The sequence below is a fragment of the Synergistaceae bacterium genome (assembly GCA_031267575.1).
Lineage (GTDB): Bacteria > Synergistota > Synergistia > Synergistales > Aminobacteriaceae > JAIRYN01.
In genome coordinates, this window is the sequence record JAIRYN010000030.1 from 1 (window position 1) to 57,671 (window position 57,671).

The 57,671-nt window shown below is 51.6% G+C and carries 54 protein-coding genes and 1 riboswitch (1 of these 55 running past the window's edge); of the genes, 49 read left to right on the forward strand and 5 right to left on the reverse strand.

Annotated elements, in window-relative coordinates; all coding sequences use genetic code 11:
• Positions 1 to 1,354, reverse strand: a 1,354-nt coding sequence (groL, locus tag LBJ36_03940) for a chaperonin GroEL (protein MDR1378181.1), incomplete at its 3' end; no start/stop codon positions are given.
• Positions 1,355 to 1,387: 33 nt separating this feature from the next.
• A complete protein-coding gene (gene groES / locus LBJ36_03945) occupies positions 1,388 to 1,678 on the reverse strand; it encodes a co-chaperone GroES (protein MDR1378182.1) in 291 nt (96 codons plus the stop codon).
• A 503-nt stretch (positions 1,679 to 2,181) separates the two neighbouring features.
• Here groES and LBJ36_03950 point away from each other — a divergent pair.
• From LBJ36_03950 to rpmB, 37 genes are all read left to right on the forward strand, one after another.
• Positions 2,182 to 3,276 (forward strand): AAA family ATPase, encoded by a 1,095-nt coding sequence (locus LBJ36_03950; GenBank protein MDR1378183.1) that lies wholly within the window; start codon positions 2,182 to 2,184, stop codon positions 3,274 to 3,276.
• A gap of 3 nt (positions 3,277 to 3,279) precedes the next feature.
• A complete protein-coding gene (locus LBJ36_03955; protein ID MDR1378184.1) occupies positions 3,280 to 3,675 on the forward strand; it encodes a hypothetical protein in 396 nt (131 codons plus the stop codon).
• 130 nt (positions 3,676 to 3,805) lie between these two features.
• The gene (locus tag LBJ36_03960; protein MDR1378185.1) at positions 3,806 to 4,486 is read left to right on the forward strand and encodes a histidine phosphatase family protein; all 681 of its coding nucleotides are present in this window, start codon (positions 3,806 to 3,808) and stop codon (positions 4,484 to 4,486) included.
• 159 nt (positions 4,487 to 4,645) lie between these two features.
• On the forward strand, positions 4,646 to 5,191 hold the full coding sequence (locus LBJ36_03965; GenBank protein MDR1378186.1) for a sigma-70 family RNA polymerase sigma factor: 546 nt from the start codon (positions 4,646 to 4,648) through the stop codon (positions 5,189 to 5,191).
• A 30-nt stretch (positions 5,192 to 5,221) separates the two neighbouring features.
• Positions 5,222 to 5,896, forward strand: coding sequence for a hypothetical protein (locus LBJ36_03970; GenBank protein MDR1378187.1), 675 nt, complete (start codon positions 5,222 to 5,224; stop codon positions 5,894 to 5,896).
• Between the two features lie 158 nt (positions 5,897 to 6,054).
• Entirely contained in the window at positions 6,055 to 7,797 is a 1,743-nt protein-coding gene (locus tag LBJ36_03975; GenBank protein MDR1378188.1) for a BamA/TamA family outer membrane protein, read from the forward strand.
• Positions 7,798 to 7,837: 40 nt separating this feature from the next.
• Entirely contained in the window at positions 7,838 to 9,157 is a 1,320-nt protein-coding gene (locus LBJ36_03980; GenBank protein ID MDR1378189.1) for a hypothetical protein, read from the forward strand.
• A 152-nt stretch (positions 9,158 to 9,309) separates the two neighbouring features.
• Complete coding sequence (gene lpxD / locus LBJ36_03985; GenBank protein ID MDR1378190.1) at positions 9,310 to 10,395, forward strand: UDP-3-O-(3-hydroxymyristoyl)glucosamine N-acyltransferase; 1,086 nt, start codon at positions 9,310 to 9,312, stop codon at positions 10,393 to 10,395.
• On the forward strand, positions 10,392 to 11,255 hold the full coding sequence (locus LBJ36_03990) for a UDP-3-O-acyl-N-acetylglucosamine deacetylase (GenBank protein ID MDR1378191.1): 864 nt from the start codon (positions 10,392 to 10,394) through the stop codon (positions 11,253 to 11,255). Before lpxD ends, LBJ36_03990 begins: the two co-directional genes overlap by 4 nt.
• Positions 11,256 to 11,278: 23 nt before the next feature.
• A complete protein-coding gene (fabZ, locus tag LBJ36_03995) occupies positions 11,279 to 11,749 on the forward strand; it encodes a 3-hydroxyacyl-ACP dehydratase FabZ (GenBank protein MDR1378192.1) in 471 nt (156 codons plus the stop codon).
• On the forward strand, positions 11,746 to 12,573 hold the full coding sequence (lpxA, locus tag LBJ36_04000) for an acyl-ACP--UDP-N-acetylglucosamine O-acyltransferase (protein ID MDR1378193.1): 828 nt from the start codon (positions 11,746 to 11,748) through the stop codon (positions 12,571 to 12,573). Before fabZ ends, lpxA begins: the two co-directional genes overlap by 4 nt.
• A gap of 91 nt (positions 12,574 to 12,664) precedes the next feature.
• Positions 12,665 to 13,435, forward strand: a complete 771-nt coding sequence (gene rsmG, locus LBJ36_04005) for a 16S rRNA (guanine(527)-N(7))-methyltransferase RsmG (GenBank protein ID MDR1378194.1) — start codon at positions 12,665 to 12,667, stop codon at positions 13,433 to 13,435.
• 39 nt (positions 13,436 to 13,474) lie between these two features.
• Positions 13,475 to 13,642: a hypothetical protein gene (locus LBJ36_04010; GenBank protein ID MDR1378195.1), complete on the forward strand. Its 168-nt coding sequence runs from the start codon at positions 13,475 to 13,477 to the stop codon at positions 13,640 to 13,642.
• Between the two features lie 399 nt (positions 13,643 to 14,041).
• Positions 14,042 to 16,075: a flagellar hook-basal body complex protein gene (locus tag LBJ36_04015; protein MDR1378196.1), complete on the forward strand. Its 2,034-nt coding sequence runs from the start codon at positions 14,042 to 14,044 to the stop codon at positions 16,073 to 16,075.
• 47 nt (positions 16,076 to 16,122) lie between these two features.
• A complete protein-coding gene (locus LBJ36_04020) occupies positions 16,123 to 16,347 on the forward strand; it encodes a flagellar FlbD family protein (protein MDR1378197.1) in 225 nt (74 codons plus the stop codon).
• A gap of 229 nt (positions 16,348 to 16,576) precedes the next feature.
• On the forward strand, positions 16,577 to 17,359 hold the full coding sequence (locus tag LBJ36_04025; GenBank protein ID MDR1378198.1) for a MotA/TolQ/ExbB proton channel family protein: 783 nt from the start codon (positions 16,577 to 16,579) through the stop codon (positions 17,357 to 17,359).
• Between the two features lie 3 nt (positions 17,360 to 17,362).
• A complete protein-coding gene (locus tag LBJ36_04030; GenBank protein MDR1378199.1) occupies positions 17,363 to 18,085 on the forward strand; it encodes a flagellar motor protein MotB in 723 nt (240 codons plus the stop codon).
• A 21-nt stretch (positions 18,086 to 18,106) separates the two neighbouring features.
• Positions 18,107 to 18,559: a flagellar basal body-associated FliL family protein gene (locus LBJ36_04035; GenBank protein MDR1378200.1), complete on the forward strand. Its 453-nt coding sequence runs from the start codon at positions 18,107 to 18,109 to the stop codon at positions 18,557 to 18,559.
• Positions 18,560 to 18,665: 106 nt separating this feature from the next.
• Complete coding sequence (fliM, locus tag LBJ36_04040) at positions 18,666 to 19,691, forward strand: flagellar motor switch protein FliM (protein MDR1378201.1); 1,026 nt, start codon at positions 18,666 to 18,668, stop codon at positions 19,689 to 19,691.
• Complete coding sequence (gene fliY, locus LBJ36_04045; protein ID MDR1378202.1) at positions 19,681 to 20,805, forward strand: flagellar motor switch phosphatase FliY; 1,125 nt, start codon at positions 19,681 to 19,683, stop codon at positions 20,803 to 20,805. Before fliM ends, fliY begins: the two co-directional genes overlap by 11 nt.
• Positions 20,806 to 21,066: 261 nt before the next feature.
• The gene (locus LBJ36_04050; GenBank protein ID MDR1378203.1) at positions 21,067 to 21,429 is read left to right on the forward strand and encodes a response regulator; all 363 of its coding nucleotides are present in this window, start codon (positions 21,067 to 21,069) and stop codon (positions 21,427 to 21,429) included.
• Between the two features lie 264 nt (positions 21,430 to 21,693).
• On the forward strand, positions 21,694 to 22,617 hold the full coding sequence (gene fliP / locus LBJ36_04055) for a flagellar type III secretion system pore protein FliP (protein ID MDR1378204.1): 924 nt from the start codon (positions 21,694 to 21,696) through the stop codon (positions 22,615 to 22,617).
• A 58-nt stretch (positions 22,618 to 22,675) separates the two neighbouring features.
• A complete protein-coding gene (locus LBJ36_04060; protein MDR1378205.1) occupies positions 22,676 to 22,951 on the forward strand; it encodes a flagellar biosynthetic protein FliQ in 276 nt (91 codons plus the stop codon).
• Positions 22,952 to 23,017: 66 nt separating this feature from the next.
• On the forward strand, positions 23,018 to 23,815 hold the full coding sequence (locus tag LBJ36_04065; protein ID MDR1378206.1) for a flagellar biosynthetic protein FliR: 798 nt from the start codon (positions 23,018 to 23,020) through the stop codon (positions 23,813 to 23,815).
• On the forward strand, positions 23,806 to 24,915 hold the full coding sequence (gene flhB / locus LBJ36_04070; protein MDR1378207.1) for a flagellar biosynthesis protein FlhB: 1,110 nt from the start codon (positions 23,806 to 23,808) through the stop codon (positions 24,913 to 24,915). Before LBJ36_04065 ends, flhB begins: the two co-directional genes overlap by 10 nt.
• Positions 24,916 to 24,997: 82 nt before the next feature.
• Positions 24,998 to 25,798, forward strand: coding sequence for a hypothetical protein (locus tag LBJ36_04075; protein MDR1378208.1), 801 nt, complete (start codon positions 24,998 to 25,000; stop codon positions 25,796 to 25,798).
• 199 nt (positions 25,799 to 25,997) lie between these two features.
• Entirely contained in the window at positions 25,998 to 26,954 is a 957-nt protein-coding gene (gene pfkA, locus LBJ36_04080; protein ID MDR1378209.1) for a 6-phosphofructokinase, read from the forward strand.
• A gap of 67 nt (positions 26,955 to 27,021) precedes the next feature.
• A complete protein-coding gene (locus LBJ36_04085; protein ID MDR1378210.1) occupies positions 27,022 to 27,855 on the forward strand; it encodes a DUF4392 domain-containing protein in 834 nt (277 codons plus the stop codon).
• A gap of 32 nt (positions 27,856 to 27,887) precedes the next feature.
• Positions 27,888 to 28,292: a hypothetical protein gene (locus tag LBJ36_04090; protein MDR1378211.1), complete on the forward strand. Its 405-nt coding sequence runs from the start codon at positions 27,888 to 27,890 to the stop codon at positions 28,290 to 28,292.
• A 734-nt stretch (positions 28,293 to 29,026) separates the two neighbouring features.
• Complete coding sequence (rho, locus tag LBJ36_04095) at positions 29,027 to 30,319, forward strand: transcription termination factor Rho (GenBank protein ID MDR1378212.1); 1,293 nt, start codon at positions 29,027 to 29,029, stop codon at positions 30,317 to 30,319.
• A 473-nt stretch (positions 30,320 to 30,792) separates the two neighbouring features.
• Positions 30,793 to 31,422 (forward strand): DedA family protein, encoded by a 630-nt coding sequence (locus LBJ36_04100; GenBank protein MDR1378213.1) that lies wholly within the window; start codon positions 30,793 to 30,795, stop codon positions 31,420 to 31,422.
• Positions 31,423 to 31,728: 306 nt separating this feature from the next.
• Positions 31,729 to 32,853, forward strand: coding sequence for a recombinase RecA (recA, locus tag LBJ36_04105; GenBank protein MDR1378214.1), 1,125 nt, complete (start codon positions 31,729 to 31,731; stop codon positions 32,851 to 32,853).
• Positions 32,854 to 33,301: 448 nt separating this feature from the next.
• Positions 33,302 to 34,543, forward strand: coding sequence for a transposase (locus LBJ36_04110; GenBank protein MDR1378215.1), 1,242 nt, complete (start codon positions 33,302 to 33,304; stop codon positions 34,541 to 34,543).
• A 120-nt stretch (positions 34,544 to 34,663) separates the two neighbouring features.
• Positions 34,664 to 35,320: an alpha/beta hydrolase gene (locus tag LBJ36_04115; GenBank protein ID MDR1378216.1), complete on the forward strand. Its 657-nt coding sequence runs from the start codon at positions 34,664 to 34,666 to the stop codon at positions 35,318 to 35,320.
• A 41-nt stretch (positions 35,321 to 35,361) separates the two neighbouring features.
• On the forward strand, positions 35,362 to 36,216 hold the full coding sequence (locus LBJ36_04120; protein ID MDR1378217.1) for a hypothetical protein: 855 nt from the start codon (positions 35,362 to 35,364) through the stop codon (positions 36,214 to 36,216).
• A 246-nt stretch (positions 36,217 to 36,462) separates the two neighbouring features.
• Positions 36,463 to 37,968 (forward strand): succinate CoA transferase, encoded by a 1,506-nt coding sequence (locus tag LBJ36_04125; GenBank protein MDR1378218.1) that lies wholly within the window; start codon positions 36,463 to 36,465, stop codon positions 37,966 to 37,968.
• Between the two features lie 459 nt (positions 37,969 to 38,427).
• Positions 38,428 to 38,628, forward strand: a complete 201-nt coding sequence (gene rpmB, locus LBJ36_04130; protein ID MDR1378219.1) for a 50S ribosomal protein L28 — start codon at positions 38,428 to 38,430, stop codon at positions 38,626 to 38,628.
• Positions 38,629 to 39,071: 443 nt separating this feature from the next.
• On the opposite strand, the gene LBJ36_04135 is transcribed toward rpmB, so the two are convergent.
• Both LBJ36_04135 and LBJ36_04140 read right to left on the reverse strand, forming a co-directional pair.
• Positions 39,072 to 41,093 carry a TonB-dependent receptor gene (locus LBJ36_04135; protein ID MDR1378220.1) on the reverse strand — a complete coding sequence of 674 codons (2,022 nt, stop codon included), beginning with the start codon at positions 41,091 to 41,093 and terminating at the stop codon, positions 39,072 to 39,074.
• A gap of 287 nt (positions 41,094 to 41,380) precedes the next feature.
• Positions 41,381 to 42,730 (reverse strand): hypothetical protein, encoded by a 1,350-nt coding sequence (locus LBJ36_04140; protein MDR1378221.1) that lies wholly within the window; start codon positions 42,728 to 42,730, stop codon positions 41,381 to 41,383.
• 362 nt (positions 42,731 to 43,092) lie between these two features.
• A riboswitch (cobalamin riboswitch) is annotated at positions 43,093 to 43,290 on the forward strand.
• 113 nt (positions 43,291 to 43,403) lie between these two features.
• Between LBJ36_04140 and LBJ36_04145 the strand changes: the two genes are divergently transcribed.
• From LBJ36_04145 to LBJ36_04170, 6 genes are all read left to right on the forward strand, one after another.
• The gene (locus LBJ36_04145; GenBank protein MDR1378222.1) at positions 43,404 to 44,303 is read left to right on the forward strand and encodes an ABC transporter substrate-binding protein; all 900 of its coding nucleotides are present in this window, start codon (positions 43,404 to 43,406) and stop codon (positions 44,301 to 44,303) included.
• A gap of 18 nt (positions 44,304 to 44,321) precedes the next feature.
• Positions 44,322 to 45,206 (forward strand): ABC transporter ATP-binding protein, encoded by an 885-nt coding sequence (locus LBJ36_04150; GenBank protein ID MDR1378223.1) that lies wholly within the window; start codon positions 44,322 to 44,324, stop codon positions 45,204 to 45,206.
• A gap of 39 nt (positions 45,207 to 45,245) precedes the next feature.
• Positions 45,246 to 46,223 (forward strand): iron ABC transporter permease, encoded by a 978-nt coding sequence (locus tag LBJ36_04155; GenBank protein MDR1378224.1) that lies wholly within the window; start codon positions 45,246 to 45,248, stop codon positions 46,221 to 46,223.
• A 151-nt stretch (positions 46,224 to 46,374) separates the two neighbouring features.
• Positions 46,375 to 47,073, forward strand: coding sequence for a MotA/TolQ/ExbB proton channel family protein (locus LBJ36_04160; protein MDR1378225.1), 699 nt, complete (start codon positions 46,375 to 46,377; stop codon positions 47,071 to 47,073).
• Positions 47,070 to 47,474 carry a biopolymer transporter ExbD gene (locus LBJ36_04165; protein MDR1378226.1) on the forward strand — a complete coding sequence of 135 codons (405 nt, stop codon included), beginning with the start codon at positions 47,070 to 47,072 and terminating at the stop codon, positions 47,472 to 47,474. The genes LBJ36_04160 and LBJ36_04165 overlap by 4 nt, the downstream gene beginning before the upstream one ends.
• On the forward strand, positions 47,471 to 48,283 hold the full coding sequence (locus tag LBJ36_04170) for a TonB family protein (protein MDR1378227.1): 813 nt from the start codon (positions 47,471 to 47,473) through the stop codon (positions 48,281 to 48,283). The genes LBJ36_04165 and LBJ36_04170 overlap by 4 nt, the downstream gene beginning before the upstream one ends.
• A 161-nt stretch (positions 48,284 to 48,444) precedes the next feature.
• Here the strand turns inward: LBJ36_04170 and LBJ36_04175 are convergent, their stop codons facing one another.
• Positions 48,445 to 49,836 carry an MATE family efflux transporter gene (locus LBJ36_04175; GenBank protein ID MDR1378228.1) on the reverse strand — a complete coding sequence of 464 codons (1,392 nt, stop codon included), beginning with the start codon at positions 49,834 to 49,836 and terminating at the stop codon, positions 48,445 to 48,447.
• A gap of 506 nt (positions 49,837 to 50,342) precedes the next feature.
• On the opposite strand from LBJ36_04175, the gene LBJ36_04180 reads away from it, so the two are divergent.
• From LBJ36_04180 to LBJ36_04205, 6 genes are all read left to right on the forward strand, one after another.
• The gene (locus LBJ36_04180) at positions 50,343 to 50,876 is read left to right on the forward strand and encodes a hypothetical protein (GenBank protein MDR1378229.1); all 534 of its coding nucleotides are present in this window, start codon (positions 50,343 to 50,345) and stop codon (positions 50,874 to 50,876) included.
• 277 nt (positions 50,877 to 51,153) lie between these two features.
• Complete coding sequence (locus LBJ36_04185; protein MDR1378230.1) at positions 51,154 to 51,411, forward strand: YhdT family protein; 258 nt, start codon at positions 51,154 to 51,156, stop codon at positions 51,409 to 51,411.
• 5 nt (positions 51,412 to 51,416) lie between these two features.
• Positions 51,417 to 52,931, forward strand: a complete 1,515-nt coding sequence (gene panF, locus LBJ36_04190; protein ID MDR1378231.1) for a sodium/pantothenate symporter — start codon at positions 51,417 to 51,419, stop codon at positions 52,929 to 52,931.
• A 210-nt stretch (positions 52,932 to 53,141) separates the two neighbouring features.
• On the forward strand, positions 53,142 to 54,281 hold the full coding sequence (locus LBJ36_04195) for an ankyrin repeat domain-containing protein (GenBank protein MDR1378232.1): 1,140 nt from the start codon (positions 53,142 to 53,144) through the stop codon (positions 54,279 to 54,281).
• A gap of 225 nt (positions 54,282 to 54,506) precedes the next feature.
• Positions 54,507 to 57,086 (forward strand): DNA gyrase subunit A, encoded by a 2,580-nt coding sequence (gene gyrA, locus LBJ36_04200; protein ID MDR1378233.1) that lies wholly within the window; start codon positions 54,507 to 54,509, stop codon positions 57,084 to 57,086.
• Positions 57,083 to 57,671 carry the 5' portion of a phosphatidylserine decarboxylase family protein gene (locus LBJ36_04205; GenBank protein MDR1378234.1) on the forward strand. 38 nt of this gene lie beyond the right edge of the window, so 589 of the gene's 627 nt are visible here — the first part of the coding sequence; the start codon lies at positions 57,083 to 57,085; the stop codon falls past the right edge of the window. The genes gyrA and LBJ36_04205 overlap by 4 nt, the downstream gene beginning before the upstream one ends.

The following is a 57,671-nucleotide window of genomic DNA, read 5'->3' on the forward strand; positions in this document are numbered from 1 at the left end:
GGAAGAGAGGTGCCTTCAATGCCTTCAAAACGATCTGCGCCCCCGTCTTGACGTCGCCCTCCAGCTTGGCGACAAATCCCTCCAGAGCGCCGGAGCAGTTGATCGGAGCGACGCCGCCGCCGGCTACGATACCTTCCTCGACGGCCGCCCGGGTCGCGTTCAGCGCGTCCTCAATGCGGTGCTTCAGCTCTTTCTGCTCGGTCTCCGTTGCAGAACCCACCTGGATCACAGCCACGCCGCCCACCAGTTTCGCCAAACGCTCCTGGAGCTTCTCTTTGTCGTAGTCGGAGGTGGAGTCTTCGATTTCTTTCTTGATCTGAGAAGCGCGTTTACGGATCTCATCAGGATTGCCCGCGCCCTGAGTGATGGTCGTGTCCTCTTTGGTGATGCGGACCTTCTTGGCCTTGCCCAGCATGGAAAGCTCGGTATTCTCGAACTTCAGGCCCACTTCCTCGCTGATGACCTGACCGCCGGTAACGATGGCGATGTCGGCCAGCATAGCCTTACGACGGTCGCCGAACCCAGGCGCTTTGACGGCCACTACCTGCATGACGCCGCGCAGTTTGTTGACCACCAATGTGGCCAGGGCCTCGCCCTCCACGTCTTCGGCGATGATCACCAGGGGCTTGCCAGTCTGGACAACCTTTTCTAAAACGGGCAGCAGGTCTTTAATATTGCTGATCTTGCCGTCGTGGATGAGGATGTAGGCATCGTCGAAACTGGTCTCCATGCGCTCGCCATCGGTGACCATGTAGGGGCTGATGTAACCCTTGTCGAACTGCAATCCCTCGACCATCTCCAGGGTGGTACCTACGGTCTGGCTGTCCTCCACGGTGATGACGCCCTCTTCGCCCACCTTCGCCATGGCCTCGGAGATCAACGCCCCCACGCCGGCGTCGTTGGCGGAGATAGCGGCGACCTGAGCAATTTTTTCTTTTTCTTTGACGGGAATGGATTTCTTTTTCAGCTCTTCCACGACGAAGTCGATGGCCTTTTCAATGCCAGACCGCATCTGCATTCCGTTGGCGCCTGCGGCCACGTTCTTCATACCCTCACGAATAATGGCCCGAGAGAAAATGGTAGCGGTGGTGGTGCCGTCTCCGGCGATGTCGTTAGTCTTGGAGGCGACTTCTTTCAACAACTGGGCTCCCGCGTTCTCAAAGGGATCTTCCAGCTCGATTTCCTTGGCGATGGTAACGCCGTCATTGGTGATGGTGGGGGAACCGAATTTCTTTTCAAGCACAACGTTGCGACCCTTGGGTCCTAACGTCACACCCACCGTGTCCGCGACTTTATCGATCCCGCGAAGCATAGCGCGGCGGGCGTCCTCACTGAAAGCAAGAATTTTAGCCATAGTATATAATCCTCCTCTAAGCTGACTCTTAGATTACTTCTCGATGATAGCGAGCACGTCCCGCTCGCTGAAGATGACGTACTCCTCGCTGTCGATCTTGACCTCAGTACCCGCGTACTTGCTGAAGATAATTCGGTCGCCGACCTTTACCTCAATAGGCAACTTCTGACCATTGTCCAGCACCTTACCTGAACCGATGGCCATAACCTCGCCCTCGGTAGGCTTTTCTTTAGCCGTATCGGGTAGAACGATGCCGCCCTTTGTCTTTTCCTCACGGCTGAGAACTTTGACTACAATTCTGTCTCCAAGCGGTTTGAGATTCATAAACAATCCCTCCTGATATTTTAATGTTAGCAGTCTTTGTTAAAGAGTGCTAATCATTTTCACAAGTGGAATAATAGCTTTTTACTCCTTCGAGTTCAATAGGTGGAAATACGTAAGTTCTGTTCATGGATTCTGCCCGGATCAAATGATAGAATAGATGCTGGAAAGCTTTTTTATCTGTAAAGTCTTTCGTTAAGCTACTTTAAAGTTATGGAGGCGAGTTTCGGCGACTGTGGCGGAATCTCGCAATTGGAGATGGAGGGATTGAGATGAGATTTTTCCTGATGGGTCTTGTTTCTTGGACATCTTTCGCCTGCCTCTTTTTATTGTGCCTCCGACGTCAAAGCATCGTTGACGGGAAAGGCATGTGGCGTAAAAGACCTTGGCATGAACGAAGCTATCGAGTTCCAATTTCGTCCGGTTTTCAATCCGACGGTTTTCAATCCGATCTTCAATGCTTCAATCCGAAATGCTTTAATCCGACCGATCTTCAAAAGGAAGTCGTGGACCTTCGGAAAGCTAAAAACGACATCGAACGCGAAATGGAAGCGCTTCGCTCCAAAATCGAGATTTTGGAGGCGTCCCATTCCGGTTTTGTAGTTGTTCAAGCTCAACGGGATGGAGCCCGTTCGGCGAGTGTTGAAGGCTCGAATCCCCAAGCCGAGGTTTCAAAAGGAGAGAAGAAAGAGAAGAATATGAAAGTCGTGTCTATCATCAACTATAAGGGCGGCGTGGGAAAGACCACGATTACCTCCAACATCGCGACATATGCCGCCTCCAAGGGAAAACGGGTACTCATGATTGATCTAGACCCCCAGACGAACCTGACGCTTTCGTTCATGACAAACGAAAAGTGGATCGAGAGTTATGCCGAGGAAAAGACCCTCAGAAATTTCTTCTGTCCTATCCTCAACGGTACGGGACCGACGACGCCTTTGAGTTCTTTGGTCATTCCTCTGAAGATCGAGGACGTCGACCTGAGTCTCATCAGTTCCCATCTGGAACTTATTAGCGTCGATACAGACCTGGCGATGTGTCTGGGAGGAGGAAACGAGCAAATTCTCAAGTATAATTTCCTGACCGTGCATAACTACCTCCGAAACGCCATCAGAACGCTGGAAGGAGATTACGACATGGTTTTGATCGACTGTCCTCCAAGCTTCAATACCGTCGTCAAGAACGCGCTTACCGCAAGCGACTTTTACCTTGTTCCCGCCAAGATGGATTACCTTTCAACCTTGGGCATAGAGCAGCTCCATCGGAACTCCAATCTTTACGTTGAAAAGCACAATCAATTCGTGGAGGAGGTGGGAAAGCCTTTCACGAACATTTTCCCCAAGACCCTCGGTGTCGTTCCCACCATGCTGTCGTTGTACGGCAGATCCCCCATCGCTTCAAATCAACTCTACCTAGGCCAAGTGGCGCAGAGGGGATACCACCTTTTCCCAGGTTTGAGGGAAAACACCAATATCTACGCGCCGGCCCCCAACGATGGTATTCCCGTATACCTCACTCACAGCGCCAGCAGCGCTTTGCCCGGCATTATCGCGGAAATAGCGGATCTCTCCGAGGAATTTATCGCGAAGGCGGGTCTATAAGGCGTGGAATCAAAAAAAATTATTGACGCGATAAAAAAAATATTGACCGACTTGAGCAAGCTCGACGAGCAGCAACTGGAGCAAATCATCGATGGCAGCATGAAGTTCAAATGCGAATTTCCCAAGGCAAGAGGTACTGACAAGACCAATGGATCTTCCGCGACTTCCGTTTTCGCGCCCGCGTTTAAGGAGTACAAAACGGCGCTTTTCTCCTGTACGAGCAGAACCGATGCCACAAAGTACCTGAGTGGACTCAAAATGAAGGTTTCCGACCTCAAACAGTTCGCGAAATACTTAAACCTGAAGGTCCCCGCAAGCGGAAAGGATGCCATTCTGAAGGCCGTCGTCGACCAAACGGTGGGCTTTCGATTGGATTCTCAGGCCGTTTTCCGCACATGATGACGTGTCTTCATCCTTAGTTTTAGATCCTTAGTTTTGAATCCTTAGTTTTGGATCCTTAGTTTTGGATGTTATAATTTCATGATTTCCGCGTATACGTCGACAATAAGAAAGGTTGTGTCGGAGAAAATTGTCAGAGAAGAATTTCGGCGACGCTTTTCATGATAGGAATATCGTTAGGAATATCGTGTTGATGCGCCACGGGCGAACGGACTGGAACGACGCTCACAGATTTCAGGGGCGTACCGACATACCTCTCAACGACAAGGGCCTAGCTCAAGCGGAAAAAACAGCGGACCGCCTGGCCAAGTGGCCGGTGGACGCAGTGTACACCAGCCCTATGATTCGGGCCTGTCAAACGGCTCAGCCTATCGCTAACCGCCACGGGCGGAAGCCTATTGTCCTCAATGACTTGGTGGAGGTGGACTTCGGCCCTTGGGAAAATCAGAGTTTTGAAAACATCCGATGTCAATATCCCGATCTCATGAGAAAATGGATGAAAGATCCTTTTTTCCGCGCGCCAGAGGGGGCCGAAACCTGGGAGTCCATCCGGATCCGGGCCGAACGAGCGATAGAGGTCGTTTTACGTGAGGAAGGAAAACGCGTTGTCGTCGTATCCCACGGTGGCATTATGAGGGCGTTGTTTTCGGTGTTATTGGGCCTGGACCCCCACGTCGTGTGGAACATCAAAGCGTCCAACTGCGCTTTGAACGGCATTGAGGTGCGAAAAGATCAGACTCTTCTGGCTTTTTCCAACGACGAACTTCACCTAAAGGAAGAGCTGACGGATATCACCCTACCTGTATGGTAAAATTACTATGGTTGTAAATATTCTCAGAGTGGGGGCATCCACTCTTAAAGGAGAAGACGTAAGACCGGTTTTAGTCAGCTGTCTTTGTCGATCTTAGAATCCCATGACTTTAGTCGTGGGAGTATGTCAAGGAATCGAAAAGGAAGATAGGAGGGCGGCATGGAGCGGGAAAGGGAAAAAGCGCTTTGGTCGCTCTGCCGGGAGGGTAGCCCGGAGGCCAGAGAAGAGCTCATCATCGCTTATCGCCCTCTGGTTTTCTGGTTGGCGGGTAAATTCAAAGTCTACCCTGCTCTGCGGCAGGATGTGGTTCAGGAAGGAATGCTGGCCTTGATCTCCGCGGTGGACCGTTTCGCTCCAGAGCGAGACCTGCGTTTTACTACTTATGCCTATCACCGGATCCGAGGGCAGATGATCAATCTGCTGGACCGATCGGAGCGCCGTGCCCCTATTCCTGTGGACGACGATCAATTGTTTGTCGAGCAGCCTGAGCTACCGGATGAAGAATGGGTGGACGTAGCCGAGAGCATCGACCACCTAGAGGGAAAAGAAGCCCTAGTGGTTTCCGCTCTCTTTTTCGAGGGCAAGCATCCTTCGGAAGTGGCTGACGAACAGAAAATCGACGTTTCCCATGTGTACCGTTTAAGGCGAAACGCCGTGACAAAGATCCGGGCGTGGCTCGGACTTGCCGCTTCCCAAACGCCATAAAAAACGTCTTCCCTGGGATAACATAACAAAATGAGGAAAACGCTTGTCGCGATGTGGGAGGCGAACTTTGTGGAAAAACGCATAGCCGGTATCGCTCGGTGGCTTGATCGGTGTTTGAAGGCGTATAAAACTGGCGCTTTGGAGAGCGCGTTGATGGATGCGGAATGCGCGCGCGCTGACGTCGAACTGCTCAGGAATGAAGTTTGGGAAAAACTAGAAAAGCAATACACCGTAAGGACACGAAAAAGGGATGCCTGGCTACCGGCCAAAGTGGCTTTTTGGGCCATGACCGTGGTGTTAGCTGCGGCGACTCCTGTGGCTTTGCTTGAAAACGTGCCCCGAGGAGAAAAGGCTCTTTGGACAGGACAGGATTCCCCCTCCCTAGAGTGGGTAACTCCAGATGAAAAAACGCTGTTGAGTAACCTACGTAAACATCTGAGCGACGCCAACTCCTTTGCCTCCGCTCAGCGATCAGAGGAGAAGGAGGAGAAAATAGACTTTAAACCAGTGACGGCAACGGCGGTTGCTATGGGAAAATTCGCAGAGAAACCTGCGGTCATCCTGAAGACGCCAAGCCCGGAACCGACGAAGGACTCTGAAGGTCCGGAGACCCCCAGAATACCCTACGACCGCATTTTGTCGTTGGTGCGGACGGGAGAAAAGGCGATGAAACAACAGGAGTCGATTATTGTAATAGAAAGATAGCTATAGGAACAATGAAAATAGGAACAATGAAAAATGGGGCGACTTTTGCAAAAGATTTTTCGCAAAAGTAAAGGTCTTTACAAAACAAGGTCCTTATAAAAACAAGGTCCTTATAAAAATGTGGTCCTTATAAAAATATGGAAGGGAGCGATGAGCGCGTGACGAGACGTTGGGGAGGATGGCGTTTTGCTGTCCTGTGTTTTGTCTTGTTGACGAGCCACGGCGTCGCGTGGGCGGCCGATTCGCAGGTGGTTTCCGTCGGGGTGAGAGGAAACGAACAAGTGACGTTGGAGTACATTTTAGGCGTGGTGGAGACGAAAGCGGGCGACCCCCTGGACAGGGATAGATTGCAGAGAGATATCGAGGCCATCTACAATCAAGGTTTTTTTTCTTTTGTGGATGTGGACCTGAGCGCAAGCTTGGAAGGAGTGACGGTGGTCTACTCCGTTATGGAAAATCCCGTGGTGGAGGAGATTATTTTTACCGGAAACACCGTCTACAAAAGTGAGGACCTGATGAAGGAGGTTTTCACCCAGAAGGGCGCTGTTTTCAATCGGGTGTTTTTCCGAAACGACCTTGATCGTATTCAAGAAAAATACCACAAAGACGGCTACGTGATGGCGCGCGTGGCGGACGTCAACATTCAGGGCGGCTTCATCGAGGTCCAGATTGTGGAACCTCGGGTGGGCGATATTATCATTCAGGGCAATAGAAAAACGAAAACCTACGTCATTCGTCGGCAGATCAAGATGCAAAAAGGAGATCTCTTCAACGTGATCCAGTTCAGGCATCAGTTAGGGAACCTCCAGGGACTGGGGTACTTCGAGGATGTCAACGTGGGTTTCGACTCTCCCGATAACCAGATTGATGTCTTAGACATGATCCTCACGGTCAGGGAAAAGAAGACTGCTGCTATCGGATTCAACATAGGTTATGGGACGGAGACTGGAGTCAGTGGAGGTATTTCCTTCACCGAAAACAACTTGAACGGACTGGGGCACCAGCTCAACATCGGTTTCGAAGAGGGAGACGAGGCCAGTTATTGGGCCACCTACGCGAGTCCTTATATGGATAAGCGCACCTATGGCTGGCGAGTGGGCATCACCTACCGTGATTTCATCGATCAGTATTACTTTCACAACGAGGAAAAACAATTCGAATACGACGAGACCAACTTTGGGATTTCCGCGGGATTAGGCAAGAAGTTCGGTCGTGAGGAAGAGTGGTCCTGGTTTTTCTCTCTCAACTGGCGGGATGTAACCTACGATAACATCCATAGAGGCATCACGAATTACTACGACGATTTGACTATGTGGGACGGCGTGAATTTCTCCGGCGAGTTGCTGTTCACGCTGGATAAACGCGACCCCTACCTGCCCTATTCCAAGGGCATCGTCTGGGAAACGACTTTGGAACAGGCGGCGGAGGTGCTCGGAGGCGACTATAATTATCTGAAGTACTGGACTCAGGCCCGTTACTACATGCCTCTCAATCGATACGTGGATGGTATTATCGACACGGAGGGCATGTGGGGAGAGGAGAATCCGATCCTTTTGGCGGCCCGTGTGCGGATCGGCTCGTCCACGGTAGACGATCTTCCCGCCTTTGCTCGTTACACCTTGGGGGGCATGAACACCCTTCGTGGTTATCACAGCCGAACCTTCGAGGGTAGCAACGTTATCTTAGGGAACTTCGAGCTCCGGGTGCCCGTGCAAAAAAACTTCGAGCTTGTGGGTTTCTACGACGTGGGGAACGCGGCGGATAGCATGGATTGGAGCGAATACTACGACAACTACGGCCTTGGCCTGCGGGTGAAAACCCCCTTGGGACAGATTCGCCTGGACTACGCTGTGGGTGGCGATGAAAACAGAACCTATTTCGGCTTCGGCCAGATGTTCTGAGACCCGCCCTTTATCGACAAGGAATTTTACTTGTAGGGCTGTGGCGGCTGGTTGTCTGGCTACAGCCCTTTTTTTTAGCGCCCCCTTTCTCACGACGTCCCTGGCCGCGATGAAAGTCGAAATGAAAGCCGAAATGGAGTCCAAACTAGAACTCGATGGTGTACCCAGTTGGCTCGAAGCCCACGTTGCCCGTGGCCTCTTGGCTGTATGGGAGGAGATCTCGGCAGGGGACGCGAGGTTTCGTTTGGAGACTTTGGCGTTGGTGGCCAGCCGCCTTTTTCCCGGCTATGACATAACTGTGGATACCGAGAGCAAGGTAAGCCAAGGTTGCCCATTGAAACTATTGAAACTATTGAAGCCCCACGTCTCTTTTAAAGCTCGGAATCCGGTGGAGTGGAGCGCCAGTTTGGCTTTACCGGAGCTGCGAGATCCGGTTATTTCGTGGTTCGAGAGGGATACGTCAGGCATGGTGGACGAAGTGGCGCCTCTTTTGAAGGGGACGCCGGTAGAGGTTCTCACTTGGGCGGATTCCGCGCTGAAGGACCGGATTGGAGAGATTGTGAAACGCCGATTACCGGGTTGGGACTTTTCCCTCTTGGCACATTTAGACAGCGACCTCAACGATCCAGCCCGGAGCGCAGGAACCCTTCAAATTTCTTTTCGCCCCCGTCAGCCCCTGGTGCTGGCCGTAACGCCCTCCATCTTTTCCACCACCCTGCCTGTCATGTTTCAGTCGGACCTGACGGTGAAGCTCATCCCCGGCCTTTCGTCAATCATTGGTTTGCCGGTAGAGTGGATCACCGTTCACCGGGAGGACGCGGAACTCTTGGCCCGGAGCTTGTTGAAGGATCGCAACACCGTCTCGAACACCCGCTCTCGAGTAGATGTAGTGTTTATGCCTGATCAAGTCTCCAAGGTAGATGCCATAGTGAACAGCGAACGATTTATTTTCCAGGTCTGGATAGCAGCCTACGCGGGAGTCAAGGAACGTTACCCCGAACTGGGACTATTGGCGGGTTGGAATACGCGACAATGGTCGGGGATTGACTTGGAACTTTACAACGAGGCGGTGGTAGACATCGGAGAGTTCGGCCTTACGAACCGTCTGGGGCTACGCTTCCCTCTGGGGCGTCAATTTCGCCTAGGAATCGAGATGGAATGGCCGGAGCAGAATATCTGGTACCGGGCCTGGTGGGATTCCGGAGGCATCCGGCGCCTTTATGCCTGGTGGCGTTATAGTGACGAGGGAGGACACAACGCGGCCCTGGGGTATCGTATCGACGAACACCTCTCGATGGAACTCCACTATGACGGCCGCTACGACGAAAAAGTGGGGATAAGAGGCGTCTTACTGCTGTAGGGCGTGCTCACGAAGCAGAGCATGGACTTCGCTAGCTTGAACGTTTACGATAAAGCGATGAGAAAGCCAACGGCTTCAGCCGTTGGATGAGAATCGCAACGCCGCTAACAAAAGATGTTGACAAAATTTGGAAGGAGAAAAAAGCAGCCGAAATGAAGCGGAATTTTGAGACGACCCTTTCAAAACTGGGCGAGGCGTTGGGCCTAGAGGTGGTTGGAGATGGGAGCCGCGTCATTCGAGGCGTTGCGTCTCCCGAAGAAGGAGATCCTCATACTCTGTGCGTAGTCTGGGACGCAAAAAGCCTGGGCATCATTCGAAGTCACGGTGGCGAGGACGTTCCCCTGCTGGCAAAACCGGAGTTTTTGGTAGGTTTAAAGGGATGGTTGGGTCTCTCCTCCCAGAATCCGCGGAAAAATTTGCCCGCCTTGTTGAAGTTTTTTATTCCTTCCGAGCCGGCGCCAAGGGGCATTCACCCCTTCGCCGAGGTCTCCCCCAAGGCCACAGTGTCCGAAGACGCTTGGGTGGGTCCCTTTTGCGTGGTGGAGCCCGGCGCCTCCGTGGCGGCGGAGGTCCAGCTCCAAGCCAACGTCTACGTGGGACGGGAGAGCCGCGTGGGATCTGGAACCGTGTTGGAGCCCCACGTGACGTTGATGGCCGGAACTCAGGTGGGGAAAAACTGCCTGATTCACGCGGGTTGCGTCCTGGGGTGTGACGGGTTCGGCTTCATCCCCTCCCCGGAGGGCATCCTCAAGATTCCCCAGGTGGGCAACGTGACCGTGGGTGATGAGGTGGAAATAGGGGCCTGCGCTACCATAGATCGGGGTACTATTGGGGATACTGTTATAGGTGACGGAACCAAGATCGACAACCACGTTCAGATCGGACACAACGTCAGGATCGGAAAAAACTGTGTTATCTGTGCCATGAGCGGCATCGGAGGCAGTTCCGTTGTGGAAGACGGGGTCACGATCTCTGCTCAGGCTGGAGTTTCCGACCATGTCCGTGTCGGGAAAGGGGCGATCTTGGCAGGCAGAGCGGGCGCTACCAGCGGCATTCAGCCGGGTATGGTTGTTTCGGGTTTCCCCGCACGTCCCCACAGCGAAGCGAAACGAGCCCAGGTTTTGACGATGCGTTTGCCTGAACTTTACGAGCGTCTTCGGCGGCTGGAACGCGCGGTTTGGGGAAATCATCGGGACGACATAGGAGAGCAAAATAAAAGGGAGAAAAGCGAAAAATGAAGTATCGCCGACTAACGCAACCTCTTTTTCGCCAAGGTAGAGGGCTGCACTCGGGACGAGAGTACGCTCTCACCATTGAGCCTTTCGATGGAGCCTTGTCTCTGGAAATAGAAGGTCAACGGTCTTCTTTATCTCAGTTGGCTCTTTCGGGAACTGGGCGGGGGTCCGATTTGATCTTTCCAGACGGAAAACGAGTGCGTACTTGTGAACATGTTTTGTCGGCTTTAGCTGGCCTGGGGGTATGGCGAGCAAAGCTGATCGTGACGGGACCGGGACCCGATTTGGAGATGCCGGGACTTGACGGCTGTGCCCTAGACCTGGCAAGGGAAATTCTGGAAAAGTCCGTTTCTGTCCAGCCTGCCCAAGAACCCCTCCCCTTTCGCCTGTCCTGCCCCATCCAGGTCGGCGGTCCTATCCGGGACGCACCCTCTAGTTTCGTGATCGCGCTGCCGTCGCCGTCCTTTCACGTCACTTACGTAATCGACTACGACGCCGCTCCGATCGGGACCCAGATTTTTGATTACTTTGATCCCTCGGAGGACTCCGAGACTTGGAACTATTACCTGAGGGAGATAGCTCCGGCCCGCACCTTCGCGTTGAGGAAGGACATAGACGCGTTGCGCGCCGCGGGCTTGGCCTTAGGCGGGTCTCTGAACAACGCAATTCTGGTGGACGAAGGAGGCGTAGAGACGGTGGGGGGGCTGCGTTTTCGGGACGAATTCGCGCGTCACAAAGTCTTGGATCTTCTGGGAGACCTGGCCAATTTGGGCCGGCCAGTGGCGGCTCACGTGGTAGCTGTTCGTTCCGGGCACGCGCAACATCTGCAAATGGTAGAAAGGCTTCGCGCTGTGGCGCGATAAATTCGAATTTTTGGGGGTCGCTTATGGATATTATGACAATTATGAGAATGTTGCGCCACCGCTATCCTTTCTTGATGGTGGATCGCATTCTGGAGTACAGTGAAAATCACGTTGTGGGTTACAAAAACGTTACGATCAACGAACCCTTCTTTCAGGGGCATTTTCCCGGAGAACCGGTGATGCCAGGTGTCCTGATCCTCGAAGCAATGGGGCAGGTGGCGTCGATACTGGTCGCCGTGCGCATGGGAGATTCTCAGAGGGGAACGATCGCTTTTCTTACCGGCGTTGACAGGGCGAAGTTCCGTAAGCCGGTGCGTCCCGGTGACAAGCTCGTCACACGGGCGGAACTAACGAAAGTGCGCGGTATCGTGGGCAAGGCCAAGGTCACGGGCTACGTGGACGATGTGGTGGTGGCGGAAGCGGAGTTGAGCTTCATGCTCGGCTCTACCCTCAAGAAGAACGGCGCGCCGGGGGAGGAGGAAAAAGGGGAATGAGCGTCACGATTCATCCGACCGCTATCGTTTCCCCTTCAGCGGAACTGGGCGATGGGGTTCGCGTTGGACCTTACTGTGTCGTGGAAGGGAAGGTCGTCATCGGGGCAAACACGATTTTGGGAGCTTTTGTCAGCGTACACGACCAAGTTTCTATCGGGACAAACTGCCGTATTCACGAATACGTCGCTCTAGGGGGCGACCCTCAAGACCACGGATACAAGGGAGAGGAATCCTGGGTTCGTATCGGGAACGACAACATCATCCGCGAGAACGTCACCATCAACCGAGCTACGGGCGAGGGTTGCGAAACGCTGGTGGGAGATGGGTGTTTTATTATGGACGGCGTGCACCTGGCCCACAACGTGCGGTTGGGGAGTCATGTGACCATCGCCAATAAAGTGGGAATCTCCGGCCACGTCACTGTAGGCGATTACACCGTGTTCGGAGGAATGGCCGGAGTGCACCAATTCGTCCGCATCGGGAGTTACTGCATGATCGGTGGGCTGTACCGGGTCACGAAAGACGTCCCCCATTTCACACTGGCTTCGGGGGAGCCCTTGCGCCTGATGGGACTGAACTCCGTAGGGCTGAAACGGGCCCGCTTTTCGCCCGAAACCCTGGAGGAAATCCGGACTTTCTACCGAGAGCTTTACAGCAAGAGGCGAACCTTCACCCAGTCTCTGCAAGACGCTCTGGAGAAAAAAGCCTCTTATGGCCCTGAAATTCAGCGTATTCTGGAGTTTTACGAGGGTTCTAGGCGAGGGATCACCTTCTGGGGCGGCCGTAACCGTAAAAACCGGTATGGCCCGCTATCGTGTTCTTGAGAGGGTTTGGGGCATGGTCGACTAGGAATTATAACGTTTTTATATCGGTTATATAAATCGGTTATATAATTTGTGTTCGAGGAGGCACGCGATGGAGAATAGAGAGATGGAGAATGGAGAAATGAAGAATGCAGAAATGAAGAATGCAGATCGGAAGAAAGAGCACCATGGATACGAAGAGATCATAAAATTAGAAAGTCTGTGGGGAGAGAAACTCCGGCGCTACGCGGAGCTTCTGGCTTCTTACGCGGCGGCGCGTCTGACGGGTTCTCGGGACGTGGAAGAGCTTTACAACCTCCACGTCAGAGACTCCCTCTATTCTGTGCCCTTATTGCCCAAAGCGGGCAAGGTCATCGACGTGGGCAGCGGCGGGGGGTTGCCCGGCATGGTGTGGGCCCTGTGCCGCCCCGACCTGTCCGTGACACTTCTGGACAGCGCTCGAAAGAAGTGTCGCGCCCTGTCGGAGATGGCGAAAGAGTTGAAGCTCGAAAATGTCTCCGTAATCTGGGGACGCTGCGAAGAACACGCCCTCGTCGCCCGCGAAACGTATGCCCTTGTTGAGGCCCGAGCGTTGGCTCATACGGGAGTTCTGGCCGAGTATTTATCTCCGCTGGCGGCGCCGGGCGGGCGTCTCTTGGCCTTCAAAGGCCCAAAGGGCCTAGAGGAACTGGAAGAACTAACCGAGGCGGGCAACAAATGGGACGAATTGGCTCTATCCTCGCCCGACCTGATACCCTATGGCCCTCAGGACAGGAGTTATTTCTTCGTCATTTGGAAGAAAAAAGCCCCCTGTCCCTTGACCTATCCCCGCAAACCGGGACTAGCGCTGTCGAAAAGTTGGTGGAGCGTTAAAGTCAGTTAAACGAAAACCGATCCTTATTAATGAAAACCGATCCTTTCAATGAAAACCGATCCTTTCAGCGTACTAAGACCCATTCACGCGGAACTCTGGAGAGTAGAAGGTTACAACCGTTCGGATACCCCGGACGATAGCCCAATCAATAGCCATCACACGGCCTTGATTTTCGGCTACGATGTCAAATATCAGTGGCTATCGGAACGCGCATGAACTATCTATTGAACTCCAGAATCTGAACTCCAAAGTCAATTGTAATTTATCGTAATTTCTGCCTTCATTGACCTATCTCTTTAATTGTCGAATTTATTGTCGAAACACGCAGCTCTGTTACCTACACCGCTTGATACATAGAACTTTAGAATAGTTTATCAGGTATAAATATTAATGTATTATAGCTTATTCAGATACTACGTCTAACCCGTCGCCTGGATATTTGGATATTTGGATATTTTGGATATTGATATTTATGTTCAAGTTTTAGTTCGAGGGGCGACCATCCGACAAAAAGATAGTGATGACGATAGCAGCGATGGTAAAGCCGGCCCCAAGGAATGAGGTCGCGGTTCCGCGGAGCGGTAATGAAGTTTATCGCAGGAGGGTACTTATAAGATGTTAAGATCGCTTATGACGGCAGTGACGGGTGTGCGTTCCCATCAGACGATGTTGGACGTGACGGGTAACAATATAGCGAACGTCAACACCACGGGCTTTAAAAAAGATCTAACGATTTTTCAGGATCTTCTATATCAAACGTCTCAGGGCGCCACGGGGCCGGGAGACGTCAGGGGGGGTATCAACCCCGCTCAGGTCGGCTTAGGCGTAAAGGTTGGAGCGATCGAGACTATCCATGCGCAGGGCTTCACTCAGTACACGGGCAACAAGTCGGATATGATGATCGCTGGGGAGGGGTATTTCGTTCTTCGTGACGGAACCAGCCGTATCTACAGTCGAGCGGGTAACTTTACTCTAGATGCCAATAAAAAACTGGTGCACTCCGGGACGGGTTACGTGGTGCAGGGTTACGAGATGGAGCGGAATCCGGTGAAAGCCACGGAATATATCAAGGCGGGCGACATCAGCGACATCGTTATCCCCCTAGGCAAACAAATGGAAGCCCGCGCGACCACCGTCGTGGGAATCCAGAACAACTTGGACGCCACGAAGGACGCCTATCTTCCGATAGGTTACGCGGATATTCCCTTCAACAGCAACAATGGAAACGCCAAGGTCAAGATCAGCGACATTGAGTATGACACGAGCTTTATAACAAACTTGAATTCACCTGACGGTACAGGTTACCTGACCCTCACCCTCGACTCTAGAAACGGAACGCTGACGGAGCCGATCATATTCAATATGACAGGAATCGAAGGTGGGAAACCAATTTTAACGCTCAACCCTGACTCTACTGAAATACCATTGAACGGAACGAACCCAGCTGCAACGGCGAACGTAGCCTACAACAACGGCACTTTAAAACTGACGAACCCAGACACGGGAGCGACGCTTTGGGAGATCAATCTACTGGAGAATATGTCCTACAATTCCTTCAGCGTGAGAGATACGAGTGGAGCCGCGCCCGTCGATTACACTTTCATCGCGGAGTTTGATGAATCCAACCTCAGGAGTTCTCCGACGACTCTGACCCTTTGGTATCGAGATCCAACTTCTGACGCCACCACCATGGGAAAGCTCACGGCGACGGTTTCTTTCAAAGCGGACGGTACTTTCGACGCAGTGACGCCTCTGGCTGGAACTTTTCCCGGTGTCTTGGGTGTCTTGAACGCGACTAACTTCAAAATAGCTGTTTCGGCAACCAACGCTTCCATGCTGGAAGTCCAACTCGCCAAAGATCTGACAGCGGAGAATCCCACGGTCTTCGACACGCTGTCGCAGATCGCGCAGGGCGGAGTCGAGCAGACCAAGCTGACGGTCTACGACTGCCAGGGGAACCCCTACACAATGGAAGTTACGTTCAAGAAACTGACGGCGGACCGTTGGAGATGGGAGGCCTTCTTCCCGGACAACCCCGAACTGTTTGACGTGCCTCCGTCGGGCGAGTTGCAGTTCGGTCCCTGCGGCAAACTCGTGGATCCATTGGACGGGGTGGACGTTTACGTCCCCTTCAGCCTCCTTGGAACGCAGAACGAGACCATTCACTTAGACTTCAGCAACAAGTATTTTAAGGGTGACAATTACGTGTGGGATACCGACGCGTTGGAGGGTCTGACGCAGTACGCTTCGAACACTACGGTCAAAGCCTACTACCAGGACGGTTATCAGATGGGTGTCCTGAACGACTACAGCGTCGGACAGGACGGCACGATCACGGGACGCTACTCTAACGACCAAACCCAGCCTCTATACCGCGTGGCTCTGGCGCAGTTCGCCAACCCGATGGGTCTCGACAAAGTTGGGAATACGATGTTCCGCGCGTCCATCAACTCCGGTATGGCGCTGATCTTCGCGGCAATGGAAAATGGATTGGGAACCATCAACGGAAGCAATCTCGAAATGTCTAACGTGGACCTGACGGAGGAATTTACGCGGCTCATCATCTCGCAGCGCGGTTTCCAGGCCAACACCCGGGTGGTGACCACCAGCGACCAGATTCTCGAAGAAGTGGTCAATCTGAAACGTTAATTGAAACGTTAATTGAAGAGAAATTAAAGAAGAGACAAGGTCACTTTATGATTAAAGTCCATCGTTTAAATGGAGAGCTTTTTTTGCTGAACTCTGATATGATTGAGACCGTGGAAATGACTCCAGACACGGTTCTGCGGCTGGTTAATGGACATCGTTATATCATCAAGGAAACCCTCGACGATGTCAAAAGCGCTATCGTGGAGTTCAGGCGGCGGGCGGGGTATTCTTGCGTTCCGTTTGGTATTCCGTTGGAAGCGGGAGACAACTAATCTGTGGCGTTGTTTTTTGGTTTGGTTTGATTTGGTTTTTGACTTGATCTTTGGTTTGAATCTTTGGTTTGATCTTTAGTTGGGTTTTTGGTCTATTGAAAATTTCGTAAGCATTCAAACCCTTACGTCTGATTCTTATTTAGGGGACAGGGGGGCTTCGCCCCCCTGAGTTTGAGTGTTTACGTAGTGCCGATATCCGAATTTAAATGAGGCCCGAGGTGAGGGGAATTTGGATTTAACCACTGTCGTTGGAGTTCTTATGACTTGGATTCTCGTTCTCGGAGCGATGTCCTCGGGGGGGAACCTCATGGCCTACGTAGATTATCCGTCCATTTTGATAACGGTGGGCGGAACACTTGGGGCCATCATCATGGCGCACCCCGGCGATATCTTGAAAACAGTCGGCGGCGCGGTCAAAAGCGCGTTTATCTCCCGTGACCCAAACCTCCTGGCTATGGTGCAGACCCTCGTCAGCTTCGCGGAAAAAGCACGGAGGGAGGGGCTTCTCGCCCTCGAAAGCGACGTGGCGGACCTGGACGACGAGTTTTTGAGAAAATCTATCCAGTTGGTCGTGGACGGAACGGACCCTGAGCTGGTCAAGGCCATCCTGGATACGGAAATTGGTATTTTAGAGGATCGCCACTCCGCGAACAAAGCCGTTTTCGACGCGACGGCGGAGCTGGCGCCAGCTTACGGCATGATCGGAACTTTGATCGGCCTTATCGCTATGTTGGGAAACCTCCAGGACGTGAGCGCCCTAGGGCCGGGTATGGCGGTGGCCCTCATCACCACCATGTACGGGTCCATGATGGCCAACATGTTCAGCATCCCCATCTCCAAAAAACTGGCATCTCGCTCCGCCAAGGAGATCGTGTCCATGGAATTGATGGTGGAGGGGATTTTGGCGATACAGGCGGGGGAAAACCCGCGTATCGTCGAGGAAAAACTCAAAGTTTTCCTGCCTCCGAAAGTGAGGCAGCGATTGGAAGCCACTCAAAAAGGGGAGGAATAAACAATGGCACGTCAAAAGAAAGCTCCCGCAAGCGCTCCAGGCGCTCCACTCTATATGGCGACTTATGGAGACATGGTGACTCTTGTTCTTTGTTTCTTCGTTCTGCTGTTCGCCATGTCCTCGGTGGATTCCCAGAAGTTCAAACAAGCGCTTCTCTCCCTCCAGGGTTCTTTCGGCGTCCTAAAAGGCGGCATGACAATGGAGGAATCCATAAATCCCTATGGCGGAGAAGAGGGTGTAAGCCCAGGGACCTCGCCCAGTTACGAAATGGATACCCAACACGTGGCCTATACCATCGACAGCTACCTGCGAAGCGAAGGTTTGGAGAAGTCCATCCAAATGACGTTCACCCAGCGGGGAATTGTCGTTTCGATTTCGGACCAGTTTCTTTTTGAAAGTGGAAGCGCCGAGTTGAAGCTCGAAGGTCAACGGGCGCTTTATAAAATCGCGGCTCTGGTTAGGGAGGAGGTTCCAGCTATTGCCGTAGAGGGACATACGGACGCTGTTCCTTTGAATGGGGGCCGATACAGAGATAACTGGGGGCTTTCCTCGATCAGGGCCGCAGTGGTGGCCTCCTATTTGCAGAGCTCCGCCGGGGTGTCTCCTCAGAAGCTTCAGGCCGTTGGTTATGGTCCTTATCGCCCTATAGTCCCCAATGATTCGATCGAGCATCGTGCTTTGAACCGGCGGGTGGACCTGGTTTTTTTGTCGCAATATCCCAAGTGAGAGGGGTTTGACCAGGATAGTATGAAAAGGATTTTTGTTTTCATTATTGTGGGGTTAATCATGTTCGGCGTCGGCTTTGGTGGAGGGCTTGTCATGGGGCGTTCAATGGCGTCCGGCGGTGCCGCGTCCGGTAATAATAATACAAGGGTGGCGGAACCGGGACCCATCGTTTCCCTGGGAGAGTTCACCAGTAACCTGGCCGGAGCGGGCAGACACATCATCAGTTTTACCGCCTCCGTGGAGGTCCTGAACGTGAAGGCGACGGAGCTGTTCAGTTCTCCGGGTTGGCTTTTGCGGGTCAAAAACGAAATTCTGTTGATCGTGAAAGATAAGATCTACGAAGACCTCACTAGCGCCGAGGGGGCACTTCAGTTCTCGGAGGAGATCAAACGGGCCCTCAATTCCCAGCTTCCTGAAATCCAAGGGGAAGGTCCGGTGGTGCGAGTTTTGTTTGAAACGTTTGTCTTACAGTAGAACACCCGATCAGTGGTTTGGGTAGAGACACGTGGCCGAGCGTTTTTCAAGGTATACAGTAGGGACGCGCGACCGCGCGTCTGTTAAAGCAGGCAGGTGAGGATTTATGACTCCCGATGTGTTGTCTCAAAGCGAAATAGATTCCCTATTAAACGCGTTGACCAGCGGCTCCGTGGACCTCGATTCCATGACGCGGGATTCGAGCGAGTACAAAATCAAGGTTTACGACTTCAAGCGCCCCGACAAGTTCAGCAAAGATCATTTGAGGGCCATCCAGATGATTCACGAGGCTTTTGCCCGCCAGTTGTCCACCGTGATGTCGACTCTCATTCGCTCCATCGTTTCGGCGGAGGTGGCCTCCGTGGACCAGCTGGCTTACGAGGAGTTTTTGAACTCCCTGGTACAGCCGACGGTGATAGGAACCCTGGAGATGTACCCCTTCAACGGAAACGCGCTAATCGAGGTCAACCCGAACTTGGTTTTCTCCATTATCGACAGGCTCTTGGGCGGCAAGGGAGAGTTCACGGGTAAGGCTAGGGAACTTACGGATATAGAAAAAACCGTTACCGAACGCGTGCTCATGCGGATGTTGGAACTTCTGGAAGAGAGCTGGAGCACGGTGGTGGACGTCCGGTTTCGTTTCGAGACTATGGAAAGCAACCCCTTTTTCGTGCAGATTTGTCCTCCTCGGGACATGGTTCTTCTGGTCATCATGAAAATGAAGGTTGGGGATGTAGAGGGCATGATCAGTCTTTGTATTCCCTATTTCCTTATGGAGCCCATGATCGACAAACTTTCTTCGCAACAGTGGTTTGTCTCCACCAGCCGCAAAAACGACGAGGACGCGAGGGAAAACCTGATGAGGACCCTTGATCGGGTGAAACTTCCTCTAGGGCTGGAGTTGGGGCACACCATCCTGAGTTTGGTCGACGTCTACAATCTTCAAGAGGGAGACGTGATCAAGCTGGACGAATCGGTCCATGACGATGTGGACGTGCGGGTGGGGAACTACGTCAGATTTAAGGCGAAGCCGGGCACTGTAGCCGGTCGGCTGGCGGTCGAGGTAACAAGCGTCGTCCAGACGGAGGAATTTGCCGAGGTCGAGGCCGAAGGAGGAAAAAATGATGGATGAACTACTCAGCCAGGATGAAATAAACGCGCTTCTTAGCGGGGGAGATTTTTCCGCGTCCTCGTCGGATCTATCCACGGAGGATTCTCAAATTCTGGAGGAAGTGGCGTCCATTTTCTCCAACGCCGAAAGCAGTGTGTTCGGCATGTTGGCAGGTCAGGACGTCAATTCACGCATCGTCGAGACGGTAGTGTGCACTCAGGCGGAGTTCAAAAATAAATTGACGGAAAACCCCTTTGTGTTTCGCACAACCCTCGGAGGGTTTCAGGACATTCCACTGATTTTCGTCGTCGACTACCGGGGCGCTCTGACCTTAGCCGACCTCATGATGGGAGGCGAGGGCAAAGAGCTTCCCGAAGAGGCGAGTGAACTTTATTTGAACGCAGCTCAGGAAGGCTTGAGTCAGGTGGTGGGTTCTGCCTTCACCAGTTTGAGCGGCCTTCTCGGAGGCCGCCGTTTGATGCCTGAGAACACCACTTCCGCCCTGGAACAAGAGGATTGGAAGCCTTTCATCGACTTGGGCGAAGACGGTAAAATATGGAATAGCTTGGTGAGCGTGACGATTGGTGGACTGGAGCCATTCGAGGTAAGGGTGGTTTTACCGATGGACTCCGCGCAATCCATAGCCTCCAACATCCGCCAAATCATGGGAGAGCAGTCTTCCAAGCCAGCGGCCCCACCGCCGGGAGGAAAAACGCCTCCTCCGCCCTCTTCTTCTTCTTCTTCTTCTTCTTCTCCTCCTTCTTCTCCTTCCTCCGCCTCTTTTCCTCCTCCCCATGGGGCGCAACAGCCTGCGCCTATAGTGGACGTGCATCCCGCGGAGTTCACTCCCCTGATCTCCAAAGGATCGGGAACGGGAAGCGGGAATATCGACCTAATCGCGGACATACCGGTTCGTGTTACTGTGGAGCTGGGGAAAACGCGGAAAAACATCTCCGAGATTTTGGCTATTTCTACGGGGTCTGTGATCGAACTGGATAAAATGGCCGGGGAACCCGTGGACGTTCTTGTCAACGGAAAATTGATAGCTAAGGGCGAAGTTGTCGTGATAGACGAAAATTTTGGCGTGAGGATTACGGAAGTTTTGAATCGGTCATCCAAAGCTCATTCGGTATAAAGCGCGACCACGCAAGGGTTGTTTTCACATCGCTTGGAGTTTGCACCGACTAAGGGAGAAATAGGGAGAAATGCGGGGGTTAGACTGTTGTACGTCGTTTTCCCTTTGGGCGCGCAAGATCGTGGTATAATCCTTTAAAAGAAAAGTGACAAATGGATGGTGAACCGATAGACAACGATCAAAGTCTGAGGGTTCGACCTCATATTTGGGTGAGGGCGACGGATTTTGACGGGAGAATCTTAATTTAATGAGGGGTGCAGCATGGGCAAAAAGGTTCTTATAGTTGATGACGCTGCCTTTATGCGTATGATGTTGAAGGATATTCTTCAAAAAAACGATTTCGAGGTCGTGGGAGAAGCGGAGAATGGCAAGTTGGGAGTTGCGGCTTACCAGAAGTTTAAACCCGACATCGTAACTATGGACATTACTATGCCTGAGATGAACGGTATCGACGCGGTCAAGGCGATCAAAGCGCTGGATTCCGCGGCGAAGATTGTGATGGTTTCCGCTATGGGACAGCAGCCGATGGTGATCGAGGCCATTCAGGCGGGCGCCAATGATTTTATTGTGAAACCCTTCCAGCCGGAGCGTGTCATTGAGGCCATCTCCAAAGTTCTGGATTAAGGAGTTGTAAGGTCACGGGAGAATTTGGTCTTGCGCCTTATTTGAGTCGTATGTTTTTGGCTTTAGCCATGATGGGCGTGATAGCGTTTATTTTTGTGGGTTGGGCCAAAAAAAAAGGTTGGGTAAGGCGAAACGAGGCGAATGTGAAGATTATGGCATCCTTGCCTTTAGGTAAGGATGTTTTTTTCGTTTTACGTTGCGGCCCCGAGGTCTGGGCTTTGACTTCTGGGCCTGGGGGAACCCGTCTCTTGAGTAGGTGGAAGTATGACGAATGGCTTGTCTTGGAAGAAAAAACACAACAAGACGACGGACTTGGAAACGACTCAAAACACGAAAGTTAGGTGTGTCGCGTTTTCGCGTCTTTTCGTTCGTTTCTTTGTCCGCTTAGTGGTGGTGTTTTGGATTTTTGCCGCTCTGGTGGGGGACGCGCCTTTGGGGTTTGTCTCCCTGGAGGGGGTAATCATGGGGATTGCGGAGGGCGCTCCGGCGGATACGCCGATGGTTTCCTTCCCCACGTTGCAATTGGGCATCGCCCCTGGAGATTCCCCTGAAGACGTGGCTCTCTCCTTGCAGATCCTGCTACTCTTGACCGTCTTGAGCCTGGCCCCAGCTATCTTGTTGATGTTGACGAGTTTTACGAGAATCGTGGTGGTGCTGGGCTTCATCCAGCGTTCTATCGGATTACAACAGACGCCGCCCCAGCAGACCATCGTGGGACTGGCCCTTTTTCTCACACTTTTCACCATGTACCCCACCTGGAATCGAATCTACGAGCGGGGGATGGCCCCTTACCTGTCGGGAAGCGTCAACTCCAGCCAGGCCTGGGAGGAGACTATCACTCCCATCCGAGAGTTCATGTTCCGCTACACGCGGCAGGAGGAGTTGTCCTTGATGATTTCTATGTCGGAAATCGTGCGTCCCAACAACCAGGAGGAGGTTCCCACACGGATATTGATCCCCGCGTTCATGCTGAGTGAACTCAAAACGGCCTTTCAGATGGGCGTGGTGATTTACATCCCCTTCATCGTCGTGGACATGGTGGTGTCCAGCGTTCTTCTGGCGATGGGCATGATGATGCTGCCTCCTATGATGATCTCTCTGCCCTTCAAAATACTGCTTTTTGTTATGGCCGATGGGTGGAACCTGGTCATCATGAGCCTTCTCAAAAGCTTCACCAACGTGTCCTAATCGTAACCTGGACAAACTGGACAAACTGGACAAAAGGGAGAGAAAGGAGCAGAAGAGGATGGGCATCGACCCTATCAGCATGTACGACATTTTGAGCGGAGCGGTGTGGACAATGCTCGTCGTTGCCCTTCCTATTCTGCTAGTGGCGATGGTGGTGGGTCTTTTGATCGGTATTGTACAGACTGCCACCTCTATTCAAGAACAGACCCTGATCTTTATCCCGAAGATCCTGGCGGTGTTTCTTTTTATTGTACTGATCGGCCCCTGGATGGCCGCCAAGGTTCTGACTCTGACTCAGGATATTTTGGGACAGCTCGAAAGATTCATACAATGAGACTACTAGTGAAACTACTGATGAGACTACTAGTGAAACTACTAATGAAACCACAATAAGACTACTATGAGACCTTTTGAAGTTCCTGTCCAACTTTTGATCGTTTATTTCCTAATACACCTTCGCTTTGTGGGCATGTTATTTACATCCCCCTTGTTTTTGGCGACGGCGATGCCTATTCCCTTCAGGTTTCTTTGCGCCGCGCTGTTAACCATGGCCTCGGCGGGAGCACTGGGCAATAAGTTGGAGACTTTTTACGTTCCCATAGTTCTTTTTGAAAGTTGGATTTCGATTTTTATCTTAGCTCTGCGGGAATTGATGATCGGCACCGCGTTGGGGCTTCTAACGGCGCTGCCTTTAACGGCTCTGCAGGTTTCTGGGGAGCAGATCGGTACCGCTATGGGTATCTCCATGGCCAGTGTGATGGACCCTTTGACGCAGCGCCAGTCTTCTATTCTGGATCAAATGCAATTTTTAGTGGGGCTTTGGTTTTATTTTCGCTGGAACGGGCACCTTCTGATGATACAGGCCGTGGTAGAGAGTTTAAGCCTCGTGCCACTGGCAAAACTCTCTCTGGTTCCCGCGAGCGATATGGCCTTGGGTGAATGGTTTTCGGGCGTTTTTCACCTCGCTCTTGAGATCGTTATCCCCTTTTACTGCGCGCTTTTGTTGGCGGACGTTGGATTAGGGTTCCTGGCCCGCACGGTTCCCCAGATGAATATCTTCGTTCTAGGCCTGCCCTTGAAACTTGCTTTGGGGTTCTTCGTTTTGACGCTAGCGCTACCGCTGTGCGTGGACCTGATTTATGACCACATAGAGCGCTGGATTCAATTCGCGCTTTCTAGCGCGACGGCTTGGCGCTAACGCCGCGTCCCGTGATCATGCCACTTTCTTTCGTCTTTGACTTACAATTTTTCGCCCAGGAACGCACGGAACCGGCGACGCCCAAAAAACGTCAAAAGGTACGCTCTGAGGGTAAGATATGTAAGAGCCGAGACTTGACCGCCGCCGTGGAAATTCTGGCCGGGCTTCTAGGTCTGTGGGTCTTGGGAAGCCGTATGGGAAGCGGTCTGGTGGATTATATGCGAGAGACCATTACCTTCATGGGGGACGGGGTTCTGCTACAAGCGGGGTGGTTTTACTCGTTGGAGTACGGGGCTTTATGGGCCTACTTTGACGCTTGGTTATTGCTGGGCCTTATCATTGCGGCGTTTGTCACGGGCATAACGATCAAACAAGTGGGCTGGGTCATCAGCTTTGAACCCTTCAAATTAGACTTCGAACGTCTTAACCCCGTGTCGGGGATGAAAAAAATTCTGTCCGCGAGATCTTTGGTGGAGCTTTTGAAGGGACTTTTGAAGGCGACGGTTTTCTGCGTTGTTATTTACATCGCTCTAAGGGAAAAACTTCCGATTGCCGTGCGCGCGATGCAAATCCCTCTGGAGGAGGGTGCCCTGCAGCTCTGGGATCTCCTTTGGGATTTGGCGATGCGCCTGGCCGTTATGCTTCTGATCATGGCTTTGGCCGACTACCTGTACCAAAAATGGGATTTCGAGAAGTCCATACGAATGAGTAAGCAAGAAATCAAGGAGGAGTACAGACAGACGGAAGGCGACCCTCAGATCAAGAATAAGATCCGCCAGAAGCAGCGCGAATTAGCCAAGAAAAGGATGATGTCCTCCGTTCCCAAGGCGGATGTGGTCATTACGAACCCTACCACGCTGGCGATAGCTTTAATGTATGATCGCGGCGTAATGAGCGCGCCTCAAATCGTGGCGAAGGGCAAGGGGTTGATTGCCCGGAAGATCCGGGAAATCGCCGAGGCTCACAAAGTTCCCATTGTGGAAAATAAGCCGTTAGCCTGGGCGCTCTACGAAGCCGTAGAGGTGGGCGACGAGGTTCCGGAAAAACTTTACCGTGGGGTCGCTGAGATTCTGGCGATGGCCTATAAATTGAAAAAATAAATTCCATCCCGTCCGTCCCGTCTATCCCTTCACGGTTGTTGTATAATCGCTTTAGAAACAGTTTGAAAGGGGTAATAGTGCTTTGAAAAAATTTAAAAAAACCCTGAAGGGCAAATTTGTAGCTAAATGGGCGACGGCGTTTTTTTTAGCGTGGGTTGTGTTGTTCCTTCCTTCGCCAGCTTTTTCGGCCCCTAGCGCGGAAATGACGGAAAAAATTCTCAAAGCCTGGACCCGGCGGGAAGATTACTCCGATAGTGGGATTCAGTCGATCACCATTAAGGTAACCTATTACTCGGCAGAGTATATAGAGGCCTTGGTGCAATCGGAGGCAGAAAAAAACCTGTGGACCCAGGACGAGGCGGAGCGTTATAAGTACAATTTGTTGAAAACCTTGAACCTGGAGGAATGCATCGCTTTTCATGTGGATTTCAACACGACAGGAACACCGGTGTTTTTGCAACCCTTTGATCGTCACTTGAAACTTTACGCTGGGAAAAAGATTCTGGAACCCGTAGACTACGACAAACGATTCAATTTCAAGCTCCAAGGACAGCGTGACGGTATGATCTGGTTTCCCCGCTACGATGAGAAAACGGGCCAGAGCTTGCTTGAAGGTATCAAAGAGTTACGTTTGCTCATCAGCGGATCCATCAGTCAGGCGACCACGAAGACGGGCGACGTCCGTTTCGTATGGGACATCACGGGAGACGATCCCTCTATTTTGAACTCAGGTACAGCCACAAACCGTCTGGAGCTGGATCGCCTTATCAAAAGATTGGACAAGTTGAAAACAGATAGGTCGGGTTTGCAGGAACAGATTAACGTCATTGACAAGGAACTGAACGATGTGGATAGGCGCGTGGATGAGCTGCAACGCCAGTAGAGAAATCTAAAGTAGAGAAATCTAAAAGAGAAAATTCTTGTAGATTGGTATTACAACGGCGCTTGTGAAATATTTCGGAATATTTTCGCGAGCTTTGTAAGATTTGGTTTTTTCTTTGGCTTTATAGTCGAAGAAATACTATACGAAACGTATCTACTAGTTATAAGTAGGTATTAGTACGTTGAAAGGATCGGAGTAAATGAAGCGTATCGCGGTGCTGACCAGTGGAGGAGACTCCCCAGGTATGAACGCGGCTATCAGAGCCGTCGTGAGGACATGTATTTTCAACGAAAAAGAATGTATCGGTGTTCTGCGAGGCTATGAAGGACTTATTGAGGGTGACTATATTCCCTTGGACAGGGCCTCTGTAGGGGGTATTCTCCATCGAGGGGGGACAATCCTGAAAACGGCGCGTAGCGATCGCTTCAAGACCGAAGATGGACGTAAAACGGCATTGCTAAGAATGCGAGAGGCCGGTATTGAGGGTTTGGTGGTAATCGGCGGCGATGGTTCTTTTCATGGAGCCAAGCTGCTGCACGAAATGGAGATGCCGACCATCGGGGTTCCCGCAACCATCGACAACGACGTGGCGGGGACAGATGAAACTATCGGCTTCGACACGGCGGTGAACACGGCGTTGGAAGCCGTCATGCGTCTTCGCGACACGGCTTCGAGCCATGATCGGCTTTTCATTGTCGAAGTCATGGGCCGTAACGCGGGGTTTTTGGCCTTGGAAATCGCGGTGGCTACAGGAGCGGAGTATGTGGTAGTACCAGAATTGCCTGTGAGTATCGGTAATCTTTGTCAAAAACTTCGAATATCCCACAAGGAAAAAAAGAGCCACACACTGATCATTCTGGCTGAGGGTGTCATGACCGCCAATGAAATGAAGGATAAATTGCAGGATACGGGCGGGTATGACGCTCGCGTCACTGTGCTGGGGTACATTCAAAGAGGAGGAAGTCCCACGTCCTTCGACGCGATTTTAGCTTCGAAGATGGGAGCTTACGCGGCCGAATCTCTTTTTATAGGAAAGAGCGGAGTCATGGTTGGTAACGTCAACCACAGAATGATTCTTTCCGACCTGGAACGATCTTGGTCTGAGCAGAAATCCCTGAGCCCTGAGATGCTGAACTTGATGGAAAAGTTGACCTGAGCGGATCCTACTCGGAATCCATTCAGAATAACGATCACGTCAAAAAACGACAATGAATTTTGCTGCCTTGCAACAAATAGTGGCGTCAGGAATTGGGGCACGGGGAGCTTCTTCATTGTGCCGCCCCGAATTTTGGGATGAAGCTCTGCAATTGTTTATTCGGGCGGGGCGTATTCTTGTAATCACAGGGTTTTACATTCAGAGAGCAGAGGCGTCCGAAACCGACGGGCCGCCGGGTGCTGTGGCTTTGGGACGAGCGTTGGCCAGGGTAGGCAAAGAGGTCATTCTGTTGACCGATAGCCGAAACTACAAAAGCCTTTCGGCCTGCTCCCATAGTGTGAGCGGGCCATCAGTGGCAAAAGCTGACGACCCTCTAGACGTTCAGATGGATATGGACCTTCTGGTTTTCATCGAACGCCCAGGGCACGCGACCGATGATCGTTACTACGATATGAAGGGTACGGATATTGGAGATGTGGTGGTCCCGCTGGATAAAATCGCCAAGAGCGCGTTGCGACGCGGTATTCCTGTGCTGGGAATAGGAGATGGCGGCAATGAGGCGGGTATGGGAATATTCTACGACGCCCTGGTTAAATTGTTGCCCCGTTACGCGCCTTGCCTTTCGAGGGTTCCCGCGACTGTTTGTTTGCCTGTGGATATTTCTAACTGGGGAGCTTATGCCCTGACGGCCGTTTTGTCAGGGTTTTACCGTTGTTGGTTGGGAATGGACGAGGGCGAGGAATCCATCATGTTGGAGGCTCTTTCGAGAGCAGGCGCCGTCGATGGGGTGACGGGGTTGCCGAGCGCGTCCGTGGATGGAGTTCCGCTGGAAGGGCCGGGAGGATTGGAAGAAACGGAGTTTCGGTTAAGAAGTTGGTATTCTGGGAGTTTTGAGGTATAATGTCTCGAAAGAGAAAACCTTTTTTATTTTTTGTGGTTTTTTTTGCAACGGTTTTACTGCTCCTTTCTTTTTGGGTCATTCGCCGTAACAGCACAAAGCCGACCGATTCTTTGATGATCCATAACGTCATCATCACCACGGAGTTGGAGAACAGGTTGCGGCTGACGGGAACTCTTTCTCGATTTCCTTATGGGTCGAGGCAGGTTTTTTTACATTTCGACTACAGTCGGGCCGCCAAGGGCAGTGAATTTCGAATTCTCTGGTTCATAGGAGATCAGCTCGTTCAGGCGGATACTTATGCTTTAGATGTGTCGTCCGGGTCCAAGATTTACTGTCTGCTTCGTGAAAACGGCCAGATATTGCCAAGAGGTTTCTATTCCATAAGTATTCTAAACAACTCGGAGCGCCTTTCCGATTTTAGATTTGAGATTTATTAGCGTGAATTGCTTTATAGTTAATCAACGTGAAAAACGTTGCGCTGGGTGATACTCAATATAGCGAACGATTTGTTTTTAGCTATTCTAAATTTTATAAGCAGACAATCGGTGAATGAAACGAGTCGTGTTGATCGCTTAATTTCTTCACCAGGTTTGTTATTTTGATTCACTATATTCACTATATCCTGAGTGGAAACATGTTTTTTAGATTTTTCATGGGAGAGCCAGTGGAAGTTTCCGCGGGTTCGTCCTAATAAACCGTTGTTCGAGGTGAAATAATCGAAATGGCAAAAGCGAAAGAAACAGAGTCGGCTCCTAAGAGACGCAGAAGAACGGTCATATTGACAGAGACGGAGGACAAGAGCCCGTCGGCGGAAAACGCATTGGAAGCGCAGGAAATCCGTCCCAGGAGAACCCGCGTCCGTGCGGCTCAGGTGGAACTTGTTTTGGACGAAGCTCAGACAGCGCCAGAAACTCAAACTCCAGAAACGCAGTCCGAAACAAGAACACGTCTCCGTCGTCGAGTTCGATCAGAATCTTTATCTCCCCCTCTTCCTGGTATGGAGTCGCCTCCTGAAACAGCGACGGCGCCCTCCGCTGTCCCCATCCCTGAACCTTCTGCTCCGGCAAATCCGGCAAATCCGGCAAAAGAAGAGCCAGCCCCGATCAATCAGCAGGCGAATATAGTTCAACCAGAAGTTGTTGTTTCTCTGCCTGTTCCTCCGCCTGTCGTAGTGGAAAGCCCGCCTGTTCCAGAAACGTACTCTCCCCCTAAACCCAAACATTCTTATGGCTATCTCGCGTCTCTCACCTTGATGGATCTCCGTAAAATAGGAAGAGAGTTTGGAGTTGCCGGAGCGGCGTCGCTTCGCAAGGACGACTTGATCATCTCCGTCCTGAGGGCCCAGGCCGAGAGCATGAACTACAAGTTCGGCGGAGGCACTTTGGAAATTTTGCCCGAAGGATTCGGGTTTTTGCGTCCCAAAGGCATGTTGCCCACCGATAACGATGTGTATCTCTCCGTCTCTCAGATTCGGCGTTTCGGGTTGCGCAACGGGGATGTCATTTGGGGTCTCATTCGTCCTCCCCGCGAGCAGGAGCACTACGAAGCCCTCCTGCGAGTAGAGACGGTCAACTTCGCGGACCCAGAGCATTCCCGCAGACGCGCTCAGTTTGGCCAATTGACGCCCATCTTCCCGACCACGAAAATGAGCCTCGAAACCGGGCCCAAAGAATTGGCCACGCGCTTGGTGGACATGTTCGCGCCCATTGGCATGGGGCAGCGAGCGCTTATCGTCTCCCCTCCCAAAGCGGGTAAAACGACTCTTTTGAAGCGCATCGCGGGTGCCATTTCCATCAATTGTCCCGACGTGATTCTGATGGCCCTCTTGATCGACGAGCGCCCAGAGGAAGTAACGGATATTTCTCGTTCCGTGGACGGCGAGGTTATCGCCTCCACCTTCGACCGCCCGGCCGACGAACATATCCGAGTGGCCAACTTGGCTCTGGAAAAGGCGAAGCGCTTGGCGGAGGCCAAACGCGATGTGGTGATTCTGCTAGACTCCATCACACGTCTGGCCCGGGCCTCGAACCTCACGGTCCCGCCCTCGGGACGAACCCTTTCAGGCGGACTCGACCCATCAGGGCTTTATTTCCCCAAACGTTTCTTCGGCGCGGCGCGAAACTTTGAGGAGGGAGGAAGCCTCACCATCATCGGCACGGCCTTGACGGATACAGGCAGCCGCATGGACGATGTCATTTACGAGGAGTTCAAAGGCACGGGCAACATGGAACTACACCTGTCTCGTAAACTGGCGGAGCAGCGTATTTTTCCCGCCATCGACATCACCCGGTCGGGGACTCGGCGCGAAGAACTCCTGATTCCTGAGGACGAATTAGCCCGTTTGTGGGTTCTGCGCAAGCGTATCGTGGGCGTGGACGAGGCTGGGGCGTTGAACCTGATCCTCGATAAACTTCGCCAAACCCAAACCAACCATGACTTCCTGATGTCAATCAAACTTCCTTAAGCGTGAGGACTCCGTTACTGTGGCTGTAAATATTCTCAGAGTGGGGGCACACTCTTAAAGGAGAAGACGTAAGACCGGTTTCAGTCGGTTGTTTTTGTCGATCTTAGAATCCCATGACTTTAGTCGTGGGAGTATGTCAAGTAAACGGAGAATCGGGTTATAAAGTATGCTTAGACATTCAAGTTTAGGGGGCGGAGCCCATTTGATCGCTTCGTCCCTTTAGATGTGGGTTTTTGCGAATATTCGTTGCATATTGTTTATTAGATCAGGTTATTAGATCAGGATGAAAACGGGATAAAAATAAAGATGAAAATAAAAAAGATGAAAATAAAGATGAAAAAAAGAGAAATGGAAAAAATGGAGGAAACGTCCTTATGACCCCGGCGCAAAAGCGTATTTTAATCGGCCTCTCCCTATTCGCCATTATTGGAGGAGGCTTTTTCCTTTACAACTTGGAAACCTTGATCACCTTCATGAAAGGTATCACGAACTGGCTGGTGGCAACGATTGGAAAGCTGGGCTACACGGGGATCGTCGCCCTGATGTTTTTGGAGTCCTCTTTCTTCCCCTTTCCCAGCGAAGTGGTGCTACCCCCGGCGGGATACCTCGCCTGGAGAGGAGAGATGTCCTTTGTCGCCGTCGTGGCCGCGGGAATTACAGGGAGCATTTTGGGAGCGCTTTTCAACTACTGGTTCGCCCTCAAACTGGGTCGTCCTTTTCTGGTTCGGTATGGCAGGTATTTTTTCGTTTCGGAGGAATCCATCAAAAAAGCAGAAACGTTTTTCGAGCGTCACGGGCACATTAGCACCTTGGTGGGCCGTCTGTTGCCCGTTATCCGTCAATATATTTCCCTACCCGCCGGAGTCGCTCGGATGAAACTCGGCGCCTTCACCACATACACCTCTATAGGCGCAGGGGCCTGGGTGGTAGTCCTGGTTCTAGTTGGCTACCTGCTGGGGGAACATCAAGAGTTGCTCGAACGTTACCTACACGTTTTGACGTTTGCCAGCGTCGCTAACGCGATCTTGCTGGCCGTGGGATACCTGCTCTGGTACCGGCACAGGGCCTGCGGCGGGGAACGAACGAAGTGCGGCGAAGCGTAATCGTTTCCGCGACGTAAAGTGGCTTGCGCGTCCGTTCCTCCCTCAAGTATTGCGCTGATATAATATCTCCAGAGGGACTATGATCCATGAACTATGCTTCATGAACTATGATCTATGGACTATGATCTATGAACTATGAACTATGAACTATGAACTATGGACTATGATCCATCCAGATAAGCTCCCATCTAGTTCTAGACAGGCTTGACTTCTATTTGGAGCTATCGGATACTTACAAGGTCGGGCGTTTTTATGTAGACGTCTTCAAAAAAGACAGGTGTACACTGGAAGGGAGAGAATTTCTCATTGTCCAAGAAAAAAGCTCCGCAAAATAGAGAAGAAGTCCTGGAGCAGGCTCTGGAAGATATACGTGAAAAATTTGGGCAGGGCTCCATCATGCGCTTGGGGGAAAACGTCAAGCCCAACGTGGAGGTCATTTCTTCGGGAATTTTGCCTTTGGACGTGGCTTTAGGAATTGGCGGCTTTCCCAAGGGGCGCATTATCGAGATCTTCGGACCGGAGGGGTCGGGAAAAACGACCGTCGCCCTGTACGCCATCGCCGAGGCTCAGAAAGCTGGTGGCGTAGCCGCATTCATCGACGCGGAACACGCGTTAGACCCGCGGTTGGCGGCGACGCTAGGAGTTAACATCGATTCCCTTTACCTGGCTCAGCCGGATAGCGGCGAACAGGCGCTTTACGTGCTGGACACGCTGGTGCGCAGCGGCGCCGTTGATATCGTGGTGGTAGATTCCGTGGCGGCTCTGACGCCCCAAGCGGAAATCGACGGGAGGATAGGCGAAAGTCAATTGGGGCTCCAAGCCCGATTGATGTCTTATGCCTTGCGTCGTCTGACGTCTATTATATCGAGAACCAATAGTTGCGTCGTCTTCATCAACCAGCTTCGCGCGCTGATATCGACGGGCTACGGCGCCGGTCCCTCGGAAACCACCACCGGTGGGCGAGCGCTCAAGTTTTATTCCTCGATTCGCCTGGAGGTTCGGCGAGGGAAAAAAATCGAAAAAGGAGAGGAAACCATCGGCCACGAGTTGTACATGAAGGTCGTCAAAAACAAACAGGCGCCTCCTTTCCGCTCGGCCCACACCAGCCTCATCTATGGTAAGGGCATCCCTAAAGGGGTGGCCGTGGTGGATATGGCTGTGGATTACGACATCATCAAGCGTAAGGGTTCCTGGCTCGCTTATAAAGGGGAGACATTAGGGCAGGGCAAAGAATCGGTCGCTCAGTTCATCGAAAAAAACCCTGAACTGGAGCAGGAGATCATCGCCGAGATTATGGCGGCCGTCAATAAGGGAATCGGCTTCATCACTCCCATCCCGGACTCCAAAGAAGGCGAAAAGCCGGAAGACATCGTGGACGAAGAACTCAACGTGGAAGAGGGAATTTTGGACCTCTCGGAAGATGAAAAATAAGAGCTAACAATATAGTCTTTGCATAAATATCTATTCATGTCTCTATTCGAGTGGATATTTATAGAACGCACTATAAAAGCCTTCCATACTCTGTGAAGAGTGTGCAGGATCAGGTAAAATTCCTGGTCATGAACTTATTTAATTGCTGTCATCCCTAAAGCTCGAAGAACCACAGCGTAGAGATGAAAGAAGCTTAGACGCGAAGGTGACGAAAAAGTAGTGTAATGCTATGTACCGTGGGCTGCAAGTGAAAACTCTAAGAACCGGAGAAGAGTAGCGAACTTCTTTGAACACGCAAAAAACGAAGTAGTTCCGAATGTTTTAGTGAAACTTGACAATTCGGGCACCACCTTGATAGAATCCAGAGGTTAAATTAACCTTTAGATTATTAGCCTTTAATTAGCCTTTAGATTTATTAACCTTTAGATTCGAAAGGAGGTGTGCAGAGATGCTACAAGGATTCAAAATACATTTATTCCCAACGCAAAAGCAGGAATATCTACTTTGGAAATCGGTTAACGCTTACAGATTGCCTTGGAATTGGGGATTGGCTTTTCAAATGAAACGCTTTGCCGAGGGAGAGAAACTTCTCGGTAGTTATGCTTTGAGAGCTGAGTTTAAGAAGTTGAAAACTCAAGAAGAATTTTCTTGGCTTAACGAAGTTTCTGGAAATGGAACAGTTATTTCTCTCTTTGATCTTACAAACGCGTATAAAAGATTTTTTCAGACGCAAAAACAAGGAGAGAAGTTTACAAAGCAAACGATAGCTGAAGCCAAGCGTTTAGGGAAAAAATTGACTTCCTACGAAATGAAAGATCACTCCAAATTCAAAAAGAAAAGCCTGTCTAAACCTGTATTTTCAGTGGTAAATCAGAATCTTTATTTTAAAAAGGGTTGTATGAACCTTGAAAAGATAGGTAAAGTAGAGTGTAAGCATAGCCATAGTTTTAATGAAGGACTAAATTCCGAGAAATTCTTCAATTCTAGAGTTCATTCTAGAGTTCATTCTAGAGTTCATTGGACAGATAAGAAGTGGATTATTGCCTTCTCAATGGAAGTTCCAGATCTCAAAGTAGAGCTCAGTGATTTTTCGATGGGAATTGATGTAGGCATTAAAAATCTTGCTGTAGTGAGTTGTAACTCCAAGAAAATAGTTTTTCAGAACGTGAATAAGACTAGGCGAGTGAAGAAACTCAAGAAACAACTCCAACATTCGCAAAGAGCTTTAGCAAGAAAGAAAAAAGGATCTAAAAATAGAGTTAAAGCTATACAGCAATTAAGTTTACGCTACAACAAGATTTTAAATATCCGCCATGACGCTATACATAAAACCACGACTCTTATTGTAGAAATGCTTCCCAAAAAGATTGTAATTGAGGACTTGAACATTGCGGGAATGATGAAAAATAAACATCTATCAAGTACGATAGCAGAGCAGAATCTTTATAAGTTCAGGCAACAAATGGCTTATAAAGCGGAACAAAGAAGAATCAAGTTAGTGACAGCCGATAGATTCTTTCCAAGTTCTAAGAGAAGCTCTAAGAGAAGCTCTAAGAGATGTTGTTCCTGTGGATGGATTAAAAAAGATTTGACTATTCAAGATAGAATATTCTTTTGTTCTCAATGTGGAATTGAGTTAGATAGGGATTTTAATGCCGCAGTGAATCTTGAAAGATATGAAGCAGGCTAATGGAAAGCTGAGTATTTTTTATGGAAAGCTGAGTATCTTTTGTAGGGTTTCGGTGTGCCCGAATGAAAATTGAATACTAAAGCATAGGAATTATAACCTTTTTGCATCGGAATGAGGCTCATGATTCTCAAAGTCAACGGCACGACGCTTTTTTATGAAAAGACAGGTACAGGTTCGCCGATGATTCTGTTGCATGGCAACGGAGAAAACCATCATATTTTCGATAAAGTGTCCGCAAAATTGGAGAACGACTTTACGGTCTATTCTGTCGATAGTCGCAATCACGGCCAAAGCGAAAAAACAAGCGAGTATTCCTACAGCGTGATGGCCGAGGATATTTATCGGTTTATTGAAGTATTGGAATTGAAGCCGGTTGACCTTATCGGCTTCAGTGATGGTGCTATCGTTGCCTTGATCCTCGCGATGAATCACGGCGAAACGGTGAACAAAATGGCGCTGTTGGGGGTCAATCTAAACCCGGAGGATTTTACCGAGGAGAGTTATCAGTTTGTGAAAGGCACTTATGAGAATACGAAAGACCCTTTATTCAAACTGATGTTGGAAGAACCCCATATCGAGCTGGACGAGGTAAAAAGTGTCAGCATTCCCATTCTTCTTGTCGCCGCGGAAAATGATATTTTCAAGCCGGAAACATTTACAAACCTCGCTCATGTTCTTCCCGGCGCAACGCTGAAAATAATAGACGGGCATGATCACGAGAGTTACATCGTCGGGCAGGATTTGTTGTACCCTGACTTTATCGAGTTTTTCAAGTAATCGGCTTTATCTCGAAAGAAGGTTTCGAAAAGAAAACCGTGTTGAAAAAGTACCTTGTTTGGGTCATTTTGGGGCTGACGCTGCTTTTAAGCTGTTCCGCGTGGGGATCACCCTTGTTGGAAGTCACCGCTACTTCGCCTTGGTTGACCCTTTTGACGAACTTCATTGGCGGCATCAACGTCAAAGTAAACTCCATACAGGAATGGAACGAGGATGGGGAGCTGGTGCGCCGTGTTCGGGCCCGGAATCTTCGGTTCTTGCCCTCCGAGTCGCGAATCATGGCTTTCGATTATAGAGACGCCAAAGGGTTGGGAGTACCTTTTGAGCAATATAAAAACTATCGCCCGCTCTATGATCTTCTGCCCCTCGACGAGCACAGAATCGACGCCTCCCTATCAGACCCTTCTGTCATTCCCTTTATCGCCCAGCGCGTTCTGACCATTCTGGCTGATTGGGACCCCAGTAATTATCCTTATTATCAACGAAGGCTGGCGGAGTTTCAGGCCCGCCTTTACAGCACTACTCTCGCCGGACGGCAAATCCTGAAAAATCAACCGGTTTACGACCTGACGGGTCACAGCGGAACTCTTCTGCAAGCCGCGGGCTGCAAGATTTCCCGTCCCTCGGCTGAGGAGTGGAGCACCTGGAGCGCCTGGAAAGAAACTCGTCAATTGACAGAGATCGTCTCCCGCATGGCTGAGGAAAAAGTCGCTGTCGTTCTCGACCACTCGACACCCAAGGCGATACGCAGTCTTCTGAGTTCTAACCCCACGGTTTATGTGATCGCGCGTCCCCGTTTCGACCAGGATTACCCGGCCTTTTTACATGACCAATACATCTCCCTCTGGTCAAAGATCACCTCAAAGCCTCTGCCGACTCCCATAAGGCGCAGATAAAAATTCAGGTCGACTTTGCCGTGTGGCCACGCTAAACATGGATGTATAATGCATAGTTCGGGGTATAATTTTTACTGTGGCTGTAAATATTCTCAGAGTGGGGACATCCACTCTTAAAGGAGAAGACGTAAGACCGGTTTTAGTCGGCTGTTTTTGTTGATCTTAGAATCCCATGGCTTTAGTCGTAGTAGTATGTCAAGCGATATCGGATCCTCGAATGATCTATATGAGAAAGGATGAAAACCATTGGATGTAAGTATTTCTCGTGAGCGGTTACGTTTAGCGAATGCGGATGGTAAAATCAAAACTCCGGAGGAGGCCGCGAAAACGATCGAGAAAGGTATGATCGTGGCTTGCAGTGGCTTCACTCCCTCCGGCTATCCCAAAGAGGTTCCACGCGCTCTGACGCGGCGATGTGCACAAGAGGGTCCCGTGCCGGTCACGCTTTGGACGGGAGCCTCCGTGGGGCCGGAACTGGACGACGAGTTAGCCCGGGCTGGTTGTATTCAGAAGCGGTTTCCCTATCAGACCAGCGAAGCCATTCGCAAGAAAATCAACGAAGGAGAAGTGCTGTACGCGGACCTTCATCTTTCGCACAACGCACAGAACCTAAGGTACGGTTTTCATGGTGATGTCGATGTGGCCATTGTGGAAGCCACCGCAATCCTGGAAGACGGATCCATCGTCCCTACGACTTCGGTGGGCAATACCCCGGCGTTCGTGCAAATGGCCCAAAAAGTTATCGTGGAGATCAATACGGCCCAACCCGCCGAACTGGAGGGATTACACGACATCTACACGCCCCAAAATCCTCCGAACCGCGAACCGATTCCTATTCTCAAACCCAGCGACAGAATCGGAACTCCCTTTATCCCCTGTTCCCCCGATAAAATTGTCGCCATCGTCCATTCAGAGGTCAAAGACAGCCAGCGTCCTCTGGCGGAAGTCGACGAGGGTAGTCGGCGCATAGCTTCTCATCTTCTGGATTTCCTCGACTTGGAAGTCAAAAGCGGAAGGCTGCCGCCTTCTTTGCCGCCTTTGCAGTCCGGGGTGGGTAACATCGCCAACGCGGTCTTAAAGGGCCTGTCCGAATGGCCGACCGATGGCTTGAGCGTGTACACGGAAGTGATTCAGGACTCGATCTTTGAACTCATTGAGAAAGGCAAGATTAGTTTTGCCTCGGGTACGGCTCTGACCCCCAGTCCTGATGGAGCCCAGAAATACTACCCCAAACTCAGGCAATTCGCGGACCGCTTGGTCTTGCGTCCCCAGGAAATCAGTAACAATCCAGAAGTGATCCGCAGGCTTGGGCTCATCGCCATGAATACGGCTGTCGAAGTTGACATTTACGGCCACGTCAACTCGACAATGGTTTCTGGGAGTCATATTTTGAACGGTATCGGCGGTTCGGGAGACTTTGCCAGAAACGCCGGATACACGATTTTCTTGTGCCCCTCTATTGCTGGTAAGGGAAAAATCTCGAAGGTCGTACCTTTTTGCTCGCACATCGACCACACAGAACACGATGTGGATGTCATCGTCACGGAACACGGCGTGGCGGACCTGCGCAATCTCTCCCCGCGCGAGCGCGCCGACGTGATTATAGCGAAATGCGCGGACCCGCGATACCGGGAGCTTTTGAGGGATTATAAGAAACGCGCTGAACTGGGGAAAGGACATGAACCTCATATTTTGAAAGAAGCTCTTTCCTGGCACGTTCGTTTGAGTGAAAAAGGAAGCATGTTGGATTAAAAAAAGCCCCATATTTCTGTAAAAAACGGTCACAGACGCGATATGGACCGGTCAAGCCTGACGCTTACCGGTTCATGGATGACGTGGAGATAATGACGTGGAGACAATGACGCATCGCGTTAGAGAAAACGTAGAAAAGACTACACGCTCAAATCAGACTAAAACTGGACGGAGCGCAATGCATTGTCGGTAGCGCAGGGCAACAGCATTTACTCTCGAATCCTTGATATGACTGGCCTTATATACTACATAAAAATACCTATTCGAATATACAAAGCTAGTAATTGGAATGCTTGACGGAAAGTAAATGCTGTTGCCCTGGTCGGTGGCGTTGTAGGTGGTTGTAGATGGTTGTAGGTGGTGGAAATTTTCCTGGCTTGTGGTAGAATTTCTTATGTTTGTTTTGGATTGAGAGAAAACATTCTAAAGTCGATAATATAAGTCAGGAGGAGAATACCGATGGCTAAAATCTGTCAGTGTTGCGGGCGTGGTCCCGTGACGGGAAACGCGGTCAGCCATTCAAATCGTCATACCCGTCGTCGCTGGCTGATCAACCTTCAGAACGCCAGAATTAACGTGGGCGACGGGTCGACCCTTAAGGTTCGGGTCTGTGCCAAGTGTCTAAAGTCTGGGTTTGTCAAAAGAGCGGTGAAGGTTTGAGTTTTTTCGCGTTTTTCGCGTGTGAAATAGGGGGGGTGCCGGGCACTTCCCCTATTCGCGTCGCAACCCTCAGGCGAACGTTTGATCAATAAGAGAGCTGACAAGAGAGCCGACAAGAGAGCCGACAGTTGACGATGGCCTTGGTCGAGAGCTTACTACTGGACTACAGCGCCGCCGTGGAGCCGTCCAGGAGCTTTTTCTTGTTGAACTGAGTGGTGTTGCCGATGCAGGTGACATCTGTATTTGTATTTTGGTGAAAATTTGTGGCATGAGATTGGGAGTTTGTCAATAGGGGCTTTGAATCCTAAAAGTGCGAGATGACGAACACTATTCTTTCCGGCTATTCCGCATAGGCGTTTTCCTGTTTAGCGCTTCCATGAGAATATTCCTCTGGAAGCGCCGCTGTTTCTACAGTTCTATTATTTCTATTATTTCTATTGTTTCTATAGTTCTATGTCGAACGTCAGATAGTAGGAACGGCCTTCGATGGGATACCAGAGCATACGGGTTGAGCCGTTCATCCCGTTTGGACGCATTCGCCATTGATCCGCGTCGTTGAAAACGTCGTTGACTCCGATCGTAAGGCGCGTCGTAGGGCTGAGGTCGTACTTGAACCCGACGTTGAACAGGTTTCGCGCGTCGAAAAGGACATACTCGTTTGAATCGGCGTAGTTCTCCTCCACGTACTGAAACTCTGCGAAGACAGACCCCTTGTCGAACTTTCGAGTGAGACGCAGAGCGCCACTCCACTCTGGGCGGTTTGGCAGCTTCTTCCCCTCGCCGCGGACCGATCCGGCGATGTTCGGAGTCTTGTTAACGCCGTCCATCCACGTCCCCGACAGCGCAAGTCCCCACTTCTCCCAGTCGAGGGCGAGCTCCAACTCCACGCCCTTTACCTGGGATTTCGCCACATTAAAGTATCTGCCGTACCTTGGGTTTGCCATCAAAAATTCGAGAAGATCGTCCGTCTCGCGCCAGAAGCCGGATAGAGAAACGTTGGCGCGCGCGTTCCCCAGAGCCTTTGCGGTTTCATTCCACACGACCCCCACGTCGAACTGGGTTCCTGTTTCCCATTTCAAATCGTCCTCGGCAGGGATGATGAACGCCCCATCGCCGTATCTTTCGTACAGATTGGGAGAGCGGGCGTATGTGCCATAAGCGGCTTTCGCCATCCAGTGTGGGGAAAATTCCTTGGTTAAGGCCAACTGCCACGTGAAATGATCTTCGCCGTCCAGTTTATGCCACCGGAGCGATGGAGTGGCCAAAAACGTTCCAGCCCCGTCCAGCGCTACGGTATCCTGGAGGTTGAGGTTCCAGTCTTCCCTGTCGTAATGGGATATGCCACCAAGGTACTCGTAGAGCGAATCCCCTTTCACGTCAAGTCCTTCGTCGGAGTACTCCGCCAAAAACTCGAAAAAGTGTCGCTCGCCCAGGGGCATGTTTGCCCTTAGCGCCACGCCGAACCTCGACGCGTCGTACTCGCTCTTCCTCACGTTGATCCCACCTATCGCTGTGGGCTCCAGCGGAGCGCGTCTGCTGTCGTAGGCTTTACTCTGCTCCGTGTAGAAAAACTCCACGCCCCAGGCTGCCGATCCGTAAGTTTGAGAGCGCCCCAGGGAGAAATCCCACCGGTCCGTGTCGAGCAAAGCGCCTCTCGGCTGGGAGATGCCGGTTCTGTCCGCGCCCGGCGCCATCAATGAGAGGTCGCGCTCCCTGCCGGTCCAGGAGGCGCGCGCTTTCCAATGGGCATCCTCCCACTTCAGCAGGACGTCGCCGTTCTCAAACCCGTTGTCGCGCCTGCGCCCGGTGTAGTCGTCGCCGTCCACGTAAGCCGTGCCGTTGTCGTTCCAGTACTCGAAATCTCCATCATAAGTTTCGTAGCCTAACGAGCCTAAAAACTTCCCTTTACCCAGTGGGGAGGCGTAAGAGAACGTTCCTTTTCTCTTGCCAAAAGAAGCTATTCCGAGGGAGAGATCGATCTGTCTCTTTTCGGGGAACTTCGTCACGATGTTGATGACGCCACCCATCGCTTGAGCGCCGAATTGAGCAGGGATATAGCCCTTGTAGACCTCGACGCGTTCGACGTCTTCGACGGGTATCACGGAGAGATCGACGGCCGACTCGCTTTCCAGGTTCATCAGGACACCATCCACGTAAACGGCTACTTGAGAGGAAGTGCTCCCTCGCACGGAGGCCGTCGCGTATCCGTTGCGCCCTTGAAGACGAATCACGCGAAGACCGGGAACGTCGTCCAGGAGGTCGGGCAAGCTGCGCTGTTCTCCGGATTTTTCTTCGGGACGAATGACGGTCACCATGCCTGGGGACAGATACTTGTCTTCTTCTCTGTCATAGATGACCGAAGCGGTCACGACTTCTTCTGGAAGCTCTGGAAGCGGCACGGCAGCAAGCGACGCCGTCGAAAGGAAAGCGAACGAGAGGAAAGCGAACGAGAACGCGAGCGCCAATAAGGAACATCCCCCCCGTTTTATTTTTGAAAAATTTAGAGCGTTTGGCATCTGTGACGACACACTCCTTTCGAAATTCGATAATATAAACTTGTTTACACAACCGTATAGAATTCCACCACAACACACTGTCGCGCTTTTTAGTAGCTTATCAGTAGAAATATTAATGTATTATGGCTTATTCATATACTATGCATTACCTCCGTCATAATAAGCCTACACAAAAAAGGCCGTTCTCCTGAAAATATAAGGAGATAAACGGCCTTTAATTTAAAATAAAAGAATTTTTACAGGATCCGATATTTGCGTAAAAGCATTCCCATCAGTAATAGGCCAACGGCTCCATAGCTTGTGTTACAACCGCCGCCACTCTCGCTATTTGGAGACGGAGCCACGGGAGTTCCTGGATTGACAGTCGGAGGAGGTACATCCTCAACATCCTCATCGCCCTCCAGAAGAGCCCAGAAAAAGACGGCATTCCCAAGATCGGCAGGGGTAAATGTTTTCAGGGGTTTGGCACCTTGATCGTAAGCGTAGAGCGTTCCTCCGCCCTCAGGCAACCAGCTTTCGGTCCGAGCCCAGAGAGTTGCCGTTTGTTCGTCGTACAGGATTTCTGAGACCGATGGGAACGACGGCACGCTTTCGCCTATCTCGCCCTTCAACAGCTGCTCCATCGTAGTGGTGTAAAACTTCGAGATATAGCTCATCGAGGTGGAATCGTATCCACCCACCAACAGGTACACGGTGCCGTCTTTCGCTATTTGAAAGCCGAGCACACCTTTTTCTTTTCCGTCGAGGTCAGAATCTTTGAGGGTACTTAAATCGAGAAGTGGCTTTTGGGATAATTCGATGCCAGAAGGATCGATCTCCCAGATGCCTCCAACGCTTGACTCTCCCGCTTCCTGCGCGCCACCGGTGGTCCCCACGTACAGTTTACCGTCGAATACCTGCATCCGTTGGGCGTTTTTAGCTTTGGGGTTGTCCTGTCCCAAAGGGATTGTGCGGAGAAGTTTAAGTTCCCTATTGAACTCAAATACTTCGCTCGCGTTAAATTGGGCGTTATCGCTATGCGTGCCATCGTAGGTATAGGTGAGAACATAGACCTTATCATCGATAACCTGCACCGCGCAGGGTCGTCGTAAAATATCGTCTAAGGGGTCGAAAAGATACTCTCTATCGCGCGTGAAACCTCCTTTGGTCATATCGACGCGCACAATTTCTCCGGATTTTTGAGCCTCTCCCTCGCGTCTTTCGAACGCGGCGACGTACAAATAATTGTCCGCCGTGGCCAAGCCGTAGAGATTCCTGCCCCACTCTTTGAGTTCTTTTTGAGGCTCCTTCCAGGTCCCCTTCGGATCGAAAATATCGATCGTGTCCTGGGATGCCGCATCGCTATAGCTATAATTATCGATTACGGCCCAATATTTCCCATTAGGATCTTTAAACGAGAAAATTTTGCCGAATTGAGGTACACCACCCCATAGCTTGTCCTTGACGCTATACTCTTTTCCGGTAATCATCCCCACGGTCGCTACATTCGCAGAATCCGTGGCCACATAGAGTAAATCCGCCACCGCCGCCCTGCCCCACAAAAGCAAGGCGACTGAAACCAGAACCCCTATTTTCCAGCGCTTCAATATAAACAACCCCTTTCAGAACTCAATGACGTAAACTGGGCTACACAAAAGAGATCTCCATATCCACAAACGCGGCGCTTTACTAGTCACCGAATCCTGTCGCGCAGGTTGGCCTGTCGCACAGGTTGAATGGAGAGAAGACCGGGCGCTATAACGGTCCTGAAGAATACGGCGAGATTATATTCACAGCGTATTGTTTTTGTCAACGCTTGCGCGCATTAATAGGAAATATCATATACCAAGATATTTTGGATAATAAGGCGCCCTTCGAGACACCTCGACTTGCCGCGCGTTGACAGTTTTTTTAAAAAATGATACTGTACACAAATGGAGCATCCATAATCGAATGGAGCATCCACAATTGAATATTCTTTCGTGATGTTGCATGGAAACATGCTAGTGAAACAGGTGTGAATCCTGTACGGTCTCGCCGCTGTGAGAGAAGAGTTTTTGGCCGGTCGGGTGGGTTAGAAAAACCACCGAAGTCACTGGGAAACTGGGAAGGCTGCCGAAAACGATGACGCTCGAGTCAGAAGACAGGCATCGCGAATGACTGTAGACAGTTCAGCGAGCAACTGGATGTCCACGGCTTGTTTTGCCTATGCGGGAAGCGAGTTTTGGGGAGCCTCTCTGAGCGAGGGGCTCCTTAAATTTATTTATCAGGAGTTGGAGTATGAAACAAACGGTAAAAAAGTTCATGGTTTCAGCGGCGTTTTTCGTGGCGTTCCTGATATTTCTGATGGGGCGAAGCGTGTGGGCGGCTGTCCCTGATCGCATTTTGTCGATAACCCCGGCGGGTACGGAGATTTTGTACGACCTTGGGCTTGGCGGCCGCGTGATTGGAGTGACAAAATATTGCAGTTGGCCTCCCGAAGCCCAGACAAAGCCGAGTCTGGGCGACATGATGCACGTCAACCTGGAGGTCGTCATGGGGATGACGCCGGACCTCGTCTTGGTGTCGAACATGAACGTTCAGGTCGGCGAACAGGTCGGGGCCTTGGGATATCCGGTCGTGACGGTCTATCAAGACGATTTCGAGCAGATTTGCGACTCAATGCTGCGAGTCGGTCAGGCGTGCGGCGTCGAGGAGATGGCAAAACGCCGAATCGCGGAGCTGAGGGAATCGGTGCGGGCAAAGACGATTCCCTTGAGCGAAACGCCCCCTAAGGTGCTTATCGTCGTGGGGCGAGACCCGTCGGAGGAGGATGTGAGGAAAATTTACGTTGCCGGTCAAGTGGCTTTTTACAACGACCTGATAGCGAGAGCCGGCGGTGTGAACGCCTACGCCCAGGATGTCCCCTACGCGCAGATGTCGCGGGAGGGGCTATTGAGGGTAGACCCCGACGTGATCATCGAGCTGATTGGCGAAAGCGGCATGGAAGCCACGATGGAGATTCCGACGGATCACGTGATCTCTCAGTGGAAAGCTGTACCCGACCTCCGCGCCGCGCGGGAGGGACGAGTCGCCGTCATCAGGGGAGACTTTACGCTCAGGGCCGGGCCGCGATACCCACAGATTCTGGACGCCTTCATCACAATCATACGTGATGGCGTCCGCGAAATCTCTCAGTAAACCAACGGTGAACCAACAGTGAGCCAACTGAGCCAAAAACGGAGCCAAACAAGAAAGATTATGGAGGAACGGCGGGCGACTTCTGGGGAGAGAGCGGAGAAAATCATCGAAGTATCCGGGCTGTCGATCTCTTTGGGTGGGAAGGCGGTTTTGCGTGATGTGTCCTGCGACGCGCGTAGGGGTGATTTTTTGTGCGTCGTGGGAAGAAACGGCGCGGGCAAGAGCACGCTCTTCAAATGCGTGTGCGGAGCTTACAAAAATTTTCGAGGGTCCGTGAAGCTCGCCGGAAAAGAAGCCGGAACAATGAGCGCGCGGGAGCGGGCGCGGGTTGTCGCCTATGTGCCCCAAAGCGTTCCGCCGGACATGCCCTACACCGTCCACGAATTTATGGAGATGTCGCGTTATCCCTGGCGAAATTTTTTCAGCTCCTCGCGGGAGGACCACCGGGCTGTCTCCGATGCCATCGCCCTAGCCGGCGTCGAGGAATTTGCCTCTCGCAAGATGCGGGACCTTTCGGGAGGCGAGCGTCAAAAGGTGATGATCGCCTCAGCCATCGCCCAGGAATCGGACGCGATATTGATGGACGAACCCACCACGTTCCTCGACTACTCGCATCAAGTCGAGACGATGGAGCTGATGACTCGCGTCAATAAAGAGAAAAACGTGGCGATGCTGATCGTTACTCACGATATTAACTTGGCGATGAGGGTCTCCGACAAAGTGCTAGGGCTCTCGGAGGGCCGCGTCGAATGGACCGGGACGCCTCATGGGCTCCAGGACTCTGGGCTGTTGTACTCGATTTTCGGGGTCACCTTCGAGCGGTATTTCGCGAGGCGTGAAGGCGTTTCCCCGTTATTCGCTCCCCTATTTACCCCCACGGGGTTCGCGCCTACGGGGCGCTGACGGATTCCAAGAGCGAGGGGACGGAAGAGGGGACGGAAAATGAGATGGGGACGGGTTGTTTTGTTTCTAACGGTTTCCTTGGCCGCGCTTTTTGTCTGCCCTTGGATCGGCGTTCAAAGCATTTCGCCCTTTGACTTGATTAGCGGGGGAAACGCTCTAGAGGCAAGGATCTTTTGGCAGCTCCGTGTGCCCAGGGTATTAATGGCTTGGTGTGCCGGAGCCACTTTTGGTATCTGCGGCATGGTTTTTCAAGCCGTGTTTCGCAACCCTCTAGCGGAGCCCTCCTTGCTGGGGATCTCGTCTGGAGCGGCCTTGGGAGCCGCTATTGCCATACGCTTAGGCCTGGCGGGGGGCTCGTCCGCCTCTCTCACCCTACCCGTCAGCGCGTTTCTGGGCGCGATGGTGTCGGTTGTCATTATTTCCGCTTTCGCCCAATTTTCCCGCGGCACCAGAGACGCGACGCTCCTTCTCGCCGGTGTCGCAATAAGCGCGTTGTATTCCAGCCTGATCATGGTATTTCAGTACACGGGCGGCGCTTCGGAGACCTACAAGCTGCTTTCGTGGACCATGGGAGGGATCAACTCGGTCGGCATGAAAGAGGGCCTTCGGGCGATACCGTCGCTTCTCATCGCGATTTCGCTGGCGATATACTACTCCACCGAGTTGGACCTGATGACCTTCGGAGACGAAATCGCCTCTTCGAAAGGTGTCGAGCTGGAGCGAACCAAGTGGATCATGTTTATGGGAATGTCGATGTCTATCGCGATCGTGGTGGCGAACTGCGGCCCAGTGGCATTTCTAGGACTCATTGCGCCCCACGTGGCCCGGAACGCCACGGGACCGCGCCATTTGAGACTTACCATGATGACGGCCCTCGTGGGAGGCGCCGCGCTTCTCGTCTGCGATACGGTGGCCAGGACTCTGTGGGCTCCGGCAGACCTGCCCGTGGGCATCATCATTTCTTTCCTGGGAGCGCCGTTTTTTCTCTGGCTTCTTTTCGGCCCTCGCGCCGGATGAAAGAATCGAGGCAACCGTTCAAGCCCCCCATGCTCAACTCGCCTCTGACAAGTATTTTTATTGGGGGTTTCAGGGGGGCCAGTGAGGCCGCTTTTGGCTGAACGGGCTCTGCCCCCCTGAGCTTGAACAATTACGAATCGAGGCGTAATGAATGGAATTCATAAATCTCGCGGTTTTCGATCAATTTCTGGAATATATGCGTTTAGGTGGGTCGATCATGTGGATTATCCTGGCCCTCTCCGTCTTGTCCGCGGCTGTCATCATCGAGAGGATTTTTTTCTTCGCCGTTTCGTCGGGAAACCTCAATAAATTAAAAGGTGTCTTTGACAGGTCCCTTGCTGATTCTGATTCAAATTCTGATTCAAATTCAGATTCAAATAAAGGCAACGCTCCTCGTTTCGCAACCGGAAAAAGTTCCCTGCACCGCCTTTTCTCCGTGGCTTGCGAGCATTGGGAACTCGATGACGAAACATTGAACTCGAAGCTGGATGGGACAATACGGGGAGAATTGTACGAGTGGGAGCGAAATCTTCCGATGCTGGAGATCGCCGCGCGGGTCGCTCCGCTTTTGGGGCTGCTGGGAACCGTCCTCGGAATGGTGGAGATGTTCGGCTCCATGAGCGTGGGGGGCGCCGTCGACGCTAGGGCTGTAACGGGTGGCATCTGGAAGGCGCTCTTCACCACCGTGGCAGGGCTGTCCGTCGCCATACCCGTGTTGCTGGTCCACGGCTTTTTGACCGGAGTGATAGATCGCGAGGAAGAAACTCTAGATCGAGCCGCAAGTTTCATTATAGATAAAAGAAGAGATAAAAGAAGAGAAAGGCGCAAAGAGAGGAACACCCCCTCATGACGCGCCAAGGATCGCGCCGTGGGAGAAAACGCAAGGCCGTCGAGCTGGACATCACCTCCTTGATCGACGTTTTGTTTATGTTGATCATTTTCTTCGTGATCACCACGGCCTTTGTGCAGGGTTCGGTGAACGTGTCCCTGCCCAGCGGTACCCCTCCGCCGCTCTCGGACAGAGAGCAGATCGTGCTAACGATCACAAAAGACTCGGAAATCCTTTGGGCGGGCGAAAGATTGGCCAGCGAAGATCTGGCTCAACGCGTCATGGCGGCCCTGGCCGAAAGCGCCGATATCCTTCTGGCGGGCGACAGGGACGCACGTTACGGCAACGTGGCGGAGCTAATGGACCAGTTGCGCCGCCAGGGCGTCCCCAGCGTGGGGCTCGCTTTCGAGGGCGGCAATTGAGACGCGCGCTGGCCCTGTGCTTCAGCATCCTCTTTCACGTCGCGCTGATGGCTTTGATGGGACTGATACCGGAAGGCGGAAGCGAACTCCTTCCGCGGGAGGTCATGCGGGTTTCCCTCGCCGCTGCGCGAGGGGAAAAGCCGGGCGACGACGGTGGCGTTTCCGCTGCCGGGGGCCTTTCATCCGCGACGCGGCCTTTTTCCGATTCCGATGCTGAATCGACAGAACGTCCTGCTTCGCCCACGCTCACAAAAACGCCGACTCAGCCGGTCCGAGCTCAGAGCACGACGCCTAAGCCCCAACCAAAATCTCAACCCAAACCTCAGGCGAGCGCCACGAAACCCAAAACGCCCCCCCAACCCGCGCGACAAAACCCAATAGAGGAAAAAGCCACGTTGCCCGCCACCAACTCCGCGAGGTCCGGTGAGGCGGAATCCACCGCCTCGCGAGTGGCTCCTATCGGGTCCGGCGGAGGAAGCGGGGGCAGAGGCGGCAACGGAACAGGCGCGCGGACAAGGGGCGCGGGCGGCGGAGTGGTCGACGCGTCGCGTTTGAGGGTAACGAAAAAAGTCACCGCGGAATACCCAATGATAAGCCGTAAAAGGAAGGATCAGGGAACCGTGGTTCTCCTTCTGAGCATCAAAACCGGGCGCGTGGCCTCGGTCGAAATCGAGAAAAGCAGCGGCCACTCCGCTCTCGACCAGTCGGCAAAAAAAGCTGTTTCCGCCTGGGAGTTCGACGTGTCGGGTTTTGGAGACTCCCTCACCGCGCGTTTGTCGGTGGTCTTTTCGCTGACGGGGCAAAAGTGAGCTATAAAAGTGAGCTATTAAAGTTAGCTATCTATTAAAGTAAGCTATTCAGGAGATTGCTACTGAAAACCTACACAAATGTGTAATAGTCCAGATTTTTCCTTCTTCATCCTTCCATCATCGCGACATCGCGACTGACGGCGACTATTGATTTGCCCATTTTAAATGTTTTCCCTTTCGGCGGGGATGACTTTCTGGGGGATGATTTTCTGAATGTAAATACGTTTTAGAAAGAGCGCCGCGACAATGGAGGCGCTAACTTCTGATAAAATAAACGCCCACCAAACATTATTCGCATCAAAGAGCTTCACGAAGACATAAAGCACTGGTAAAAGGAAAATCGCGACCCGCAGCAAAGTCACGATGAGACTGTAGATACCGTTGCCGAGAGCCTGGTAAATGCCCTGCGCGATGATCGAAAACGCCGCGAAAATATAACCCAGGCTGATAATCCGTAAAGCGGGAACTCCAATGGCCAGCAGCTCGTCGGAAGCATCGAATAGGAAAAGGATTCGCGTGGCCAGCACATGCACCAGAACCATGCCAGCCAGCAGGATAGCGACAGCATAAATCATGCCGAATTTAAATGTATCGTCGACGCGTTTCTTGTTTTTTGCGCCGTAGTTGAACGCGCCTATGGCAATCACCCCGTTATTGAGGCCAAAAGCCGGCATAAATATGAATCCCTGCACTTTGATATAGATGCCAAACGCGGCAACCATTGTGGAAGAGACGCGGATCAGAATAAGATTGACGCCAAGAGCCATCAGAGAGTTAAGCGCCTGCATGACAATGGCCGGGGCACTGATTCGGTAAATTTCTACAATCATTTTTCTGTCGGGCCGAAAGCCTTTGAAGTGAAAATGAACTTCCTCGTTTCTTGTTAGATTGAAATATATCGCAATGACCATTGCTACGATCTGTCCAGCAACGGTAGCGACAGCCGCACCGATAACCTCCATCCTCGGGAAACCACACAAACCGAAAATCAAAATGGGGTCGAAGATGATATTGATGGCCGCGCCCACAAGTTGAGAAACCATCGAAAGCATTGTTTTCCCTGTAGATTGTAGGATGCGCTGTAGGATAACCTGCCCCACCGATCCGAATGAAAAGACCATGCAGATGGTCAGGTAATCTACGCCAAGTCGGGCAATCTCCGCGTCAGAGGTTTGCCATGCGAAATAGCTCTTTGTAAAAAACAGCCCCAAAATCAAAAACAATAAATACGTCATTATGGCGAGGAATATGCCGTTGGATGCCACACTATCGACGCCTTTCCTATTTTTGGCGCCCAAGAGCCGCGACAAAATAGCGCTGACGCCGGCGGCAGTACCGACCGTTATGGCAATGATCAACAGTTGAATTGGAAACGCGAGAGATACCGCCGTCAACGCATTTTCACTAACATGAGCGACAAACAGACTGTCCACAACGTTATAAAATGCCTCCATAACCATAGATAACATTAACGGTAAAGACATTGTGAACAATAGCTTCCCCACCGGAGCCGTCGCCATTTTGTTTTGCTGGAGAGCTTTTTCTGAAACCATAAAAATACCACCCTTCTTGCGATTTTGGACAAAAACAACGAACGGCGTCAGTCAACTGGACTTACGTGACTGACACCGCTCGCTGTGTTATCTATGTTAACACTTTTCTTTCGGAAATATAAGAATATACATTTAAAATGCAAACAACGCCACTATCCTGATAAGTCATTTTCAGTCATTGATTCGCTGTGCATCTGCAATCGGTCTTGTAGTGACAGGTTATAAAATCGCTACAGCATTAGGCGAATATCTGACGATACGTACAGATAAATGTGCTATACTAATTTCACAACGTGTTGTATGAATCACGTAGACCCAGTCGATTTATGGAGTGCGTTGTTTTTCATAGAAACATCTGAAACAGAGGATGCGTTGAGATTGCGCAAGATCAGGCGCTGCTTGAAAACAGTATGTAACTCTTCCATAAATTCGGCGTTTGCGAAAAATTCATCACTATAAAACTCCTACGAAGCTCGAGATCGAAGATAGAAAGGAATGGGAACGCGATGACGTACAGGGTAAATGACGCCGTTTTGTATGGCGCTCAGGGAGTATGTAGAATAGCAGAAATCTCGGAAAAAGATTTATGTGGAAAACCCATTGAGTATTATGTCCTCAAGCCTGTCTATGATAGCAAAGCCACCATATTCATTCCTGTAAACAGCGAGACGGCATCCTCGAACATGCGCCCCATCATGTCCGCCGAGCAAGCGCGCGCTCTGATCAAAACTATGCCAAATGTGGATTCGATCTGGATAGAAGAGGATGTAGCCCGCAGAACTCACTATCAGGAAATACTCCTCGGTTGTGACCGGATGGAACTTATAAAACTCATCAAAACATTGTATCTGCGTCAGCGAAAGCAAAAAGATAGTGGCAAAGAGATGCATCTCGCCGAGAAACACATGTTGAAGGAAGCCGAAAAAATACTTCACGGAGAGTTTGCTTATGTGCTCAATATAAAATATGAACAGGTTCTCTCTTTTATAACTGATCAAATAAAGCTCACTGATCAGATAAAGTTCGAGGACAAAATTTAAGGAAATTACGAAAAGGAAGCGAAGGCCACGTGGATCTCCGCCGCGATGTCCTGCCTAAAAATGTCGGCATAAAAGACCCTCTCCTTCTTTTGATCTTACTTTTGATCTTAAAATAATTACATCGTAATCAGCTCGGATTCGAACAGTTTTTCAACATATATCGCTATATATCGCTCGCTGCGATCTCTGAAGCATGATTAGTTAGGCTATAATCACATTCCAGAGTTCCGCGAACAAAAACAACTAGACAAACAAGGGAGGTTTTGTGGTGGAGAAAATGAGCTATAGGGAAAAGTTCATCCAAATGAACAAAGAAGCAAAGGCCACATGGATCGTCACCGCGATTCTTATCGCGTTCTGGTGGATAGCGGGATTCGGGACAGCGAGCATTGACTATACTCTCTTTTATATGCCCGGCTGGTTTGTGCTAAGTAATTTTGGAATATGGATATTGTCCATCGTTTTAGTATGGGTCTTGACGGTGAAAGTGTTCAAGGATTTCAGCCTCGAAGACGAGGAAACGACAAAGGAGTAAATAAATTGCGGACTTTTCTGGTTTTTGCGCCTATCCTTGTTTTTCTGATCACTATGTTGCTTGTGGGTTTTGTCGTCCGGAAAACGTCCGAAAAAAACAGAGCCGTAAACTTTTCCAAAGACTATTTCATCGGCGGCAGAAGCCTGGGTGGTTTTGTCCTGGCTATGACCTTGGTCGCCACGTACTCCTCGGTATCCAGCTTCGTCGGAGGTCCCGGCGTCGCGTGGCAAAGAGGCTTTGGCTGGGTTTACTTCGCCATGACCCAAGTTTTGGCCGCTTTTCTGGTCATGGGCGTCTTGGGCAAAAAAATGGCCGTGATCGGGCGCAAGGTGGACGCGGTCACGGTTATCGACATTATCCGCGTCCGCTACCAGTCGAATCTTCTAGCCAGTATCGGCGCCGTGCTCATTGTGGTGTTTTTTTGCGCAACAATGGTAGCCCAGTTCATTGGGGGAGCCAACTTGTTCGCTGCCGCCGCGGGTGTCGATTACTCTCTCGGGTTGTTTATTTTCGCTCTGGTGGTTGTTGCCTTCACCACCATTGGAGGGTTTAAAACCGTCGCCATCACCGACACCATCTGTGCTCTCGCCATGCTGCTGGGCATGTTCGTCATCGCCTACGCCATCATGAAACACGGCGGCGGAATGAGCGCCATCATGGCCGTCATCAATCAGCAACCCCATATGCTGGAGCCAACGGCGGGGGGCGCTATTCCCGTGCAGCTCTTCATGACCCAGTGGATGTTGACCGGCGTGTGTACTTTGGGGCTGCCCCAGTCTCTGGTCCGTAACCTGAGCTACAAAAACTCCAGCGCTCTTCACAGGGGAATGATTTACGGCACCGTCATCGTGGGAGCCATGATGTTGGGTATGCACCTGTTGGGGGTGCTGTCTCGGGGCGTCGTCCTCGAACTTCCCGGCGCCACCAGCGATTCCGTAATGCCTCACCTGATCGTCAACTACTTGTCGCCCGTTTGGGCGGGCGTCGCTATTATTGGCCCTTTGGCCGCCACCATATCTACCGTCTCCTCCCTGCTGATCGCCGCCTCCTCTTCCATTATAAAAGACGTGTACCAACACGTACTAGAACGAAAAGGCGGACTGGTAGACCAGAAAAAAGTGGGCAAGTTTTCCATCATAGCCACCGCCCTCATCGGATTGGCGTGCATTGTCGTTGCTATCAGGCCCCCCAGTATTATCGTTTGGGTGAACTTGTTCGCTTTCGGCGGCTTGCAAACATCTTTCTTCTGGGTTTTTCTTCTAGGTTTCTTCTGGCGAAAAGCCAACGTCACGGGCGCGACTTTGGCGATGGTAGGTGGGGTATTGGCCTATTGCTATTTCATGGTAGCTCAGATTCCCCTCCATGGTTTCCACCAAATCGTCGTGGGCATAGGAGTCGGTTTTGCGCTCTTTATCATCGGTAGCTTGGCAGGGAAACCCAACGATGAAAAAGTGCTGAAGCTCTTTTTCCCAGAGCACTACCCAGAGGGCACAAAAATAGAGGTTCCCGCGCAAATTTGAATTAGCATTTGAATTAGCAATGGGTATACTGCGGCGCTTATGGAATATTATGGAATATTCCGGAATATTTCAATGAGTTTTGCGAGATTCAGTTTTTTCTTTGACTTCATATGATTTCATAATCATAATGAATACTATGCAAAATGTATTTGTTATTTATAAGTAGATATTAGTACGTAGATATTAGTACACTGAAAGGATCAGTTTGTGATGCGGAGAATGATAAAAAAATTGTCTGTAGCAAAGATAAAAATCGGTCTGGGCGCAGCGCTGATGGTCTTGGGGCTCAGTCTAGGAGTCGGGAATGGGTTTGCCAGCGTGAGAGGACAACAACCCGAACAAAGGAGTTTTTTTAATTTCGGTGGCGACAATGTGGGTTCAATCTTTTTCACCACGGCGGAACGGGGAACGCCCTTAGAGATGAAGGACCTCTTGCGAAGCGGCATAGATGCGAACGAAAGGGACGCGGAGGGAAACACAGCGCTCATTGTAGCCGCCTCGGAGAACCCCAATCCTGAAATGATCCGCGTCTTAATCGAGGCAAAATTCGACGTGAACGCCAAAAACAAGAATGAGCTGAACCCGATGATGGCGGCCGCGGAGAGAAATCCCAACCCCGCCGTCATTGCCGAGCTGGTGAAGTCGGGGTCTAGCCTGGACGAAAGGGGGACGAGCCAAACGACGCCTCTGCTCTCGGCCATTTTCGTCAATCCCAACTTCGCGGTTGCTTTGGAGCTGATTCGCCTGGGCGCGGATGTCAACCTGGCCAACAAAGACGGAACCACGCCCCTGATGGCCGCGTGTTTTGAAAATTACGGCGTCTCCGTCATCGAAGCTCTTTTGAAAGCCGGAGCGAAGGTGAACGCCAAGAACGCTGCTGGCGGTACACCCTTGGTGTTTGCCGCAGGAATGTCGGATGAGCCCGAGGTGATTGACCTTCTGGTCGCGGCGGGAGCAAATGTCAACGCGTTTAACGACAAAGGCCAGACGGCTCTGCACTACGCGGTCTCATGGAACGGCAGGCCGGAAATCGTCGCGGCTCTCCTCAAAAATGGAGCGAATGTCAACGCCCGCTACGGAATGGGAGACACACCTCTATTAATCGCCACAGGCAAAAAAGAGGGTGATGCTATTGTGAAAGTGCTTTTAGAGGCCGGAGCGGACGTCAACGCCTCGAATGATGAAGGCACGACTCCCTTGATGGCCGCCGCCCGCGCGGGAATTTTGCCGGAGACGGTGAAACTTCTGCGGGACGCGGGGGCAACCCTCGATGCGCGAAACAAAAAAGGGCTGACAGCCCTCGACATCGCAAACACCTCCCAAGGCACGGACGCCTCTTTTTTCGAGTGATCCGTTTCAGTGATCTGTTTCAATGATCTGTTTCAATGATCCGTTTCAAGGTGCGTAATTTCTTAGTTAATCGAAATTCCTCATGTTAAAATAAAAGAGTTTTGCATCCTGATCCGCTACAATTAAGGATGCAGTTTTGTAAGGATGCAGTTTTGTTTTGTTGTTTTTCTTGATTATTAGTCTGTTTTCTCGTTAGCTTGTTTCGTATACTTCGGAGGGTATTGGATGACGGAAGAAGTAAAAGGCGAAAGCCTCTTTAGTAGAATTGTACCTCTGCCGCTGGTGGAAGAAATCAAGCAGAGTTACTTGAGCTATGCCATGAGCGTCATTGTGGGACGCGCGTTACCCGATGCTAGAGACGGGTTGAAACCCGTGCAACGACGTATTCTTTATTCTATGATGGATTTGGGCCTGCGGCATAATTCCGCCTTTAAAAAATCGGCTACCGTGGTGGGTAGCACTATGGGTAAATACCACCCTCACGGGGACAGCGCCATTTACGAAACGATGGTCCGTATGGCGCAACCTTGGAGTTTGCGTTATTGCCTGGTGGAGGGGCAGGGAAATTTCGGCTCCATTGACGGCGACAGCGCCGCAGCCATGCGCTACACGGAGGCTCGTTTTTTTGAACTGGGTGAGCTGATGCTGGCCGATATAGAGGAAGACACGGTCAACTGGGGTCCCAATTTCGACGAATCACTCCAAGAGCCCCTGACGTTGCCCTCCGCCTTTCCCAACCTTTTGGTGAACGGCTGTACCGGAATCGCCGTGGGGATGGCCACTAACATCCCTCCCCACAACCTTCGGGAGGTCGTGGATGCCCTGTGTTACATACTGGACACCCCGGAGGACGAGGTAGAGTTCTCGGAGATTTTGCAGCGCCTGCCAGGCCCGGATTTCCCGACGGGAGGCATTATCTTGGGGCGCGAGGGCATCCGGGACGCCTACCGAACAGGCCGAGGGCGCGTCATCGTCCGAGGCTGTATGCACGTGGAGGAAGGCAAGCGAGGCCGGGTCTCCGTGGTAGTGACGGAGATTCCTTTCATGCTCAACAAGACCACGCTGATCGAGACTATGGTGGCGGCCGCGCAGGAAAAATACGTGGACGGCGTGGCAGACATTCGAGACGAGTCTGACCGAGAGGGCATGAGGATCGTGCTGGACCTGACCCGGGACGGAGACCCGGACTTGGTCATGCGCCAGCTCTACAAGCGCACACAGCTTCAATCTACCTTCGGCGTGATCAATTTGGCCCTGGACAATGGTTATCCCCGGGAGATGCCCATTATCGACATGCTGACGCTCTTTTTGTCCCACCGAAGGGACGTGGTACGTCGGCGCACTCAGTTCCGCCTGAACAAAGCTCTTGCTAGGGAAGATATCTTAGAGGGATTGCTCAAGGCCTTGAATAGAATCGAAAAGGTCATCACTTTGGTGCGCGGCGCCAAGTCCGCGACCGAAGCCAAAGAAGGCCTGATGGAGCGCTTCGGATTTTCGGAGCTTCAGACTCAGGCTATTCTGGAAATGCGCTTACAGCGTTTAACGGACTTGGAGCGGGAAAAACTCCAGGAGGAATTGCGTCAGCTTTTAATCAATATCGAGGAGTATAGACATATTCTGGGCGACTCCAAGGTCCTGGACGGGGTGGTTCGGACCGAGCTGACGGATATCGTCGCTCGTTTCGGCGACGACCGCCGAACGGAGATTCTGGACAGCTACGAGGAAGCTATGGAGGAAGATCTCATCCCCGAGAACGACATCGTCGTTGTTTTGTCGAAAGACGGCTTCTTAAGACGCCAGGACTTGGAGAGCTATGTCCTTCAAGGCCGGGGCGGCAAAGGACGCAAAGGGGCTTTTGTTCACGAAGAGGACGCCATCGCCGCGGTGAGCGTGACCCATACTCACCGGGAAATTTACTTTTTCACCACCAAAGGGCGGGTCTTGATCCTGCGGGGCCATATCGTTCCCGAGACGAAGACGGGCAAAGGCAAGCAGATCTCCAAGCTCCTACCCCTCGAACCTAACGAGCACGTGGTGACTCTTTATGGTGGGGAGCTGGAGGGCGTCAATTACGCCTTTTTCATCACTAGAGGCGGGGTGGCCAAGCGCATCGAGCTTTCCGAACTGGCGGACTCCAACAGACCTAGGCGCGTAATAACCCTCAACGACGGGGACGAAATCGCTCAGGTGCGTTTGACCACGGGCAGGGATGACTTATTGCTGATGACCGCGGAGGCTCAAGCGCTACGCGTGGCCGAGGAGGAGTTTCGAGCCATGGGACGTGACGCGCGAGGAGTGCGGGCCATGCACTTGGCGCCGGGTGACATCATCATCAGTTGCGATGTGGTCAGTGAGGAAAGCCATATTCTGATTTTGAGCGAGCGGGGCATGGGAAAGCGTTCCCGATTCGGGGAGTTCACGCTTCACCACAGAGGAACCTCCGGTGTTCGGGCCATGAACCTGGGGGCGAAGACGGGCAAGTTGGTGGGCTGTTGGGCAGTTCGTGAGCAAGATGAAATTCTGGCTATTACAACCCGGGGCAGGATGATTCGGGTAGCGGTCCAGGAGACACCCCTTTTGAGCCGAACCGCTATGGGCAACATAACGGTTCGCTTGGACGAGGGAGACTTGGTGGCGGACTGTAGCATCGTTCGCCTGGAGGAAATCCCCTCAGAATCTCCAGGATCCCAATCCATCCAATCCATCCAATCCATCAAGGAAAGTCCCCAACAAACCTTTTCGAGCGATAAAAAAAGCGATGAAAAGGCAGAAGAGAGCGTGGCGAAAGGGGAAAGTGATTCTTGAGATTAGCTAAGGAAGGACTACCGACGGTGGTTACTCTCGCTACCGTGGTTTTAGTGTTGTTCGTCTTTTCTCCATGGATCTGGCTCAACGCGGGGGCGGTGGTTTTGTGTGGGTTCGTTTTTTGGTTCTATCGGGACCCCGACCGAACGCTTCCAGAAGGCGAGGGAATTTTTATCGCTCCTGCCGACGGCAAAGTGGTGGAGATCGTTCCGACGACGCATCTTTTTACAGGGCAGGCGACGAAGGTGGGTATCTTCATGAATGTTTTTTCTGTTCACGTCAATCGCGTTCCTTGTCAGGGGTCAGTGGAGTACCTAGAGTACGTTCCGGGAAAGAAGATCGCGGCCTTCGCGCCCAAAGCCTCCGAGATCAACGAACGACATTATGTGGGTTTGAGTACGGTTTATGGCCCTGTGCTTTTGGTGCAAATTGCCGGTTTATTAGCCCGGCGTATCGTCTGCCGCGTCCGGCGGGGAGATGTCCTCTCCGCGGGAGAGCGTTACGGAATGATCAAGTTGGGATCTAAGGTTGACATCTATCTCCCTAAGGGCGTAAAATTGCAAATTAAAGTAGGGGATAAAGTTT

Coding starts and splice junctions, on each gene's coding strand:
- groES (MDR1378182.1), bottom strand. CDS start 1,678: ATGAATCTCAAACCGCTTGGAGACAGAATTGTAGTCAAAGTTCTCAGC.
- LBJ36_03965 (MDR1378186.1), top strand. CDS start 4,646: ATGGAGCGGGAAAGGGAAAAAGCGCTTTGGTCGCTCTGCCGGGAGGGT.
- LBJ36_03970 (MDR1378187.1), top strand. CDS start 5,222: ATGAGGAAAACGCTTGTCGCGATGTGGGAGGCGAACTTTGTGGAAAAA.
- lpxD (MDR1378190.1), top strand. CDS start 9,310: ATGAAGCGGAATTTTGAGACGACCCTTTCAAAACTGGGCGAGGCGTTG.
- LBJ36_03990 (MDR1378191.1), top strand. CDS start 10,392: ATGAAGTATCGCCGACTAACGCAACCTCTTTTTCGCCAAGGTAGAGGG.
- fabZ (MDR1378192.1), top strand. CDS start 11,279: ATGGATATTATGACAATTATGAGAATGTTGCGCCACCGCTATCCTTTC.
- lpxA (MDR1378193.1), top strand. CDS start 11,746: ATGAGCGTCACGATTCATCCGACCGCTATCGTTTCCCCTTCAGCGGAA.
- rsmG (MDR1378194.1), top strand. CDS start 12,665: ATGGAGAATAGAGAGATGGAGAATGGAGAAATGAAGAATGCAGAAATG.
- LBJ36_04010 (MDR1378195.1), top strand. CDS start 13,475: ATGAAAACCGATCCTTTCAGCGTACTAAGACCCATTCACGCGGAACTC.
- LBJ36_04015 (MDR1378196.1), top strand. CDS start 14,042: ATGTTAAGATCGCTTATGACGGCAGTGACGGGTGTGCGTTCCCATCAG.
- LBJ36_04020 (MDR1378197.1), top strand. CDS start 16,123: ATGATTAAAGTCCATCGTTTAAATGGAGAGCTTTTTTTGCTGAACTCT.
- LBJ36_04030 (MDR1378199.1), top strand. CDS start 17,363: ATGGCACGTCAAAAGAAAGCTCCCGCAAGCGCTCCAGGCGCTCCACTC.
- LBJ36_04035 (MDR1378200.1), top strand. CDS start 18,107: ATGAAAAGGATTTTTGTTTTCATTATTGTGGGGTTAATCATGTTCGGC.
- fliM (MDR1378201.1), top strand. CDS start 18,666: ATGACTCCCGATGTGTTGTCTCAAAGCGAAATAGATTCCCTATTAAAC.
- fliY (MDR1378202.1), top strand. CDS start 19,681: ATGATGGATGAACTACTCAGCCAGGATGAAATAAACGCGCTTCTTAGC.
- LBJ36_04050 (MDR1378203.1), top strand. CDS start 21,067: ATGGGCAAAAAGGTTCTTATAGTTGATGACGCTGCCTTTATGCGTATG.
- fliP (MDR1378204.1), top strand. CDS start 21,694: ATGACGAATGGCTTGTCTTGGAAGAAAAAACACAACAAGACGACGGAC.
- LBJ36_04060 (MDR1378205.1), top strand. CDS start 22,676: ATGGGCATCGACCCTATCAGCATGTACGACATTTTGAGCGGAGCGGTG.
- LBJ36_04065 (MDR1378206.1), top strand. CDS start 23,018: ATGAGACCTTTTGAAGTTCCTGTCCAACTTTTGATCGTTTATTTCCTA.
- pfkA (MDR1378209.1), top strand. CDS start 25,998: ATGAAGCGTATCGCGGTGCTGACCAGTGGAGGAGACTCCCCAGGTATG.
- LBJ36_04100 (MDR1378213.1), top strand. CDS start 30,793: ATGAAAGGTATCACGAACTGGCTGGTGGCAACGATTGGAAAGCTGGGC.
- LBJ36_04110 (MDR1378215.1), top strand. CDS start 33,302: ATGCTACAAGGATTCAAAATACATTTATTCCCAACGCAAAAGCAGGAA.
- LBJ36_04115 (MDR1378216.1), top strand. CDS start 34,664: ATGATTCTCAAAGTCAACGGCACGACGCTTTTTTATGAAAAGACAGGT.
- rpmB (MDR1378219.1), top strand. CDS start 38,428: ATGGCTAAAATCTGTCAGTGTTGCGGGCGTGGTCCCGTGACGGGAAAC.
- LBJ36_04145 (MDR1378222.1), top strand. CDS start 43,404: ATGAAACAAACGGTAAAAAAGTTCATGGTTTCAGCGGCGTTTTTCGTG.
- LBJ36_04155 (MDR1378224.1), top strand. CDS start 45,246: ATGAGATGGGGACGGGTTGTTTTGTTTCTAACGGTTTCCTTGGCCGCG.
- LBJ36_04160 (MDR1378225.1), top strand. CDS start 46,375: ATGGAATTCATAAATCTCGCGGTTTTCGATCAATTTCTGGAATATATG.
- LBJ36_04165 (MDR1378226.1), top strand. CDS start 47,070: ATGACGCGCCAAGGATCGCGCCGTGGGAGAAAACGCAAGGCCGTCGAG.
- LBJ36_04175 (MDR1378228.1), bottom strand. CDS start 49,836: ATGGTTTCAGAAAAAGCTCTCCAGCAAAACAAAATGGCGACGGCTCCG.
- LBJ36_04180 (MDR1378229.1), top strand. CDS start 50,343: ATGACGTACAGGGTAAATGACGCCGTTTTGTATGGCGCTCAGGGAGTA.
- LBJ36_04185 (MDR1378230.1), top strand. CDS start 51,154: ATGAGCTATAGGGAAAAGTTCATCCAAATGAACAAAGAAGCAAAGGCC.
- LBJ36_04195 (MDR1378232.1), top strand. CDS start 53,142: ATGCGGAGAATGATAAAAAAATTGTCTGTAGCAAAGATAAAAATCGGT.
- gyrA (MDR1378233.1), top strand. CDS start 54,507: ATGACGGAAGAAGTAAAAGGCGAAAGCCTCTTTAGTAGAATTGTACCT.